At 72.8% G+C, this 57671-nt stretch carries 40 protein-coding genes, 4 pseudogenes and 1 riboswitch (1 of these 45 running past the window's edge); of the genes and pseudogenes, 8 read left to right on the forward strand and 36 right to left on the reverse strand.

Annotated features, from left to right (window positions below; translation table 11 throughout):
• A pseudogene (locus ACZ3YL_RS36355) lies at positions 1–102 on the forward strand (ATP-binding protein); the annotation flags it as partial.
• 84 nt (positions 103–186) lie between these two features.
• On the opposite strand, the gene cimA reads toward ACZ3YL_RS36355, so the two are convergent.
• The 3 genes from cimA to ACZ3YL_RS36370 form a co-directional block, all read right to left on the reverse strand.
• On the reverse strand, positions 187–1809 hold the full coding sequence (gene cimA, locus ACZ3YL_RS36360) for a citramalate synthase (protein ID WP_465661762.1): 1623 nt from the start codon (positions 1807–1809) through the stop codon (positions 187–189).
• A 408-nt stretch (positions 1810–2217) separates the two neighbouring features.
• Positions 2218–3330, reverse strand: coding sequence for a branched-chain amino acid aminotransferase (locus ACZ3YL_RS36365; protein WP_188305864.1), 1113 nt, complete (start codon positions 3328–3330; stop codon positions 2218–2220).
• A 212-nt stretch (positions 3331–3542) separates the two neighbouring features.
• Entirely contained in the window at positions 3543–4580 is a 1038-nt protein-coding gene (locus ACZ3YL_RS36370; RefSeq protein ID WP_188305865.1) for a 3-isopropylmalate dehydrogenase, read from the reverse strand.
• Positions 4581–4994: 414 nt separating this feature from the next.
• On the opposite strand from ACZ3YL_RS36370, the gene ACZ3YL_RS36375 reads away from it, so the two are divergent.
• A complete protein-coding gene (locus ACZ3YL_RS36375) occupies positions 4995–7466 on the forward strand; it encodes a YfhO family protein (protein WP_465661765.1) in 2472 nt (823 codons plus the stop codon).
• Positions 7467–7565: 99 nt separating this feature from the next.
• Here the strand turns inward: ACZ3YL_RS36375 and ACZ3YL_RS36380 are convergent, their stop codons facing one another.
• From ACZ3YL_RS36380 to ACZ3YL_RS36495, 24 genes and pseudogenes are all read right to left on the reverse strand, one after another.
• Complete coding sequence (locus ACZ3YL_RS36380) at positions 7566–10904, reverse strand: S8 family serine peptidase (protein ID WP_465661766.1); 3339 nt, start codon at positions 10902–10904, stop codon at positions 7566–7568.
• Between the two features lie 266 nt (positions 10905–11170).
• The gene (locus ACZ3YL_RS36385) at positions 11171–11332 is read right to left on the reverse strand and encodes a hypothetical protein (protein WP_188305930.1); all 162 of its coding nucleotides are present in this window, start codon (positions 11330–11332) and stop codon (positions 11171–11173) included.
• A 286-nt stretch (positions 11333–11618) separates the two neighbouring features.
• On the reverse strand, positions 11619–13199 hold the full coding sequence (gene serA / locus ACZ3YL_RS36390) for a phosphoglycerate dehydrogenase (RefSeq protein WP_188305932.1): 1581 nt from the start codon (positions 13197–13199) through the stop codon (positions 11619–11621).
• Positions 13200–13452: 253 nt separating this feature from the next.
• Positions 13453–14451: a ketol-acid reductoisomerase gene (gene ilvC / locus ACZ3YL_RS36395; RefSeq protein ID WP_188305929.1), complete on the reverse strand. Its 999-nt coding sequence runs from the start codon at positions 14449–14451 to the stop codon at positions 13453–13455.
• Between the two features lie 155 nt (positions 14452–14606).
• Entirely contained in the window at positions 14607–15131 is a 525-nt protein-coding gene (ilvN, locus tag ACZ3YL_RS36400) for an acetolactate synthase small subunit (protein WP_030286969.1), read from the reverse strand.
• Between the two features lie 86 nt (positions 15132–15217).
• Complete coding sequence (locus ACZ3YL_RS36405; RefSeq protein ID WP_188305928.1) at positions 15218–17071, reverse strand: acetolactate synthase large subunit; 1854 nt, start codon at positions 17069–17071, stop codon at positions 15218–15220.
• 329 nt (positions 17072–17400) lie between these two features.
• Positions 17401–20334 (reverse strand): putative bifunctional diguanylate cyclase/phosphodiesterase, encoded by a 2934-nt coding sequence (locus tag ACZ3YL_RS36410; protein WP_223242529.1) that lies wholly within the window; start codon positions 20332–20334, stop codon positions 17401–17403.
• 476 nt (positions 20335–20810) lie between these two features.
• Entirely contained in the window at positions 20811–23858 is a 3048-nt protein-coding gene (locus ACZ3YL_RS36415; RefSeq protein WP_465661767.1) for a helix-turn-helix transcriptional regulator, read from the reverse strand.
• Positions 23859–23992: 134 nt separating this feature from the next.
• Complete coding sequence (locus ACZ3YL_RS36420) at positions 23993–24151, reverse strand: hypothetical protein (protein ID WP_188303726.1); 159 nt, start codon at positions 24149–24151, stop codon at positions 23993–23995.
• Positions 24152–24515: 364 nt separating this feature from the next.
• Positions 24516–26027 carry an Asp-tRNA(Asn)/Glu-tRNA(Gln) amidotransferase subunit GatB gene (gene gatB / locus ACZ3YL_RS36425; protein ID WP_188303727.1) on the reverse strand — a complete coding sequence of 504 codons (1512 nt, stop codon included), beginning with the start codon at positions 26025–26027 and terminating at the stop codon, positions 24516–24518.
• A gap of 138 nt (positions 26028–26165) precedes the next feature.
• Positions 26166–26423, reverse strand: a complete 258-nt coding sequence (locus tag ACZ3YL_RS36430; protein WP_188303728.1) for a hypothetical protein — start codon at positions 26421–26423, stop codon at positions 26166–26168.
• Positions 26420–27913, reverse strand: a complete 1494-nt coding sequence (gatA, locus tag ACZ3YL_RS36435; RefSeq protein WP_411292909.1) for an Asp-tRNA(Asn)/Glu-tRNA(Gln) amidotransferase subunit GatA — start codon at positions 27911–27913, stop codon at positions 26420–26422. Before gatA ends, ACZ3YL_RS36430 begins: the two co-directional genes overlap by 4 nt.
• 5 nt (positions 27914–27918) lie before the next feature.
• Positions 27919–28215 carry an Asp-tRNA(Asn)/Glu-tRNA(Gln) amidotransferase subunit GatC gene (gatC, locus tag ACZ3YL_RS36440; RefSeq protein WP_030057414.1) on the reverse strand — a complete coding sequence of 99 codons (297 nt, stop codon included), beginning with the start codon at positions 28213–28215 and terminating at the stop codon, positions 27919–27921.
• Between the two features lie 185 nt (positions 28216–28400).
• A pseudogene (locus ACZ3YL_RS36445) lies at positions 28401–30161 on the reverse strand (putative bifunctional diguanylate cyclase/phosphodiesterase); the annotation flags it as partial.
• A gap of 385 nt (positions 30162–30546) precedes the next feature.
• Positions 30547–32835, reverse strand: a complete 2289-nt coding sequence (gene ligA, locus ACZ3YL_RS36450; RefSeq protein ID WP_188303730.1) for an NAD-dependent DNA ligase LigA — start codon at positions 32833–32835, stop codon at positions 30547–30549.
• A 19-nt stretch (positions 32836–32854) separates the two neighbouring features.
• On the reverse strand, positions 32855–33865 hold the full coding sequence (locus tag ACZ3YL_RS36455) for a methionine synthase (protein ID WP_317620962.1): 1011 nt from the start codon (positions 33863–33865) through the stop codon (positions 32855–32857).
• A 79-nt stretch (positions 33866–33944) separates the two neighbouring features.
• Positions 33945–36047 carry a right-handed parallel beta-helix repeat-containing protein gene (locus ACZ3YL_RS36460; protein WP_188303732.1) on the reverse strand — a complete coding sequence of 701 codons (2103 nt, stop codon included), beginning with the start codon at positions 36045–36047 and terminating at the stop codon, positions 33945–33947.
• A gap of 359 nt (positions 36048–36406) precedes the next feature.
• Positions 36407–37096, reverse strand: coding sequence for an SDR family oxidoreductase (locus ACZ3YL_RS36465; RefSeq protein ID WP_188303733.1), 690 nt, complete (start codon positions 37094–37096; stop codon positions 36407–36409).
• A 13-nt stretch (positions 37097–37109) separates the two neighbouring features.
• Positions 37110–37634 carry an LOG family protein gene (locus ACZ3YL_RS36470; RefSeq protein ID WP_465661769.1) on the reverse strand — a complete coding sequence of 175 codons (525 nt, stop codon included), beginning with the start codon at positions 37632–37634 and terminating at the stop codon, positions 37110–37112.
• A gap of 116 nt (positions 37635–37750) precedes the next feature.
• Positions 37751–38932, reverse strand: a complete 1182-nt coding sequence (locus ACZ3YL_RS36475; RefSeq protein WP_465661771.1) for an alpha/beta hydrolase family protein — start codon at positions 38930–38932, stop codon at positions 37751–37753.
• Positions 38933–39095: 163 nt separating this feature from the next.
• Positions 39096–39368, reverse strand: a pseudogene (locus tag ACZ3YL_RS36480) (PIN domain-containing protein); the annotation flags it as partial.
• Positions 39368–39604: pseudogene (locus tag ACZ3YL_RS36485) on the reverse strand (type II toxin-antitoxin system Phd/YefM family antitoxin); the annotation flags it as partial. The pseudogenes ACZ3YL_RS36485 and ACZ3YL_RS36480, both read right to left, overlap by 1 nt.
• 55 nt (positions 39605–39659) lie before the next feature.
• Positions 39660–40805: a tRNA 2-thiouridine(34) synthase MnmA gene (mnmA, locus tag ACZ3YL_RS36490; RefSeq protein ID WP_188303736.1), complete on the reverse strand. Its 1146-nt coding sequence runs from the start codon at positions 40803–40805 to the stop codon at positions 39660–39662.
• A 117-nt stretch (positions 40806–40922) separates the two neighbouring features.
• Positions 40923–42104, reverse strand: a complete 1182-nt coding sequence (locus ACZ3YL_RS36495; protein ID WP_188303737.1) for a cysteine desulfurase family protein — start codon at positions 42102–42104, stop codon at positions 40923–40925.
• Positions 42105–42281: 177 nt separating this feature from the next.
• Here ACZ3YL_RS36495 and ACZ3YL_RS36500 point away from each other — a divergent pair, with 177 nt between their 5' ends.
• Positions 42282–43058 carry an IclR family transcriptional regulator gene (locus ACZ3YL_RS36500; RefSeq protein WP_465661774.1) on the forward strand — a complete coding sequence of 259 codons (777 nt, stop codon included), beginning with the start codon at positions 42282–42284 and terminating at the stop codon, positions 43056–43058.
• Here the strand turns inward: ACZ3YL_RS36500 and ACZ3YL_RS36505 are convergent.
• From ACZ3YL_RS36505 to ACZ3YL_RS36540, 8 genes are all read right to left on the reverse strand, one after another.
• A complete protein-coding gene (locus ACZ3YL_RS36505; RefSeq protein ID WP_465661776.1) occupies positions 42964–43623 on the reverse strand; it encodes a trimeric intracellular cation channel family protein in 660 nt (219 codons plus the stop codon). The two genes, ACZ3YL_RS36500 and ACZ3YL_RS36505, sit on opposite strands and share 95 nt — an antisense overlap.
• A gap of 94 nt (positions 43624–43717) precedes the next feature.
• Positions 43718–44776 (reverse strand): ABC transporter ATP-binding protein, encoded by a 1059-nt coding sequence (locus ACZ3YL_RS36510; protein WP_188307223.1) that lies wholly within the window; start codon positions 44774–44776, stop codon positions 43718–43720.
• A 34-nt stretch (positions 44777–44810) separates the two neighbouring features.
• Positions 44811–45893 carry an ABC transporter ATP-binding protein gene (locus ACZ3YL_RS36515; protein ID WP_188307224.1) on the reverse strand — a complete coding sequence of 361 codons (1083 nt, stop codon included), beginning with the start codon at positions 45891–45893 and terminating at the stop codon, positions 44811–44813.
• Positions 45890–46900, reverse strand: a complete 1011-nt coding sequence (locus ACZ3YL_RS36520; RefSeq protein WP_188307225.1) for an ABC transporter permease — start codon at positions 46898–46900, stop codon at positions 45890–45892. The genes ACZ3YL_RS36515 and ACZ3YL_RS36520 overlap by 4 nt, the downstream gene beginning before the upstream one ends.
• A gap of 99 nt (positions 46901–46999) precedes the next feature.
• Positions 47000–48772 carry an ABC transporter substrate-binding protein gene (locus tag ACZ3YL_RS36525; RefSeq protein ID WP_188307226.1) on the reverse strand — a complete coding sequence of 591 codons (1773 nt, stop codon included), beginning with the start codon at positions 48770–48772 and terminating at the stop codon, positions 47000–47002.
• Between the two features lie 66 nt (positions 48773–48838).
• Positions 48839–49828: an ABC transporter permease gene (locus ACZ3YL_RS36530; RefSeq protein WP_188307227.1), complete on the reverse strand. Its 990-nt coding sequence runs from the start codon at positions 49826–49828 to the stop codon at positions 48839–48841.
• Positions 49829–50287: 459 nt separating this feature from the next.
• On the reverse strand, positions 50288–51223 hold the full coding sequence (locus ACZ3YL_RS36535) for an enhanced serine sensitivity protein SseB C-terminal domain-containing protein (protein ID WP_465661780.1): 936 nt from the start codon (positions 51221–51223) through the stop codon (positions 50288–50290).
• A gap of 115 nt (positions 51224–51338) precedes the next feature.
• Positions 51339–52145 (reverse strand): enhanced serine sensitivity protein SseB C-terminal domain-containing protein, encoded by an 807-nt coding sequence (locus ACZ3YL_RS36540; RefSeq protein WP_188307229.1) that lies wholly within the window; start codon positions 52143–52145, stop codon positions 51339–51341.
• A 187-nt stretch (positions 52146–52332) separates the two neighbouring features.
• Positions 52333–52439: riboswitch (glycine riboswitch) on the forward strand.
• 244 nt (positions 52440–52683) lie between these two features.
• On the opposite strand from ACZ3YL_RS36540, the gene gcvT reads away from it, so the two are divergent.
• The 5 genes from gcvT (at position 52684) to ACZ3YL_RS36565 (ending at position 57461) form a co-directional block, all read left to right on the forward strand.
• Positions 52684–53805 (forward strand): glycine cleavage system aminomethyltransferase GcvT, encoded by a 1122-nt coding sequence (gcvT, locus tag ACZ3YL_RS36545; protein WP_188307230.1) that lies wholly within the window; start codon positions 52684–52686, stop codon positions 53803–53805.
• Positions 53806–53904: 99 nt separating this feature from the next.
• Positions 53905–54288 carry a glycine cleavage system protein GcvH gene (gene gcvH / locus ACZ3YL_RS36550; RefSeq protein WP_188307231.1) on the forward strand — a complete coding sequence of 128 codons (384 nt, stop codon included), beginning with the start codon at positions 53905–53907 and terminating at the stop codon, positions 54286–54288.
• Positions 54289–54425: 137 nt separating this feature from the next.
• A complete protein-coding gene (glyA, locus tag ACZ3YL_RS36555) occupies positions 54426–55694 on the forward strand; it encodes a serine hydroxymethyltransferase (protein ID WP_188307232.1) in 1269 nt (422 codons plus the stop codon).
• A 139-nt stretch (positions 55695–55833) separates the two neighbouring features.
• Positions 55834–57201 (forward strand): L-serine ammonia-lyase, encoded by a 1368-nt coding sequence (locus tag ACZ3YL_RS36560; RefSeq protein ID WP_188307233.1) that lies wholly within the window; start codon positions 55834–55836, stop codon positions 57199–57201.
• Positions 57202–57311: 110 nt separating this feature from the next.
• Entirely contained in the window at positions 57312–57461 is a 150-nt protein-coding gene (locus tag ACZ3YL_RS36565) for a hypothetical protein (RefSeq protein WP_188307234.1), read from the forward strand.
• Positions 57462–57486: 25 nt separating this feature from the next.
• Here the strand turns inward: ACZ3YL_RS36565 and ACZ3YL_RS36570 are convergent, their stop codons facing one another.
• A protein-coding gene (locus ACZ3YL_RS36570; RefSeq protein WP_465661784.1) for an MDR family MFS transporter crosses the window boundary here: on the reverse strand, positions 57487–57671 show its 3' end. It continues 1375 nt past the right edge of the window; 185 of the gene's 1560 nt are visible here — the last part of the coding sequence; its start codon lies off the right edge, out of view; it ends in the stop codon at positions 57487–57489.

Below are 57671 nucleotides of genomic sequence, written 5' to 3' on the forward strand. Positions count from 1 at the left end.
ACCGAAACCCCCGTCATCACCCTCGACGCCCGCCGCCGGGACAGCGCCAAAAGCGCCCTCATCACCCTCGTCGAACACGCCCTCCTCGCCCGACTGCGCTGACCGGCACGGCCACGGCCCACCGGACGGGGTGAAGTCCGGTGGGCCGTCGGCGGGTCGGGCTCGGCCGGGTCGGGGCGGGGTGGACTACGCGGAGCGCTCGGACCCTTCGGTCGGCTCCAGCCCGGCCCGGATCAGGCCGTAGGTGTACGCGTCCTCAAGGGCCAGCCAGGAGGCGGCGATCACGTTGTCGGCCACCCCGACCGTGGACCAGGTCGCGGCGCCGTCGGTGGACTCGATCAGCACCCGGGTCTTGGAGCCGGTGCCGTGCTGCCCCTCCAGGATGCGGACCTTGTAGTCCACCAACTCGAAGGTGGCCAGCGGCGGGTAGATGCCCTCCAGGGCCGTCCGCAGCGCCTGGTCCAGCGCGTTGACCGGGCCGTTGCCCTCGCCGATGGCGATCCGGCGCTCGCCCTTGGCCCACAGCTTCACCGTCGCCTCGTTGCCCGAGACCCCGTCCGGGCCCTGCTCGCTGATGGTCCGCCAGGACTCCGGACGGTAGAAGCGGTCCCGGCTGCCGCGCACCTCGTCGCGCAGCAGCAGCTCGAAGGAGGCGTCGGCGGACTCGTAGGTGTAGCCGAGGTTCTCCTGCTCCTTCACCCTGGCCACCACCCGGCCGGCCAGGTCGCGGTCGGCGGAGAGGTCGTAGCCGAGTTCCTTGCCCTTGAGTTCCACCGAGGCCCGCCCGGCCATGTCGGAGACCAGCATCCGCATGGTGTTGCCGACCAGTTCGGGATCGGTGTGCTGGTACAGGTCCGGGTCGACCTTGATGGCGGAGGCGTGCAGGCCCGCCTTGTGGGCGAAGGCCGAGAAGCCGACGTACGGTTGGTGGGTGGAGGGGGCCAGGTTGACCAGTTCGGCGATCGCGTGCGAGATCCGGGTCATCTCGGCCAGCCGGCCCGGGGGCAGCACCCGGCGGTCGTACTTCAGCTCCAGCGCGCCGACCACCGGGAACAGGTTGGCGTTGCCGACCCGCTCGCCGTAGCCGTTCGCGGTGCACTGCACGTGGGTGGCGCCGGCGTCCACCGCGGCCAGGGTGTTGGCCACCGCGCAGCCGGTGTCGTCCTGGGCGTGCATGCCGATCCGGGCGCCGGTCGCCGCGATCACGTCCGCGACGGTGTCCCGGACGCCGGCCGGCAGCATCCCGCCGTTGGTGTCGCAGAGCACCACCACGTCCGCCCCGGCCCGGTGCGCGGTGCGCACCACCGCGAGGGCGTACTCGCGGTTGGCCCGGTAGCCGTCGAAGAAGTGCTCGCAGTCCAGGAACACCCGCCGGTCCTGGGCCCGCAGGAACTCCACGCTGTCCCGGATCATCTCCAGGTTCTCGTCCAGCGTGGTGCGCAGCGCCAGTTCGACGTGCCGGTCGTGGGCCTTGGCGACCAGGGTGACCACGGGCGCGCCGGAGGCGACCAGCGCGGCCAGCTGCGGGTCGTCGGCCGCCTTGCCGCCGGCCCGGCGGGTGGCACCGAAGGCGACCAACCGGGCGTTGTGAAGCTCCAGTTCGGCGGCGGCGCGGGCGAAGAACTCGGTGTCCCGGGGGTTCGCCCCGGGCCAGCCGCCCTCGATGAAGCCGACCCCGAACTCGTCCAGGTGCCGGGCGATGGCCAGCTTGTCCGCCACCGTCAGGTTGATGCCCTCCCGCTGCGCGCCGTCGCGCAGGGTGGTGTCGAACACGTGGAAGCTGTCGTCGGTGCGGCTGACCTCGGTCATGACCCCTGGTTCTCCGTTCGGGGAGGTTGTACTGCTCTGCCGGATTCTCGTCCCGGCTCCACTGTCCAGGATCCCGCGCGCGGCCCCGGTGTTCCCCGGGCCCCTTGTGGGGGCCGTCGGCCGGTCCGAGGGCTGTGCTCAATGGGCTGCGCCCACGGTGTTCACGGGGCTGCGCCGAAAAGCGAAAAGACCCCTCGCGGGTGCGAGAGGTCTGCGCGCGGGTCTGGACGCTCGTGGTCGCTCCGCATCGGGTCCTGCGGGAGCGGTCACTGCGGACCGGCGCGCCTGCTGCTAATAATCAGCGAAAGCGAGGACACGCTGGCAGTCTGGCACAGCATCCGGGATCCGGCCCGCCCGTCTCGCGATGCGGAACGGGGCGGGCCGGAGGGGGTGCCGGCGTCCGTCCGATCAGACGATCCGGTGCAGCCAGTTGTGGGTGTCCGGCTGCTGGCCGCCCTGGATGGCCAGCAGGGCGCGGCGCAGCTCCATGGTGATCGGGCCGGGCTCGCCGGTGCCCACGGTCCAGTCCGCGGCGGCGGACTTCACCGAGCCGACCGGGGTGATGACGGCGGCGGTGCCACAGGCGAAGACCTCGGTGAGGGTGCCGTCGGCGTTGGCCTGCTGCCACTCGTCGGTGGAGATCTTCCGCTCCTCGACCGCGTAGCCCAGGTCGCCGGCGAGCTGCAGCAGCGAGTCGCGGGTGATGCCGGGCAGCAGCGCGCCGGACAGCTCCGGGGTGACGATCTTCGCGTCCTTCCCCTCGCCGAAGACGAAGTACAGGTTCATGCCGCCCATCTCCTCGACCCACCGGTGCTCGGCGGCGTCGAGCCAGACCACCTGGTCGCAGCCCTTCTCGGCGGCCTGCGCCTGGGCGACCAGCGAGGCGGCGTAGTTGCCCGCGCACTTGGCGGCGCCGGTGCCGCCGGGCGCGGCCCGGACGTACTCCTTGGACAGCCAGACCGAGACCGGCTTGATGCCGCCCTGGAAGTAGGCGCCGGCCGGGGAGGCGATGATCATGAAGAGGTAGGAGTTCGCCGGACGGACACCCAGACCGACCTCGGTGGCGAACATGAACGGGCGCAGGTACAGGCTCTGCTCCGGCTCGCTCGGAACCCACGCCCGCTCCTGCTGGACCAGCAGCTCGACGGCCTCCACGAAGGCCCCCACCGGCAGCTCCGGCATCGCCAGCCGGCGGGCCGAGGCCTGGAAGCGCAGGGCGTTGGCCTCGGGACGGAAGGTCGCGATCGAACCGTCGGCCTGGCGGTAGGCCTTCAGGCCCTCGAAGATCGCCTGGCCGTAGTGCAGGGTCATGTTCGCCGGGTCCATCTCGACCGGCGCGTACGGGACGAGCTGCGCGTCGTGCCAGCCACGGCCCTCCGTCCAGCGGATGGTGACCATGTGGTCGGTGAAGACGCGGCCGAAGCCGGGATCGGTCAGCCGGGCCTCGCGCTCCGCCGCGGACAGCGGGTGGGCGGAGGGCTTGAGGTCGAACGTGATGGGCGCCTGGGTCGGCGTGCTCATGGCTGTTTCCTTCACCGTGGGGTTCGTTCGGGCCGCCACCGCCGAAGGAACGTTACGGCGATCCATCGCCGAAACGAACGCACAACGGCACGGCCCACTGTCGATACTCGCATCCAGAGGGCCGTGCCGAACAGCCGCCCGCTCCTTGGGGAGCTGCAAGCTGCGGTTATGCGGTCCGGCCCACCTGGCCGGATCCGCTGGGGTCCGGCCCGCTAGCCGGCTACTCGCCCGGCGAGCGCGTCGCCGACCTCGGAGGTGGACCGGGCGCCGGCCCGCGAGGCCAGGTCCGCCGCGACGGCGGCCTCCACCGTGGCGGCCTCGGCGGCGAAGCCGAGGTGCTCCAGCAGCATGGCGACCGACAGCACGGTGGCGGTCGGGTCGGCCTTGCCCTGGCCGGCGATGTCCGGGGCCGAGCCGTGCACCGGCTCGAACATGGCCGGGAACTCACCGCTCGGGTTGATGTTGCCGCTCGCCGCCAGCCCGATGCCACCGGTCACGGCGGCGGCCAGGTCGGTCAGGATGTCGCCGAACAGGTTGTCGGTGACAATGACGTCGAAGCGCTCCGGCGAGGCGACCAGGTGGATGGTGGCCGCGTCGACGTGCAGGTAGTCGGTGCTGACCTCGGGGAACTCCCGGCCGACCTCGGCGAAGATCCGCGACCACAGGTGCCCGGCGTGCACCAGCACGTTGTTCTTGTGCACCAGGGTGAGCTTCTTGCGCGGCCGCGCCTGGGCCCGGCGGTAGGCGTCGCGCACCACGCGCTCGATGCCGTACGCGGTGTTCAGGCTGACCTCGGTGGCCACCTCGTGCGGCGTCCCGGTGCGCAGCGAGCCGCCGTTGCCGACGTACGGGCCCTCGGTGCCCTCACGGACCACCACGAAGTCGATCTCCGGCTGACCGGCCAGCACGGACTCCACGCCCGGGAACAGCCGGCCCGGCCGGAGGTTGATGTGGTGGTCGAAGGCGAACCGCAGCTTCAGCAGCAGCCCCCGCTCCAGCACCCCGGACGGCACGCTCGGGTCCCCGATGGCACCCAGCAGGATCGCGTCGAAGCCCTTGAGCTCGGCCAGCACGGCGTCCGGCAGCGTCTCCCCGGTCCGGTGGTAGCGCCGGGCCCCGAGGTCGTACTCGGTGGTCTCCAGCTTCACGTCGGCGGGGAGCACGGCGCCGAGGACCTTCAGACCTTCGGCCACCACTTCCTGGCCGATGCCATCACCCGGGACAACTGCGAGACGAATGGTGCGAGACATGCTCGGACCCTACTCCGCCGTCCCAGAGGCTGACACCTGGCGTCCAGCATCTGGACTGGGTCAGGTCAGGTCGATCTCCACCGGGAACGGCTGATCGACCTTCGACTGCTGGTGATGGATGCCGGTCGGGAAATACCGCTTCGACGCCGGCTCCAGCTCGTAGGTGTAGACGACCGGTCGACCTTCGTCGCACCCGACCCGCCAGAAGTGGCGGATACCAGCCGCCGCATACTGGCCGGCTTGATCGCGCGGTCACGCTCGCGCGATTCACTGGCATCCTTGCGGCCTTCTCGGGCTACTCGGCAAAGCATCCTCACACGCCACTCCTCTGAGGGAGCGTGCGTTGCAAGTGGTGCGCCGGGGGCGCGCTTAGGGTGGCGTGGTCCGGGATTCCTGGCAGAACGGGGCGCGTGGGTGAGGACCGAACGGCGGCGGGAGGCACTGGTCTGCGGGGCGGCGGCCGGGCTGGCCATCGGCGGGTACGCGCTGGCGGCGGGGCTGCGCGGGCGGTGGCCGGGCGGGGCGGGCACGGTGGCCGTGCCGTACCACGCGCACCTGTGGGACCTGCTGCACGGACAGGCCGCCGGGGACCTGCTGTTCAACTGGAACAGCGGCTACGGCGTCCCGTTCCTGGCCGACTTCTTCGCCTACCTGATGAACCCGTTCTCCTGGCCGACCGCCCTGCTCCCCCGCGACCAGGGCCAGCTCGCCGTCTTCCTGGTCACCCTGGCCAGCATCGGCCTCGGCACCGCCCTGATGGCCCACCTGCTCGGCCGGCTGCACCCCGGCCCGCGCTGGCTGCGGGTGCCCGCGGCCGTCGGGTACGGGCTCTGCGCCTGGGTGCTGGACGTCGGCGGCGGCGCGCCGATGTGGCTGTGGGGCCTGGTCTCGCTGCCGCTGCTCGGCCTGGTCGGGGACTGGTGCCTGCACGAGCGCCGCTGGGTGGCCGGCGCGCTGTGCGTCGCGCTCGCCTGGGCGGGCAACCTGTACACCGCCGCGCTGGCCACCCTGGTCGCCGGACTCCTGTTCGCCGTACGGCTGTTCGCCACTCCGCGCCCCTTCCGGCACCGGGTCCGGTCCACCGGCCGGGCCGTCACCCTGACCGCCGTCGGGCTGCTGCTCGCCTCCCCCGTGCTGTTCGTCGCCGTCCGGGCCGCGCGCGGTGCCCAGCCGGAGTCCCCGGTGCAGCCGCTCGGCCCGTCCGGCTTCGAGGGGCACCTCGCCCAGCTGCTGCCCGCCACCGGCGGGCGGCCGCTGCCGGACGTGGCGATCGGGGTGCTCGGGCTGCTGCTGGTGTGCGGGCTGCCGTTCAACCGCCGGGTGCGGGTCCGCGAGCGGGCGGCCTGGGGCGTGACGCTGCTGCTGGTGGTGCTCAGCTTCGTCTGGACGCCGACCGTGCTGGTCTGGCACGGTCTGGCGATCCCGGCCGGCGGGCCGTACCGGGTCTCCTTCGTGCTCAGTGGGCTGCTGGTGCTGGCCGGCTGGGTGTCGCTGGCCCACCGGCCGGACCGGTTCACCCTGCTGGGCGGCGGCGCCCTGGTCGCGGTGATCGCCGTCCTGGTGGCCGTCGGGCGCTCGGTGCCCGCCGCCACCTGGGTGCTGCTGGGCGTGGGCGGCGCCGTCCTGCTGGCCGCGCTCCGGGTGCTGGAGCGCCGGCACACCGACCGGCGGGCGAACGCGCTCGCCACCTGGGTGATCGGCGCCGTGGTGCTCGGCAACGCCGTCTGGGCCGGGTACGCGGCGCTCGGCGCGGCCCCCGACGACAGCGTCTCCCCGGCGGCCGTCCGGGCCGGGCACGCCGCGGTGCGGGCCGGCGCCGACTGGCCGGACGGGCGCAGCGACCCGGGCCCGCACGCCTTCACCCCCAACGACCCGCTGCTGCTGAACGGCCAGGGCGGCGGCTACTCCAGCGGCTACCTGCCGACCGCCGCCGCCCTGCTGCTGCACGACCTCGGCGCCGGCTGGACGGCCGGCGGGCGGCAGACCGGGAGCGTCACCGACCCGGTCGGACAGGCCCTGTTCGGCATCGGCGCCCATCTGGACGACGGTCCGCCGCCGCACGGCTTCGCCCCCGTCCGGGCCCTCGCACCGCCGCTGGTCACCGTGCTGCCGCCGGGCGCCCGGACCGGCACCTCCTCGGTCTGGGCCCGCCAGGAGTCGCTGCTCGGCAGCCAGGTGTACGACACCCCGCTGCCCGTCCCGGCGGGCGGCCCGGTGCCCACCCTGCACGGCACCAGCGGCTGGTCGGTGCCGGGCGGCGGGGAGGGCACGGTGTTCACCGCCGCCTGCACACCGGGCTCGACGGCGTACTTCCACGGGGTCTGGTACCGGGGCACGGTCAGCGGCCTGGGCACCGACTACCGCAGCGACGGCGAGCAGCCCACCACGGCGGTGGCGGTCCACCGGCTGGGGACGGTCCCGGCCGACGGCGTGGTCCGGGTGACCCTGCGCTCGGACATCGTCAGCCAGGTCCCCGCCCGCCCGATCGGCTGCCTGCGGGCGGACGCCCTGACCGCCGCCGTCACCCGGCTCACCGCCACCGGCGCCACCCGGGTCGAGGCCGGCGGCCACACCCTCACCGCCACCCTCCCGCCGGGCTCCACCGGCACCGCGCTGCTCTCCGTCCCCGCCACCGAGGGCTGGACCTGCGCCACCGACGGCGGCGGCTCCACCGCCCCCACTCCGGTGCTCGGCATGATCGGCGTCCCGCTCGGCGGCGGCGCCGGCCGGATCTCCTGCGCCTTCCGCCCGCCCGGCCTCACCGAGGGCCTGACCGTCGCCTCCGGCACCGCCGCCGTCCTCGCCCTGGTCGCCGCCTTCGCCCGCCTCTCCCGGCGCCCCACCCGCACCCCCCGCCGCGAGCGCCGTCTGGCCACCCGGCCGTAGCCGGGCGGCGCTCGGAACGGCGACCGGGGCGCCGAAAGGGGCAGCGGAAGGGCGGCCCGCCGACCGGTGTCGGCGGGCCGCCCCTTTCGGCGTACGGGCCTACGGCAGGTCGAGCACCTGGGCCCGGCGGTCGGCCGGGTTGAGGTGGTAGAGCAGCAGGAGCCGGGAGGTGTCGCCCGGGGTGCGGTGCACGTCGAGGACGGTGCCGGGGCCGGCCGGGGTGACCATCGTGGGCGGGCCGGTGAGGCCGGTCCGGACGGTCAGGGCCGGGTGCAGGACGTCCAGCGGCAGGGTGGGGCTGGTGCCGCGCAGGCCGATGGTGGCGAAGGCCTCGGCCGGGTCGGGCCGGCCGGGAGCCGCGACGCCGGTCCAGACGCCGTAGTGGACGGTGCCGTGGCCGGGCGTGACACCGGGCAGGGCGCTCAGCCGGACGGGCAGGACCACGACGTCGCTGTCCAGCAGTTCGGTGTCGGTGTCGCCCCAGTGGGCGTTGAGCGGCTGGACGTCGAGTTCGGCGCCGGTGCGGGCGTCGAGGGCGCGGGAGACCAGGACGTCGCCGCCGCGCAGCCGGTCGGCCTCGAGGATCACGTCGGTGACGCCGTCCCCGTCGGTGTCCAGCGACACCCGTACCCCGTACAGCCCGACCGGGGTGGCCGCCGGGGCCCACAGCCGGGCGCCGACGTACAGCAGGTCGGAGTCGGCGGCCGCGCCCACGGCCCGGAGGTTGGCGGCCCGGTCGCCGGGGTGTTCGACGCAGAGGTCGCGGCTCTGGCCGGCGTCCTCCTGGGTGTCCGCGGGCCGGATGCCGGCGCCGGGTCCGACGGCCTTGCCGCCGCCGGGCGGGCAGTCGGGCCAGCGGTCGTCCTCGCCGCCGAGGGCGAGGGCGCTGACCAGTCCGGGCGCCTCGCCGGGTGCGGCGCTGCCGCCGAGGGTGACGAGGGTGCCGTCCCGGGCGGTCCGGACGGAGGCGGTGGCGCCGAGGTCGCCGGTGGGGCGCGGGGCGGCGAACACCGGGACCCTCAGCTGCGGCAGGGACTGGTCAGTGACCGGGCTGAACAGCACCTGTCCGGACAGCTCGCCCCGGTAGCTGCGGGCCCGGCCGCCCTGCACGGTGTCGATGGTCGGGTCGGGCGTGCGTCCCAACCGCCCGGGTACGGACAGCGTCACCCGGACTCGCGCGGTGCCGCCGGCCGGGACGTCCACCTGGGCGGGCGCCACCTCGAAGGCGGCGCCGGGCAGTTCGGTGGCCGCCGCGTACCGGGTGCGGTAACTCAGCGGTGCGGACGAGTGGTTGTGCAGCTCGATCTCCCGGTCGAGGGTCGTCGGCCCGCCGACCTCGACCGGCCCGTAGGAGACCCCGACGCCGCCCGCCCGGGCGCCTTCCCCCGCCGCGTAGGCGACGACCGGGGTGCGGACCGCCCCGTCGACCCGGGCCCGGCCGGCGCCGGTGCGCTCGGGCCCGTAGACCGGGCCGCCGTGGTCGTCGCCGAGGTAGGTGTCCGTGCTGGTGTTCATCAGCGCGGCCTTGACCTGCTCGACCGGCCAGTCCGGGTGCGCGGCGCGGACCAGCGCGGCCAGCCCGGCGACGTGCGGGGTGGCCATCGAGGTGCCGTTCTCGCGTTCGCCGCCGGTGCCGCTGCCGACCAGGGCGGACCAGATGGTCTCGCCGGGGGCGGCGAGGTCGGGCTTGACCACGCCGGGCAGGCCGATGCCCCGGGAGGTGAAGTCGGTGAGGGTGTCGACCCGGGCCGGCTGGTTCTGCGCGACGGAGCCGTGCAGCGGGTTGCCGGGTGCGGCAAGCCGGACCTGGACGTCGCCTTCGGCGGCGGCCTTGAGCAGTCGTTCGCCGTCCGCCCGGCCGAGCAGGACGGCCGGGATCCGGTCGTCGCCGGAGATCTCGGCGAGATGGTCGGTGTCGGCGGCGTAGAGCGCGCCGATCGCCCCGGCGTCGGCGGCGTGGTCGGCCCGCGGTCCGGAGTTGCAGGCCCGGTCGGGGTCGCGGGTGCGCCAGGTGAGCACCGCGATCCGCCCCTTCAGCCGCTGCTTGTCGGCCTCGCTGAACTCGGTGCAGCCGTCCGCCTGGTCGGCGGGCACGGCGAGCGGGCCGCTGACCTGGGTGCCGGACCAGCCCTGGTAGCGCTCGCTCCAGTGGCCGGGGACGACTCCGGCCAGGTCGGCGGGGGCGAGCACGGTGATGCCGTCCACGTCGGCGTGCCCGTGCACGGAGGCGGCGACGGTGATCGCCCGGACGGCGGTGCCGGGGCTGCCGCCGATGCCGTAGACGTCGCCCTCGTTGCCGGCCGCCGCGATCACCGCGGTGCCCAGTTCGGCGAGCCGGTCGACGGCCAGCGCGTCGGCGTCGTCGGGGCTGCCGAAGCGGCTGCCGAGGGACAGGTTGACCACGTCGAGCCGGTCGCCGAGGTCGCCGTCGCCGTTCGGGTCGGCGGCCAGGTCGAGGGCCTGGGCGAGCCGGTCGGTGGAGCCGTCGCAGCCGAACACCCGGATCGCGTACAGCTGGGCGCCGGGAGCGGCGCCGGGGCCGATCCGGAACGAGGCCGGGTCGAGTCCGGGCCGGTACGGGCCGGTGTACGGGTGGCCGTCGGCGGTGACGCCGTACCCGGCCGCGGTGCCGGCGACGTGGGTGCCGTGCCCGTTGCGCACGCAGTCGAGCGGGTTGTCGCTGGGGTGCGGCACCGGCTGGTGGTTGGGGGCGGCCGGGTCGGGGTTGTAGTCGTCGCCGACGAGGTCCTTGCCGCCGATCACCTTGGCGTTGGGGAACAGCGCGGCCGGAGCGGGCTTGCCGCGTTCGACCGAGCGGAAGGCCTCCTCGGTGCCGGGGCCGCCGAAGTCGGCGTGGGTGTAGTCGATGCCGCTGTCGATGATGCCGATCCGGACGCCCTGGCCGGTGTTCCCGGCCACCGCCGCATCGCCGGACCAGACCTGGGGGGCGCCGGTCAGCGGGACGGAGTAGGCGTTGTCGCGCTGCTTGTTCACGATCGGGTGGACGGCCCGGACGCCGGGCAGCGCCCGCAGCGCGGGCAGCCGGTCGGCGGGGGCACTGACGGCCAGGCCGGTGAGCAGGGTGCGGGTGCGGTAGAGCTCCTGGGCGGCGGGTGCCACGCGCTGGACGGCCACGGCGAGCCGGTCGAGCGCGTCCCCGGCCCGGGAGCGCTGGCCGGCGCCGGCCTGGGCGGCCTCCCGGCGGACGGCCTCCGGCGAGCGCTGGGCCCGGCGCGCGCCCTCGGCGGCGCGCCGCCAGGCGGGGCCGGCCGCCTCGGTGTCGAGTTCGAGCAGGACGGAGGCCTGGCGCCCGGACGGCGGGCCCGCGGTCGGTGGACCGCCGGACGCCGGGGCCGCGGCGAGCACCGCGGTTCCGAGCAGCAGGGTCAGGGTGAGACCGATCCGGGCGATCGGCCGGCGGACGGGTGGCAGGCGCACGAGGGACCCTCTCCCCGGCAAGGGGAGAATGATCCGCATACCGAGGAGGTCGCTGACGCCCGCCCGCGCGGACGTCGATCACCCTTCCGGGGGCCCCAAATTAGGATGATCGCGCACCGCGCACGAGCGACTTCCCCCGGATGGCCGTCAGTTGCACTCCTTGGAGTGACGTCGCGTCAACCCGATCGGCTCAGTAGGCCGATGAACGCCGCCGTCGGCGCCGCCCTGCGCGGCCGGCTCAGTGGTGACCGCTCAGTGGTGACCGCTCAGTGGTGACCGGTGGCGCCGCCGTTGTCCCGGCGGTCCAGCGAGCGCTGCAGCGCGGCGGCGGCGAAGGGGTTCCGCTCGGTCGCCCGGCGGCGGCGCGGGGCGCGGACGGGGGTGGCGGCGGGGGCGGAAGTGGCGTGGCGGTCGGCAGTGGTGGGCATACCGGGCTCCTTGGAAGCGGCGCCGCAGAGCGGCGCGGGAGGGGAGATGGGTACGCGCGGGAGCAGGGATCGCCTGCCCGTGGGGGCGCACGCGCACACGGGCCGCGCGCCCTGGCTACAGGGGCGGCACACCGTATGGCCCTTCCACGGTACGACCCCGCCCCGGCCGTGTCTGCACGAATACTCGGATTTCCTAGTATCTGAGACGGGTGCCACCGGGGCGGACGCAGCAGGGCCCGGACCACCGGGCGAACGGCGGTCCGGGCCCTGGTCAGGGCGCTGGAACTCAGCCCAGGTCGACCGAGCGCGCGAAGCGGGCGCCGATCTCGGCGGCGATCGCCGTCAGCACGTCCTGCGGGATCTCGCTGTCCACGGTGATGGAGGCGAGGGCGGTGCCGCCGTCCCGGGCGACCTGCATGCCCGCGATGTTGATGCCGGCGTCGCCGAGGTGGCGGCCGAGCACGCCGACCACGCCGGGGCGGTCCTCGTACTTGAAGAAGGCCATGTGGTCGGTGAGCGCCACGTCGACGTCGAAGGTGTCCACGCCGACGATCTTCTGGGTCTGCTTCGGGCCGGCCAGCGTGCCGGAGATGGCGATCTCCTCGCCGGTCGCCAGCGTGCCGCGCACGGTGATCACGTTGCGGTGCTCGGCGCTCTCGCTGGAGGTGGTCAGCCGGACCTCGACGCCCCGCTCCTGGGCGAACAGCGGGGCGTTGACGTAGGACACCGTCTCCGCCACCACGTCCTCGAACACGCCCTTCAGCGCGGACAGTTCGAGCACCTTCACGTCGTGCTGGGTGATCTCGCCGCGGACCTCGACGTCCAGGCGGACGGCCACCTCGCCGGCCAGCGCGGTGAAGATCCGGCCGAGCTTCTCGGCCAGCGGCAGACCCGGGCGCACGTCCTCGGCGATCACGCCGCCCTGGACGTTGACGGCGTCCGGCACCAGCTCGCCGGCCAGCGCCAGGCGCACCGACTTGGCGACCGCGATGCCGGCCTTCTCCTGTGCCTCGTCGGTGGAGGCGCCCAGGTGCGGGGTGGCGACCACGTTGTCGAAGGCGAACAGCGGGGAGTCGGTGCACGGCTCCTTGGCGTACACGTCCAGGCCCGCGCCGGCCACCCGGCCCTCGCGCAGGGCGCTGGCGAGCGCCTCCTCGTCCACGATGCCGCCGCGGGCGGCGTTGACGATGCGCACGCTCGGCTTGACCTTGTGCAGCGCCTCGTCGCCGATCAGGCCGATGGTCTCGGGGGTCTTGGGGAGGTGGACGGTGATGAAGTCCGAGACCTCCAGCAGCTCCTCCAGCGAGACCAGCTTGACGCCCATCTGCGCGGCGCGGGCGGCCTGGATGTAGGGGTCGTACGCGACGATCTTCATCCCGAACGCGGACATCCGCTGGGCGACCAGGACGCCGATCCGGCCGAGGCCGACCACTCCGAGGGTCTTCTCGCTCAGCTCGACGCCGGTGTACTTGTTGCGCTTCCACTCGCCCTGCTTGAGCGCCGAGTTGGCGGGAGCGATGTTGCGGGCGACGGAGATCAGCAGGCCGCAGGCGAGTTCGGCGGCGGTGACGATGTTGGAGGTCGGCGCGTTGACGACCATCACGCCGGCCTTGGTGGCGGCGGCCACGTCCACGTTGTCCAGGCCCACGCCGGCCCGGGCGACCACCTTGAGCCGGCGGGCGGCGGCCAGCGCCTCGGCGTCGACCTTGGTGGCGGAGCGGATCAGGATCGCGTCCACGTCGGCGATCGCGGTGAGCAGCTCGGTGCGGTCGGCGCCGTTGCAGTGGCGGATCTCGAAGTCGGGGCCGAGGGCGTCGACGGTGGCGGGCGACAGCTCTTCGGCGATCAGTACCACGCCAGTTTTCACAGTTGTAGCAGTGCTCACGACAGTGGGTCCTTAACTGTCCGGTTCCCCACGGCACATAGGTGGCGTGCGAGGGCGGGGAAGGTGGCATGCCGCGTAGGTAGACGCACGACGCTGTGGGCCTGACGCGCACTCGGAAGTGTTCGGAAGTGTATCGACGGGCCGGGTACCAGGCTGCTCCCGTCCGGCGAAATCACCCGGACGGGAGCAGCCTACTTGTACAAGGGAGTTACGAACCGAAATGGGGCGAAAAGCCTCAGGCCTTGTCGTTGACCCAGCTCATCAGCGAGCGCAGCTTCTTGCCGGTGGTCTCCAGCAGGTGGTCCTCGTCGGCCTTCTTGTACTCGTTGTACTTGGGCAGGCCCGCCTTGTACTCGGCGATCCAGGTGTTGGCGAAGGTGCCGTCCTGGATCTCGGCCAGGACCTTCTTCATCTCGGCCTTGGTGTCGGCGGTGATGATGCGCGGGCCGGTGACGTAGTCGCCCCACTCGGCGGTCTCGGAGACCGACCAGCGCATCTTCTCCAGGCCGCCCTCGTACATCAGGTCGACGATCAGCTTCAGCTCGTGCAGGCACTCGAAGTAGGCGATCTCCGGCTGGTAGCCGGCCTCGACCAGGGTCTCGAACCCGGCCTTCACCAGGGCGGCGGTGCCACCGCAGAGGACGGCCTGCTCACCGAACAGGTCGGTCTCGGTCTCCTCGGTGAAGGTGGTCTTGATGACGCCGGCCTTGGTGGCGCCCAGGCCCTTGGCGTACGACAGCGCCAGGGCGAAGGCGTTGCCCGAGGCGTCCTGCTCGACCGCGACGATCGCGGGGACGCCGCGGCCCTCCTCGTACTGGCGGCGGACCAGGTGGCCCGGGCCCTTCGGGGCGACCATGCAGACGTCGACGTCCGCCGGGGGCTTGATGAAGCCGAAGCGGATGTTCAGGCCGTGGCCGAAGAACAGGGCGTCGCCGGCCTTCAGGTGCGGGGCGATGTCCGCCTCGTAGACGTCGGCCTGGATCGGGTCCGGCACCAGGATCATGATGACGTCGGCCTCGGCGGCGGCCTCGGCCGGGGTGACCACGCGCAGGCCGGCCTCCTCGGCCTTGGCGCGGGACGTGGACTCCGGCTTCAGGCCGACCCGGACGTCGGCGCCGGAGTCGCGCAGGGACAGCGCGTGGGCGTGGCCCTGGCTGCCGTAGCCGATGACCGCGACCTTGCGGCCCTGGATGATGGACAGGTCGGCGTCGTCTTCGTAGAACAGCTCGGCCACGGGGGCACATCTCCTTGCGTGATGGTTGCCGGGTGTGCGGTATTCACCGTATTCCGTCCCGGCGGGGTGCGGTCGTTGTACTTCGGAAGGTGCCGCGCGCCAGCGCGCCGTGGAACGGGCGGTGGTGGGCGACGGGAGGGCGAGACAGCGCTCGGTCAGGCGCTGCGGTCGAGGGCGCGCAGCGAGCGGTCCGTGATGGAACGCGCGCCGCGGCCGATGGCGACCAGGCCGGACTGGACCAACTCCTTGATGCCGTAAGGCTCCAGCATCCGGAGCATGGCCTCCAGCTTGTCCGAGCTGCCGGTGGCCTCGATGGTCACCGCTTCCGGCGACACGTCGACGGTCTTGGCACGGAACAGCTGGACGATCTCGACGATCTGCGACCGGGTCTCGTTGTCGGCGCGGACCTTCACCAGGACCAGTTCCCGCTGGATCGCAGCGGACTGGTCGAGTTCGACGATCTTTATCACGTTCACGAGCTTGTTGAGCTGCTTGGTGACCTGTTCCAGCGGGAGGTCCTCGACGTTGACCACGATCGTCATCCGGGACACGTCCGGATGCTCGGTCGGGCCGACGGCGAGGGAGTCGATGTTGAAGCCCCGACGGGAGAACAGCGCGGCGATGCGGGCGAGCACGCCGGGCTTGTTCTCGACCAGGACGGAGAGGGTGTGCTTGGACATGTGGTTCCTCAGTCGCACAGGAGGGGGTCCGGCGCAGCCGGCCCCGAGAAGGGTGGCGGTGGGCGACGGGCGGGCCAGGGAGGCGGTCAGTCGAGGTCGTCGCCGAAGTCGGGCCGGACGCCCTTGGCGAACTGGATCTCGTCGTTGCTGGTGCCGGCCGCGACCATGGGCCACACCATCGCGTCCTGGTGGACGATGAAGTCGATGACCACCGGGCGGTCGTTGATCGCCATCGCCTGCTCGATGACCGCGTCCAGGTCCTCGGGGCGCTCGCAGCGCAGGCCGACGCAGCCCATCGCCTCGGACAGCTTGACGAAGTCGGGGATCCGGGTGCCCTGGGCCGGCGGCGCGATGCCGTCGTGCTCGGGGCCGGAGTGCAGCACGGTGTTGGAGTAGCGCTGGTTGTAGAACAGCGTCTGCCACTGCCGGACCATGCCCAGCGAGCCGTTGTTGATGACCGCGACCTTGATCGGGATGTCGTTCAGGGCGCAGGTGACCAGCTCCTGGTTGGTCATCTGGAAGCAGCCGTCGCCGTCGATGGCCCAGACCACCGACTCCGGCCGGCCCGCCTTGGCGCCCATCGCCGCCGGGACGGCGTAGCCCATGGTGCCGGCGCCACCGGAGTTGAGCCAGGTGCCGGGCTTCTCGAAGCGGATGTACTGCGAGCTCCACATCTGGTGCTGGCCGACGCCCGCCGCGTAGATCGCCTCCGGGCCGACGAGCCGGCCGATCCGCTCGATGACCTGTTGCGGGGAGAGCTGGCCGTTCGGGGCCGGCTCGAAGCCCAGTGGGTAGGTCTTCTTCCACTCGTCGAGCTTCTGCCACCACTCCGTGTAGTCACCCTTGTGGCCGGCGTCGAACTCGGCCTGGACGGCGACGATCAGGTCGGCCAGCACCTCGCGGGCGTCTCCGACGATCGGCACGTCCGCCGGGCGGTTCTTGCCGATCTCGGCCGGGTCGATGTCCGCGTGCACGATCTTGGCGTACGGGGCGAAGCTGTCCAGCCTGCCGGTGACCCGGTCGTCGAAGCGGGCGCCGAGGGTGAACAGCAGGTCCGACTTCTGCAGCGCGGTGACGGCCGGGACGGAGCCGTGCATCCCGGGCATGCCCAGGTGCTGGGGGTGGCTGTCCGGGAAGGCGCCGAGCGCCATCAGGGTGGTGACGACCGGGGCGCCGGTCAGCTCGGCGAGGATCCGCAGCTCGGTGGTGGCCCGCGCCTTGAGCACGCCGCCGCCGACGTAGAGCACCGGCCGCTTGCTGGCGACCAGCATCTTCGCGGCCTCGCGGATCTGCTTGGCGTGCGGCTTGGTGACCGGGCGGTAGCCCGGCAGCGCGGTCTCGACCGGCCACCGGAAGGTGGTGGTGGCCTGCAGGGCGTCCTTGGCGATGTCCACCAGGACGGGGCCCGGGCGGCCGGTGGCGGCGATGTGGAAGGCCTCGGCGATCACCCGGGGGATCTCGGCCGGGTCGGTGACCAGGTAGTTGTGCTTGGTGATCGGCATCGTGATGCCGCAGATGTCCGCCTCCTGGAAGGCGTCGGTGCCGATCGCCTTGGAGGAGACCTGGCCGGTGATCGCGACGAGCGGCACCGAGTCCATGTAGGCGTCGGCGATCGGGGTGACCAGGTTGGTGGCGCCGGGGCCGGAGGTGGCCATGCAGACCCCGACCTTGCCGGTGGCCTGGGCGTAGCCGGTGGCGGCGTGGCCGGCGCCCTGCTCGTGCCGGACCAGGATGTGGCGCACCTTGACCGAGTCCATCAGCGGGTCGTACGCGGGAAGGATGGCCCCGCCCGGGATGCCGAAGACGGTGTCCGCGCCCACGGCCTCGAGCGAGCGGATGAGCGACTGGGCTCCGGTCATGGTCTCGGCGACGTGCTGGGGAGCGGGAGCGTGGGCGGCCGGGTTGTCCCCGCGGCGGGGGGATGCGGCGTGCTCGGTCATCTGCCTGTCTCTTCTCGGGTTTTGCCGGTCCGGTACTGCGGGCCCCGGTGGTGCGAGGGTGGGGTCCCGGTCCGGGCCGATCGCCGGCTCTGCCTCAATCGTCCCGCTCGATCCGACACGTCGGACTCTTCGGGCCGGTCGGGGCCAGGGGTCTTGCGGATGGAACAGCGTCAGTGCAACAAAAAACCCCTCGTGCCCAAGGGCATGCGAGGGGTGGCGCGTCGGTCTGTCACGAGCGGGGCGTGTGAGCCCACTCAGCCGACGCGCCCGCCAAGTACGAGAATTCGGGTGCGCATGGCAACGACCATCCTCCCGTCCGGGGTGGCGTGTCAAGCAGGTGGGATGACCGTCTCGCCATGCGGACCGGCTCCCGGACCGGCCACGGCCCGGTGTTCGGGCAGGTCGGAGGCCCCGTGGTGAGGTACGACACGTCCTCCCGGGGTGTCCTGGCGGCCACTCGTACGGGCGTCCGCGGCCAGGTAGGCGCGGCGGGCGGAGAGCGAGCCGAGCGGCTTGGGCGGCGGGTAGCCGCGGCGGGCCAGCGCCCGGCGCAGCCGGGTCTCGTCCAGCGGCGGGGCGAAGGCCGAGCCCTGGGCCAGCCGGCAGCCCAGCTCCTGCAACGCGGCGACCTGCCGGGGCAGGTCCACCCCCTCGGCGGCGGTGGCCATCCCGAGGTCCCGGCCGAGCCGCAGGACGTGCCCGGCCAGGGTGCGGCTGAGCCCGGACTCGCCCAGGTCCTGGACCAGCGTGCGGTCCAGCTTGAGCCCGTCCAGCGGCAGCCGGGCGAGCGCCCCGAGCGAGCCGCCGCCCGCGCCGTAGCCGGCCAGCCAGGTGGAGACGCCGAGTCTGCGCAGCGCGGCCAGCCGGCGGCCGAGTTCGTCGGCGAGCCGGTCCGGGCCCATCCGGGCCACCTCGATCATCAGCTCGCCGGCCGGCAGCCCGCTGTCGCGCAGCGCCGCGGCCACCGTCTCGTACAGGCCGGGCGAGCAGAGCCGCTCGACGGAGAGCCGGACGGCCACCGGGACGGGTGACGGCGCGCCGCGGCCCCGGCCGGACGGGTCGCGCCGACCGGCGGCGGCCGCGACCGCCTCGTGGACCAGCCAGCGGGAGAACCGGGTGCCGGCGTCGCCGTGCTCGGCCGAGCGCAGGAACTCGGCCGGGGTGAGCAGCAGTCCGCCCGCCGAGCGCCACCGTACCTGGGCCTCGACGGCGGTGATCGCGCCGCTGGCGAGGTCCACCACGGGCTGGTGGAGCAGGGTGAATCCGCCCTCCCGGACGGCCACCCGCAGCCGCTCCTCCAGTTCGGTGCGGCGCTCCAGGTCGGCCCGCATCGCGGGGGCGTACAGCACCACCCGGCCCTTGCCCTCGGACTTGGCCCGGTACATCGCCAGGTCGGCGTTGCGCATCAGCTCGTCGGCGGCGGCCCTGGGGTCGGCGGCCGGGCCGCGTTCCGGGGTGCCGAAGGCGATGCCGATGCTGGCGGCGACGCCGAGTTCGACGCCGCCGATCCAGTACGGCTCGGACAGCGCGACCCGCAGCCGCTCGGCAAGCTCCTGGACCTGCAGCCGGCCGAGCGGGCCGCAGACCAGCGCGGCGAACTCGTCGCCGCCGAACCGGGCGACAGTGTCCCCGCAGCGGACGGCGCCCTGCAGCCGGCGGGCGGCCTGCACCAGCAGTTCGTCGCCGACCTGGTGGCCGGCGGTGTCGTTGACCGCCTTGAAGCCGTCCAGGTCGAGGAAGAGCACCGCGATGCCGGCGCCGGTGCCGCCCTGCTGGCCGCGGGTGCCGAGGGCGCCGCGCAGCCGCTGGGCGAACAGCGCCCGGTTGGGCAGGTCGGTGAGCGGGTCGTGGAACGCGTTGTGCTGCAACTGGGCCTGGAGCATGACGCGTTCGGTGACGTCCCGGCTGTTCAGCAGCAGCCCGTCGCGGTGCCGGCTGACGGTCGACTCGACGTGCAGCCACTCGCCGACGCCGGAGCTGATCCGGCACTCCACCCGGGCCGAGGGCTCGACGGTGCCCGGGGTGCGGTGGGCGGCGAGCCGCACCCGGGCGAGGTAGCGGCGGACCTCGGAGAGCACCCGGCCCACGTCCTCGGGGTGGACGAGGTCCAGCAGGTTGCCGCCGACCAGCTCCTCCGGGTCCCGCCCGTAGACGCCGAGCGCCGCCGGGGAGACGTACGAGAGCACGCCGTTGGCCCCGGCGATCATGATGACGTCACTGGAGCCCTGTACCAGGGAGCGGAAGTGCGCCTCCTTGTGGGCGAGTTCCTGGGCCAGCGACAGGTTGTCGAGCAGCATCACGCCCTGCCTGAGGATCAGTGCCAGCCCGACGGTGCACGCGGCCGCGGCCACCACGCGGTCCAACTGCCGCCCGCCGAGGGCGTTGTAGAGGATTCCGGCGGTGCACACCGCGGCGGCCGCGTACGGGGTGAGCGCGCTGAAGGTGGTGGCCACCCGGCGGCGCGGCAGGCCACCGGCCGAGGGGTGCTCGCGCAGCGGACGGCGCCGGCCCGGGGACCACGGCGCCCAGGCGAGCAGCAGACTGCCGGAGAACCAGCCGGCGTCCAGCAGTTCGCCGGAGTGGTAGCTGCTGCGCAGCTCCGGGGAGGTGAACAGGGCGTCGCAGGTCACGGTGACGGCGAGCGCGAGCATCGCGGTGTGCACCGCCGCCCGGTTGCCGTCCCGGCCACCGAAGCGCAGCCCGACCACCAGGCTGACCAGCAGGATGTCCAGCACCGGGTAGGCCAGGTTGAGGGCCAGCCGCAGCGGGGAGCCGCTCTCGCCGGCCGCGATCCGGCCGAGCGCCAGGCTCCAGCTGAGGGTGAACAGCGAGCCGGCGATCAGCCAGCCGTCGAGCAGCAGGCACAGCCAGCCGGCCGCCGAACGCGGGTGCTGGGCCAGCACCAGCACGCCGGTGATGGCGAGCGGGGGGAACAGCAGGAAGGCGTAGACGGCGAGCGAGTCCTGCGGCAGCGGGGTGCGCACGACCAGCTCGTACCAGCCCCAGGTGCCGTTGCCGAAGGCGACCATGAACGAGGAGAGACCGAACAGCAGCCAGGCCGGGCGGGCGTGGCCGCCGACCGTGCAGCCGTACACCAGGCAGGACAGCGCGGCCGCGAGGGCCGCCGCGGCGAGCCCGAAGTCGCCCATGAAGATGGCGAGTTGGTGGGATCCCCAGCCGGCGGCGGCGCCCAGCGCATAGGCCAGGCAGAGCGCGCCGAGGGTGAGGCCGGGCAGTGTGCGGCTCCCCCGGAGCCGGCTCAGCGGGCCGCGCCGGACGGGCCCGGGCGGGTCGGCGACGGACGCGTCGGCGGGCGGCGCGCCCGGTCGTCCGGCTTCGGGCAGCACCGTATCGGTGGAGCTCACTCTGCCTCTCCCCCTCCGGCCCGGGGCCTGGCGCCCCGGCCACGGACCACCGGCCGCGTACCTCTCGGCCGTACGCGGTGGCCTGGCGCCCCGTCAGGACGGCGACCCAGGGGGCGGGCGGCCTTCCGGCCGCCGCACCGCACCGATGCTCCCGCTCGGGACCCTACACCAATTCCGTCACTCAATGACACGCACACTCAACTTAGAGTAATGGCGACAAGGCGGGGAAATGGAGCCGAATCCGACCGATCGGCCCGGTTGGCGGCGGCGCGCGGGCAGGGGCTCACGCGGCGCGCACGGGAGCACGCGACGGCGCCCGCCCACCCGGGACGGGCCGTCGCCGACCGTCCGGGTACGGTCGGCGACCTGCGGATTCACCGACCCGAGGGGGCCAGGTCATCGGGGAACAGCCGCAACCGGTGGGCCAGCGCGGCGGCCTCGCCGCGACCGCCGACCTCCAGCTTGCCCAGGATGTTGGACACGTGCACGCTTGCGGTCTTAGGAGAGATGTACAACTCCTCGGCTATCTGCCGGTTGGTCCAGCCCCGCGCGAGCAACCGGAGCACGTCCCGCTCACGGGGGGTGAGCCCGAAGGAGTCCCCGACGGCCTGGGCCGGCACCGCCGCGACGGGCGGCCGCTCGGCCGGGGTCAGCGCCAGCCCGGCCCGCTCGGCCAGCGCGGTGACCTGCGCCCCGAGCGGCCGGTCGCCCCGGACGGCCGCCAGTTCGCCCGCCTCGCGCAGGAGTTCGGTCGCGGCCTCGCGCCGCCCGGCCCGCACCTGCGCCTCGGCGGCCCGCAGCAGGGCGAGGGCCAGCGGGTACGGCAGACCGGTCGGCCGCAGCTCGGTGACGGCCCGGGCCCACTGCTCGGCGGTGTCCGCGGCGGCGGCCCGGGCCAACTCGGCCTCCAGCAGCCGGGCCCAGCCGTGGTGCAGCGGAGACTGGGGCCGCAGGTCGGCGGCGGCCGCGGCGATCGCCGCCAGCGTCCCGGCCCGGCCCGCCTCGGTCTCCGGCCGTCCCAGGCAGTCCGCCTCCACTCCGGCGGCCTCCACCAGCAGCGGGTAGACGTCGGACTCGTAGCCCAGCCGCCCCTCCTCCGCGAGCGCGGCGAGCAGTTCGGCCCGGGCGTCCAGCGGCCGCCCGCCGTGCGCGGCGATCCGCACCGCCAGCCGGCTGATCGGCACGCTGTGCTGCGCCTGGCCGACCCGGTTGGCCGCCCGGGCCTGGGCCAGCATGGTCGCCGCGGTCGCGAAGTCCCCCCGCAGCACGGCGAGGTCGCCGCGCATCCGGTCCAGGAACTCGGCATGGGAGCCGGGCAGGCCGAGCAGCTCGCTGGCGGTGAGCATCTCCTCGGCCTCCCGCACCTGCCCGAGGTCGGTCAGCGCCTCGACCAGGTTGCCGGCCAGGATGTTGCCGATGTTGCGCTGCAGCCCGTTGCCCTCCGCGAACTCCAGGCCCTCCCGGGCCAGCCGGACGGCCTCGTCGGCCCGGCCGAGACCGCGCTGCATGCTGGCCAGGTTGTTGATGCCGCGCAGCAGGAGGTCCGGGATGCCCAGCAGCCGGGCCCGGTCGATCGCCGCCGTCAGCTCGGCCAGCCCGCCCTCGGCGTCGCCCAGCAGGTCGTAGCGCAGGCTGCCGAGGGTCATCCGGGCGTGCACCTCGACCGAGTGGGCGCCGACCTGCCGGGCGATCCGGATCGCCCGCTCGGCCAGCTCCAGGTGCTCCATCCGCGGGGTCTTGACCACCGCCACCCCGGCGGCCAGCGCGAACACCTCGGCCTGCACCGCGGACGGCGGCATGTGCTCCACCAGCCGGTGCGCGCGGGTGATCTCCTCGTCGTCACCGGAGCGGCGCAGGTTGCCCAGCATCCGGGCCCGGTTGATCCGGAACCAGGCCGAGCGCACCGGGTGCTCCGCCTCGTCGACCAGCCGGAGCCCGCGCTTGGCCAGGCTCAGGCCGCGCTCGCGGTCGCCGCAGCGCCGGGCCGCGACCACCGCCTCGGCCAGCACGTCGACCAGCTGGATCCGGTCGCAGTCCGCGTCCGTGGGGCTGTGGTCGCAGGAGCCGGGCGGGTAGGTCTCGGCCCAGTCGTACGGGCGCAGGGTGTGCGTCAGCACCTCCTCGGAGACCAGGTCCCACAGCTCCAGGGCCCGTTCCAGCATGCCGAGTTGCTCGGCGAAGGCGTTGCGCCGGCGGGCCGCCCGGGCGGCGTCCAGGGCGGTCGGCAGCGCGCGGGCCGGGTCGTGGGCGTGGTACCAGTAGTTGGCCAGCCGGGCGGGCAGCGCGTCGGCCGGGACGAGCTGCGGCCGGGCCTCCACGGCGAGCGCGAACTTGCGGTTGATCCGGTGCCGTTCGCCGGGCAGCAGGTCGTCCGAGACCGCCTCGCGGACCAGCGCGTGCCGGAACCGGTAGCCCTCGCCCTCGCTGTCCGGGCGCAGGATGTTGGCGCCGACGGCCGCCCGCAGCGCCTCGATCAGCGCCTCCTCGTCGTCGGCCAGGACAGCGGCCAGCAGGGCGTGTTCGACGTGCGAGCCGCCCTCGGCGGCGATCCGCACCACCCGCTGGGCCTCCTCGTCCAGCCCCTCGACCCGGACCAGCAGGATGTCCCGCAGCGAGTCGGTCAGCCCGGCGCCGCAGCCGTCCTCGAAGGCGGTGGCCAGCTCCTCGACGAAGAACGGGTTCCCCTCGGAACGGCGCAGGATCCGGTCCACCAGCTGGCGGTCGGGCGCGCCGGTGCCGAGGATGCCGGCCAGCTGGGCCGCGACCTCGCGGCGGCCGAAGCGTGCCAGCTCCAGCCGCTGGACGGTGCGCAGCCGCTCCAGCTCGGCCAGGAAGGGGCGCAGCGGGTGGCGGCGGTGCAGGTCGTCGGTGCGGTAGGTGGCGACCAGCAGCACCCGGGAGCGGTGCAGGGTGCGCACCAGGAAGGCCAGCAGTTCGCGGGTGGAGCGGTCGGACCAGTGGAGGTCCTCGATGGCGAGCACGAGGGTACGTTCCGCGCCGAACCGTTCGAACAGTCGTGCCGTGTGCTCGAACAGCCGGGCCCGGCCGTACTCGTCGTTGGGTTCGCCGTCCGCCTCGCCGAACTCGGAGAGCAGCCTGGCCAGGTGGCCCTCGCTGCCGGCCGCCGCGGCCTCGAACTCGGCGCCCAGCGCGCGGTGCAGCCGGCGCAGCGCGGCGGCCAGCGGCGCGTACGGCAGGCCCTCGGCGCCGACCTCCAGACAGCTGCCGAGCGTGGTGACCGCTCCCCCGTCGGAGGCCCGCTGCAGGAACTCCTCCAGCAGCCGGGTCTTGCCGATGCCGGCCTCGCCGCCGATCAGTACGGCCTGCGGGCTGCCGGTGCCCGCCCGGCGCAGCGCGTCGGTCAGTTCGGTGATCTCGCTGCCGCGGCCGACGAAGACGGGACTCACCGATATCTGCTGCATGGAGGCGAGCATGCCATAGCCGGAGCCGCCGGTGAGAGGGGTTATCTCCGCCGGCGAACGCCCGGAGGGGGAGGCGCTCACCCGCGGCGCCTCCCCCTCCGGAACTCCATCGGCACCGTCGCGGTGCCGCACCGTCAGCATTCCGGCTGACGCACGGGGCGCCGCTGGAAGCGGGCGGCCACCGGACGGCGGCGCAGGCGGGCGGCCTGCTTGGCCTCGCGGACCAGACGCTCGTGCTCGGCGCGGAGTTCGAGCTCGTGGGCCTGCTGCTGGATGAGCTGGTACTCGATCACTTCGGGTTCCCCCTCGGGTTTCACTTTCGTTTCCCTGACAAGTAAGAGCTTCCTCCCCCAGTGGGGGGTGCCACATCGGGAGCGTGCCCCATCTTTCGAAGGCCGGGTGCCTTAGATGGGGAGCCAAGAAAGGTTTAAGGCCCTGCCTCACCTAGATACATAGGTGAGACAGGGCCTTAGGCCTTACTTAGAGGGCCTTAGATGCCTTAGACGCCTTAGGAAGGCGGGCTTGACGACCTAGGAACCCGATGCTTCTCAGGCGGGAGCCGCCCAGCTTCCCCAGGCTGTGCCTACTGGCCTTCCACGGCAAGCCGCTCCAGGCTGTGCCTACTGACCTTCCACGGCAAGCCGCTCCAGGCTGTGCCTACTGACCTTCCACGGCAAGCCGCTCCAGGATCAGATCCTTGACCCGGGCCGCGTCCGCCTGGCCACGGGTGGCCTTCATGACCGCGCCGACCAGCGCGCCCACGGCCGCCACCTTGCCGTCGCGGATCTTGGCGGCGACCGCCTCGTTCTCGGCGATGGCCTGGTCCACGGCGGCGCCCAGCGCGGAGTCGTCCGAGACCACGGCCAGGCCGCGCTTCTCGACGACCTCGTCCGGCTCGCCCTCGCCGGCCAGCACGGCCTCGATGACCTGACGGGCCAGCTTGTCGTTCAGCTTGCCCTCGGCGACCAGCGCGGCGACCCGGGCGACCTGCGCCGGGGTGATCGGCTGCTCGCTCAGCTCGGTGCCGGTCTCGTTGGCCCGGCGGGCCAGCTCGCCCATCCACCACTTGCGGGCCTGGTCGGCGGGGGCGCCGGCCGCGATGGTCTCCTGGATCGGCTCGACCGCGCCGGCGTTGAGCACCGACTGCATGTCCTTGTCGGACAGGCCCCACTCGGCCTGCAGCCGGGCGCGGCGCACCCGCGGCAGCTCCGGCAGGCCGGCCCGCAGCTCCTCGACCCACGCCCGGGCGGGGGCCACCGGCACCAGGTCCGGCTCGGGGAAGTAGCGGTAGTCCTCGGCGTTGTCCTTGATCCGGCCCGAGGTGGTGGAGCCGTCCTCCTCGTGGAAGTGACGGGTCTCCTGGACGATGGTGCCGCCGTCGGTCAGCACGGTGGCGTGCCGCTGGATCTCGAACCGGGCGGCCCGCTCCACGCTGCGCAGGGAGTTGACGTTCTTGGTCTCCGAGCGGGTGCCGAACTTCTCGGTGCCGTTCGGGCGCAGCGACAGGTTGACGTCGCAGCGCATCTGGCCCTTGTCCATCCGGGCCTCGGAGACGCCCAGCGCCTTGATCAGCTCGCGCAGCTCGGCCACGTACGCCTTGGCGACCTCGGGGGCGCGCGCGCCGGCGCCGACGATCGGCTTGGTGACGATCTCGATCAGCGGGATGCCGGCCCGGTTGTAGTCGAGCAGCGAGTGGGTGGCGCCGTGGATGCGACCGGTGGCGCCGCCGACGTGGCTGGACTTGCCGGTGTCCTCCTCCATGTGGGCGCGCTCGATCTCCACGCGGAAGGTCGAGCCGTCCTCCAGCTGCACGTCGAGGTAGCCGTTGAAGGCGATCGGCTCGTCGTACTGCGAGGTCTGGAAGTTCTTGGGCATGTCCGGGTAGAAGTAGTTCTTCCGCGCGAACCGGCACCACTCGGCGATCTCGCAGTTCAGCGCCAGGCCGATCTTGACGGCCGACTCCACGCCCACCGCGTTGACCACCGGCAGCGAGCCCGGCAGGCCCAGGCAGGTCGGGCAGGTCTGGCTGTTCGGCTCGGCGCCCAGCTCGGTCGAGCAACCGCAGAACATCTTGGTCTTGGTACCCAGCTCGACATGGACCTCAAGGCCCATCACCGGGTCGTACGACGCGAGAGCGTCCTCGTAGGAGACCAGGTTCATGACGCTCACAGCGTCCCTTCTCACTTGAAGCTTGGGAGGTACGGGCCCGGCCCCGCGTCGCGCGGGGCCGGACTCCAGGGCGTGCCCTGCGGGTCCTTGCCGGGGCTGCCACAACCCGCAGGACACGCCCTGGGCGCTCAGCTCAGCTCAGCCCAGCAGCACGTCGTCGGAGGCGAGCTGACGCAGCTCGCGCACCAGCAGGGCCGTGCCGGTGATCAGCGCGGCGGCGCCGACCAGGGCGTTGACCAGCTTGAGGGTGTCGCTCTCCTCGCGGGCCTTGCGGACGTCCTTGGCGATGGAGACCGCACCGAACGCGCTGGTGCCGATGGACAGCCACAGGCCGGGCTTCGAATGCTTCCATCCCTTGATGGAGCTCGGGGCCTTCGCCTTTTCGATCTTGCTCACAGTGCCGGTACCTCCTCCAGCAGGGTGTGCCCCCACTTGTCGTTGAGAGCGGCCTCGACGGCGCCGCCCACGCGGTACAGGCGGTCGTCCGCCATCGCGGGAGCGATGATCTGCAGGCCGACCGGGAGATTGTCCTCCGGAGCCAGGCCGACCGGCAGCGACATGGCCGCGTTGCCCGCAAGGTTGGACGGAATCGTGCACAGGTCGGCCAGGTACATCGCCATCGGGTCGTCGGCGCGCTCGCCGATCGGGAAGGCGGTGGTCGGCGTGGTCGGCGAGACCAGCACGTCCACGCCGGCGAAGGCCGCGTCGAAGTCGCGCGAGATCAGCGTGCGGACCTTCTGGGCCGAGCCGTAGTACGCGTCGTAGTAGCCCGAGGAGAGGGCGTAGGTGCCCAGGATGATGCGGCGCTTGACCTCGTCGCCGAAGCCGGCCTCGCGGGTCAGCGCGGTGACCTCCTCGGCCGAGCGCGAGCCGTCGTCGCCGACCCGCAGGCCGTAGCGCATGGCGTCGAAGCGGGCCAGGTTGGAGGAGCACTCCGACGGCGCGATCAGGTAGTACGCCGGCAGCGCCAGGGTGAAGGACGGGCAGGACACCTCGACGACCTCGGCGCCCAGCTCGCGCAGCAGCTCCACCGACTCGTTGAAGCGCTGCATCACGCCGGTCTGGTAGCCCTCGCCGGCGAACTCCTTGACGACGCCGATCCGCATGCCGCGGATGTCGCGCATCTTCGCGGCCTCGACCACGGCCGGGACGGGCGCGTCGATCGAGGTGGAGTCCAGCGGGTCGTGCCCGGCGATGGCCTCGTGCAGCAGCGCCGCGTCCAGCACCGTACGGGCGCAGGGGCCGCCCTGGTCCAGGCTGCTGGAGAACGCGACCAGGCCGTAGCGGGACACCGAGCCGTAGGTCGGCTTGACGCCGACGGTGCCGGTGACGGCGCCGGGCTGGCGGATCGAGCCGCCGGTGTCGGTGCCGATCGCCAGCGGGGCCTCGAAGGCGGCCAGCGCGGCGGCCGAACCGCCGCCGGAGCCGCCGGGGATGCGGGTGAGGTCCCACGGGTTGCCGGTCGGGCCGTAGGCGGAGTTCTCGGTGGAGGAGCCCATCGCGAACTCGTCCATGTTGGTCTTGCCGAGGATGACGACGCCGGCGTCCTTGAGACGGGTCGTCAGGGTGGCGTCGTAGGGCGGGATCCAGCCCTCGAGCATCTTGGACCCGCAGGTGGTCGGGATGCCCTTGGTGGTGAAGACGTCCTTCAGCGCGAGCGGGACGCCGGCCAGCGGGCCCAGCTCCTCGCCCTTGGCGCGCTTGTCGTCGACGGCCTTGGCGGCGGCCAGCGCGCCCTCGGTGTCGACGTGCAGGAAGGCGTTGACCTTCTTGTCGACGGCCCCGATGCGGTCCAGGTGCGCCTGGGCGACCTCGACGGCGGAGACCTCGCCCTTGGCGATGGCGCCCGCGGTCTCAGCGGCGGTGAAACGGATCAGCTCGGTCATATCGGTCAGTCCTCCCCGAGGATCTGCGGCACACGGAAACGCTGCTCCTCGGCGGCGGGGGCGCCGGACAGCGCCTGCTCCGGGGTGAGCGACGGCCGCACCTCGTCCGCGCGCATGACGTTGGTCAGCGGCAGCGGGTGGGAGGTCGGCGGGACGTCCTGTCCGGCGACCTCGGAAACGCGGGCGACCGCGCCGATGATCACGTCGAGCTGCTCGGCGAAGTGGTCCAGCTCTTCGGGCTTCAGCTCAAGACGCGACAGCCGGGCGAGGTGGGCGACCTCCTCGCGCGTGATGCCAGGCATGCAGCGATCCTCAGGGTGAGTTCTGGTGAGGCCCGGCGGAGCCTGCGGCGCCGCCGGGCCCGGGCAGGAGCAGCCGGTTCGGCGCTCCGTCCTCGTGGTCTTTGGACCCCATCCTATGGGGCCCGGCCCGGCCACCGGCCAACGAGTAGAGGTACGGCCCCGTTACCGCGATCCGCGGGTGCCGGTCACTGGGGCCTGGTGCGGGCCCAGCCCTGGGCGCCCGGCGCCTGGAAGCCGATCTGCGCGGCCGGCATCGCCGGGCCGCGCTGGACGCCCTGGACGGCGGGCGGCAGCACCGGCGGGAGGGTCGGTGGCAGCACCGGCAGCACCGGTGGCAGCGCGGCGGGCTGGACGGCCGGCTTGACCGCGGCGGGCCGGTCCACCGGCTTGATGATCGACGGGAGCTGCGAGGCGGGGCCGAAGCGCTCCACCGTCGGGGCGCCGGTGGTGCGGTGCACCCGCAGCCAGGCGGTGGCCTGCTCGGCGGGCAGCGCGGCCGACACCAGCCAGCCCTGGACGGCGTCCACGCCCATGCAGTGCAGCCGCTCCCAGGTCTCGTCGTCCTCGACGCCCTCGGCGACGACGGTCAGACCGAGCGAGTGGGCCAGCTCCACCGAGCAGCGGACCACCGCCGCGTCGTGGTCGTCGATGACCATCCGGGAGACGAAGGAGCGGTCGATCTTCAGCTCGCCGACCGGCAGGCTGCGCAGCCGCACCAGCGAGGAGTGGCCGGTGCCGAAGTCGTCCAGGGACATCCCGACGCCGTAGCCGCGCAGCTCCGCCAGGGTGTCGGCGGCGCGCCGGGAGTCGTCCAGCAGCAGCCGCTCGGTGATCTCCAGCTGGAGCGCGTGGGCCGGCACCTGGTGGCGGACCAGGTGCCCGGCGACGCGCTGGGCGAAGCCGGGGTTGAGCACGTCGCGCGGCGAGACGTTGACCGCGACCTGCACCTGGAGGCCCAGGTCGCGCCAGTAGGCGAGCTGGCCGACGGCCGCCTCCAGCACGTAGTCGGTGAGCCGGGGCATCAGGCCGCTGGACTCGGCGAGCCCGACGAACTCGTCCGGGGAGACGTTCCCCTGCCCGGGCCGCTCCCAGCGCAGCAGCGCCTCCAGGCCGACCACCCGGCCGTCGAAGGCCACCTTCGGCTGGTAGTGCAGCTGAACCTCGCCGGTCTCCAGGGCCCGGCGGAGGTCCCCGAGCAGGCCGATCCGGTACGGGGTGTCGGCGTCCTGGGTCTCGTCGTACTGGGCCACCCCGCTGCACTCGCGCTGGGCATGGCCCATCGCCACGTCGGCCCGGCGCAGCAGTGACTCGGCGTCCTGGGCGCCCTGCGGGTAGACGCAGACGCCGGCGCTGGCCTCCAGCACCAGCAGCAGCCCGTCCAGCCGGATCGGCGCGGCGAGTTCGGCGATCAGCGCCTTGGCGACGCGCTCCAGGCTGTCCGGGCAGTTGATCCCGGGCAGCAGGACGGCGAACTCGTCGCCGCCCATCCGGGCCACCATCGGGCGGCCGCGCCGGTAGTGCCGGGGCAGGCCGGCGAAGACGTCGTCGATGGACTCCCGGGTGGCGCTGCCGGCCGGGCCGCCGGAGCGCAGCGCCCGATGGAGTCGGCGGGCGATGTGAACCAGAAGGCGGTCACCGGCCGTATGACCAAGTGTGTCGTTCAACGATCGGAAGCGGTCGAGGTCAAGCAGGATGAGACCGACGCTGTAGCCTTCCTCGCGCTCGACGATCGCCTCCTGGGCGGCCAGCAGTAAGGCCTGACGGTTGGGCAGATCCGTCAGGGGGTCGGTCAGCTGGTCGCGGGCGCGGTCGCGGGCGATCCGCCAGGCCGCCACCAGGACGGCCAGCGGGACCGCGAACAGCGGCAGCAGTTCGGGTTCGTACCGGTAGACCAGGACGGCCAGCGGGATGAGCGGCGCGGCTCCGGCCAGCAGCACGCCGAGCAGCAGGACCGCACCCGCCACCCCCTGCGGCGGGCGTGTGGGCGCGCCGCCGGTCGTACGATCCATAAGCCCTGTCCTCCGTCGGGCCCGCCCCGTCAGGCCGCCTTACGGTGAGGCACCGTGCTGGTACCGACAGCTGCCGGGCATGGAGCGACCCCGAGGAGCACCGGCTCAGCCGGTGCCCCCACCCCTGCTGACACTCTGTTGCGCTCCAGGGTATGCCGGGGTCCACCCGGTGGGCAGACTTTCGGACAACCGGAAACGCGCCACCGCTCCCGGGTGTCACACAGTGACACAATGCCCGCTTTCACTGGACGACACCCGGTGACGTTGCATCAGGACGATAACAACACGGATCGGGCCACCGGCCGCTCGGGTCCGCTCCGGATCAGCCCTCGGCGGGGGCCTCGACGGGCTCGGCGGCCGGCTCCGGCTCCGGAAGTCCCAGGTGGGCGCGGGCGGCCGACGGTCCGTCGGCGAGCAGGACGGCGAAGCCCGCGTCGTCCAGCACCGGCAGTCCGAGCTGGACGGCCTTGTCGTACTTCGATCCAGGGTTGTCACCGGCGACCACAAAATCGGTCTTCTTCGAAACCGAACCGGTCACCTTCGCTCCGCGCGAGGTCAGCGCCTCCTTGGCACCGTCCCGGGTGTGGCCGGCCAGCGTCCCGGTCACCACCACCGTCAGCCCCTCCAGCGGGCGCTCCGCCGCCTCCTCGTCCGCGAACTCCTCGACGAAGCGCACGCCCGCGGCACGCCACTTCTCCAGGATCTCCCGGTGCCACTCCTCCTCGAACCACTCCTTGATCGAGCGGGCGATCGTCGGTCCGACGCCCTCGACCGCGGCCAACTCCTCCTCGGTGGCCGAGAAGACCCGGTCCAGGTCACGGAACTCCCGCGCCAGCTCCTGCGCCGCGACCGGGCCGACGTGCCGGATCGACAGGCCGTTCAGGAAGCGCCAGAGCGGACGCTCCTTCGCCCCCTCCAGGTTGTCCAGCAGGGTCTGCAGCGACTTCTTGGGCTCGCCCTTGGTGGTCGCGAAGAAGAAGACCTCCTTCTCCTTGCCCGTCTTGTCGTCCAGCTTGGGCATGCCGGTCTTCTGGTCGCGCACCAGCACCTTGATCGGCAGCAGCTGCTCATCGGTCAGCCCGAAGACGTCGCCCTCGTTGCGCACCGGCGCCTCGGCCGGCTCCAGCGGCTGGGTCAGCGCGGTGGCCGCCACGTAGCCGAGCCCCTCGACGTCCAGGCACTGCCGCCCGCCGAGGAAGGCGATCCGCTCCCGGATCTGGGCCGGGCAGTGCTGGGCGTTGGGGCAGCGCAGGTCGATGTCCCCCTCGGACATCGGGCGCAGCACGGCGGCGCACTCCGGGCAGTGCGAGGGCATCACGAAGGCCTGCTCGGTGCCGTCCCGCAGGTCGTAGACCGGCCCGAGGATCTCCGGGATCACGTCGCCGGCCTTGCGCAGCACGACGGTGTCGCCCAGCAGGACGTCCTTGGCCTTGACGATCTCCTGGTTGTGCAGCGTCGCGTACTGCACCATCGAGCCGGCCACCTTCACCGGCTCGGCCAGCACCGCGTACGGGGTGGCCCGGCCGGTTCGGCCGATTCCGACCTTGATCTCGGCGAGCTTGCCGGTGACCTCCTCCGGCGGGTACTTCCAGGCGATCGCCCAGCGCGGGGACTTGGAGGTGGCGCCGAGCCGGCCCTGCAGGGCGATCTCGTCCACCTTCACCACGACGCCGTCGATCTCGTGCTCGACCGAGTGCCGCTGCTCGCCGAAGTGCTTGATGAAGGCCCGGACCTCGGCCAGCGTGCCGACCACCTCGTTGTGCCGGGCGGTGGGCAGCCCCCAGTCGTGCAGCAGCCGGTAGGCGTGCGACTGGTTGTCGATGTCGAAGCCGACCCGGGCGCCGATGCCGTGCACCACCATGTGCAGCGGGCGGGAGGCGGTGACGTGCGGGTCCTTCTGGCGCAGCGAACCGGCGGCGGCGTTGCGGGGGTTCATGAACAGCCGGATCATCGCCCGGGGCCGCCGGCCCTCCTTGGCGCGCTCCTCGTTCTCCTGCCGGCGGCGCTCGTTCTCCGCCGCGAAGGAGGCGTTGAGCGCGTCGAACTCCTCGGTCGGGAAGTAGACCTCGCCGCGGATCTCCACCAGCTCCGGGACGTTCTCGCCCTTGAGCTGGTGCGGGATCTCCCTGATGGTGCGGACGTTGGCGGTGATGTCCTCGCCGACCCGGCCGTCGCCGCGGGTCGCCGCCTGCACCAACTGGCCGTTCTCGTAGGTGAGGTTGACGGCCAGGCCGTCCACCTTGAGCTCGCACAGGTAGTGGTACTCGATGCCGTCCAGCTCGGTGGCGACCCGGTCCGCCCAGGCGGCCAACTCCTCGTCGTCCATCGCGTTGTCCAGGCTGAGCAGCCGCTCGCGGTGCTCGACCTCGGCGAACAGCGCGGTGGCGGCTCCGCCGACCCGCTGGGACGGCGAGTCCGGCGTCACCAGGGCCGGGTGCTCGGCCTCCAGCGACTCCAGCTCGCGCATCAGCGCGTCGAACTCGGCGTCGCTGACGACCGGAGCGTCCTGCTCGTAGTACCGGGCGCGGTGGTCGGTGATCTCCTTCGCCAGCTCGGCGTGCCGCCGGCGCACCTCCGCCGGGACGTCCTCCCAGCCCTCGACAGCCGTCACCGCAAGCCCTCCTACGTTCTCATTCCGGGTTGTCCACCAGGCTCTGCGCCGCCCGTGCCGCGAGCGACAGCGCCCTGCGCGCGTACGCCGGGGAGGCCCCGGCCAGACCGCAGGTCGGCGTCACCAGCACACGACGGCCCAGCAGCTCCGGAGCGAACCCGAGCCTGCGCCACAAGGTCCTGACCCCCTGGACACTACCGGCCGGGTCGGACACCGCCTGGTCAGTGGCGGGGACGACACCAGCGAGGATCGCCGTGCCGCCCTCCACCGCCTCGCCCAGATCGTCGTCCTGGCGCTCGGTGAGGAGGGAGAAGTCCAGCGAGATCCCGGCGACCCCGGCCCGGCGCAGCAGCGGGACCGGGACGTCCGGGGCGCAGGAGTGCACGACCACGGGGACGTCCAGGCTCGTGATCACCTGCCGCAGCACCTCCTCGGCGACCTGCCGGTCCACCGCGCGCAGCCGCTGGAAGCCGCTGGCGGTCTTCACCGACCCGGCCAGCACGGCGGGCAGCGAGGGCTCGTCCAGCTGCAGGACCGGCTGCGCGCCCGGGACGCGCTTGCGGACCTCGGCGAGGTGGCGGCGCAGGCCCTCGGTGAGCGAGCCGGCGATGTCCCGGCAGGCGCCCCGGTCGGCGAGCGCCTTCTCGCCGTGCTTGAGCTCGATGGCCGCCGCCAGCGTCCACGGGCCGACGGCCTGGACCTTGAGCGCGCCCTGGTGGCCCTGGGTGAACTCCTCCAGCGCGTCCAGGTCCTCGCCGAGCCAGGAGTGGGCCCGCCGGGTGTCCCGGCCGGGGCGGTCGGTGAACCGCCAGCCGCTGGGCTCGGTCTGCGCGAACAGCTCGACCAGCAGGCCGGCGCCGCGGCCGATCATGTCGGCGCCCGGGCCGCGCGCGGGCAGCTCGGGCAGGAACGGCAGGTGCTCCAGCGCACCGGTGGCGGTCTTGGCGGCCTCCCGGGCGTCGGTGCCGGGCAGCGAGCCGACGCCGGTGGCGGCGCCGCGCAGGTCGGGGAAGGGGTGTCCGGTACTCACCCGCCCGAGCCTACTCATGCGGACGGCCCCGGTGCCGAGCGCGGGGCTCGGCAGCGGGGCCGTCGGCTGGGGAGCGGGGTCAGTACGCCTGGTAGCCGAACTCGTCGACCACGAGGTGCAGCGGGGCGTCGCTCGCGTTGTAGAGCGAGACCTTGCCGTCCTTGACCGGGACGACCACCTGGTTCGGGATGGTCTGTCCGGGCAGGAAGTTCAGGTTCGACACGTCCGGAAGGGCGTCACCGTGCGGGTAGACCGTCAGGTGGCCCTGGGCTCCCGGCTCGGTGACGGTCACGTTCAGGGTCACCGACGTGACGTTCGGGAGATCGCCGACCGGGATGTCCAGGGTGCCCCGGGCCGGGACGGTGCCCGCCGGACGGTCGCCGGACTCCCAGTAGGTGTGCTCACGGGTGTCGACGACCCGGATCGGACCGACCGGGCGGTAGGTGACCTTGCCCTCGGTGGCGTAGTAGCCGGCGAGGTCGGCGAGCACGTGCACGGTGCCGGGGGAGGCGTTGTAGAACAACACCTTGCCGTCCTTCACCGGCACCGTCACCAGGTTCGGAATCGTCTGCCCGGCCGTCCAGTTCAGGTTGGAGACGCTCGGCAGGTCGTCACCGTGCGGGAACACGGTCAGGTGCCCGTCCTGCTGCGGCTCGGTCACCGTCACGTTCATCGTCACCGCCGTCACACCGGTGGCCGGAACACCGGCCACACCGGCCACCGGCACCTCGATGGTGCCCCACGCCGGAACCGGCAGCGCCTTGGGGACGCCGATCGGCTGACGGGTGTCCAGCAGACGCGTCGGACCCTGCGCGTGGAACAGCGAGCCCTTGGGGCTGTAGTAGCCGGCGAGGTCGGCGAGCACGTGCGCGGTGCCGCCGGAGGCGTTGTAGAACGACACCTTGCCGTCCTTCACCGGCACCGTCACCAGGTTCGGAATCGTCTGCCCGGCCGTCCAGTTCAGGTTGGAGGCGGTCGGCAGGTCGTCACCGTGCGGGAAGACCGTCAGGTGCCCGTCCTGCTGCGGCTCGGTCACCGTCACGTTCATCGTCACCGCCGTCACACCGGTGGCCGGAACACCGGCCACACCGGTCACCGGCAGGTCGACGGTGCCCCACGCCGGAACCGGCAGCGCCTTGGGGACGCCGATCGGCTGACGGGTGTCCAGCAGACGCGTCGGGCCGGCCGGGGTGAAGGCGCTGCCGAAGTCCATGTCCTCCTGCGCGCCGCGGTCGCGGATGCCGCTGCCCGTACCGGTGTTGGGCACCGTCGGGGCGTCGACCGGGGCGTAGCCGCCGCGGTCGACCGGCAGCATGCCCGGAGCGTTCTCGTCGGCCGAGTCGATCCGGTGGTCGACCGGCGCGTCCGGGCCCTTCGGCACGTAGGTCAGGTCGACGAAGTCGTGCGAGCCCTGGCCGGTGTTCGCGGTGAACTGGTTCTGGGTGGTGAAGCCGGCACCGGCCCAGCTGTAGGCGGCGCCGCCGCTGCGCGGGTCGATCAGGTTGTAGTCGACCTTGGTGCCCGCGGTGGAGTTGGCCGCGACGCTGATCCCGGTGGCGTTGGCCGGGGTGGCGCAGGCCGCGTTCTGGTTCGCCGCGGTGTTCACCACGTTGTTCTCGACCACCGCGCCGGTCGACGCGCCGTCCAGCACGATCCCGGCGAAGCAGGGCGAGTAGACGGTGTTGGCCACCACGACGGTGTTGGGAGCGTCCTTGACCAGGATGCCGGTCATGTTGTCGACGCTGTTGGGCTGGACCAGGTTGGTGGTCAGGACGGTCCCGGTGGAACCGCCGTCGACCTGGAGCAGCGGGCCGGGCGCGTAGGCGAAGGCGCCGCGGGCCCAGGTCACCTTGTCGGAGGCGTTGGTGATCTTGACGCCCCCGCCCACGGCGTAGACGTTGGTGAACGAGACGTCGTGCCCGCCGTCGACGATCACGGACGGCCGCTGGTAGCTGTGCAGCGACAGGTTCTCGAACCGGAGGTGGTCGGCGCCCTTCACCACGAAGACGCTGTCCGGGTAGTTCGGCGCACCCCCGCTGATGTAGGCCGGGCTGCCCGGACTGTACGGCTGGGCCGGCCCGCGGAAGGTGATCGGCGCGTCGGCGGTGCCGGAGTGGGTCAGGGTCACCGCGGAGCCGTTGTAGCCGCCCGCGGCGATGTCGACCGTCTGCCCGGGCTGCACGACCGCCGCCGCGGCGGCGACGGTGCAGAACGGCGCGGCCGAGGTGCCGGTGCCGCTGTCGGTGCAGTTGGCACCCGCGGCGTTGTTGACGTAGAGCGTGCTGCCCGCCGCGGCCGCGCCGCTCGCACCGACGACCGGCAGACCGATCGTCCCGACGAGCAGCGCGCCGACGGTCAGCGCGGTACGAGTTCTGGAAATAGGAGCCCCCCTGGGCGACTTCGAAGCGTGGACGACGCTTTCCGGCCCCCCGCGGTCCGACCATGATCAGGCGGAGGGCGGAGCGGATCATCGCATGCCCGAGGGGATCTGGCCAACGCGAATTCCACCGGCCTCGGGACCGTCGGCCCCGGGGGGGGTGACTACCGCCCGGGGCGGACGCTGATGTCGGTGATCTCGGCGTCCCGGGAGGCGTCCAGGGCGGCGAGGACGGCCCGGGCGACGGACTCCGGCTCGATCCAGCGGCCGGCGTCGTACTCCTTGCCCTCCTGCTGGTGCACCTTGGCCTGCATCGCGGTGGCGGTGCGGCCCGGGTAGACCGAGGTGACCCGCACGCCGCTCGGGTGCTCCTCCTGGCGCAGCGCGTCGGCCAGCGCCTTCAGGCCGTGCTTGCTGGCCGCGTAGGCCGACCACTCGGCGTGGGCGGTGAGGCCGGCGCCGGAGTTGACGAACACCACGTGGCCCTTGGCCAGGCGCAGCGAGGGCAGCAGCAGCCGGGTCAGCTCGGCGGGGGCGACCAGGTTGACGTTCAGGGTGTCCTGCCAGGCCTTCACCGGCAGGTCTCCCACGGTGCCCAGCTCCACCATGCCGGCGACGTGCAGCAGCGAGTCCAGCTCGATGGGCAGCGCCTGGTGCCCGAAGGCCCAGGACAGCTTGCCCGGGTCGCCGAGGTCCCCGACCAGGGTGCGGGCCCCCGGGAAGCGGTCGCGCAGTTCGCCGGCCCGTCGGGCGTCCCGGGCGAGCAGCCAGAGCTCGTCCCCGCGCTCGGCGAGCTTCTCGGCCAGGACGGCGCCGATGCCGGAGCCGGCGCCGGTGATCAGATGTGCAGCCATGGGCCCGATCCTCTCAGGCCTTGAGCTGGGTGAACACCTCGGCGGGCGTGTCCGCGAAGGTGACCAGCTCGGTGAGCGGCTTCGGCAGGAAGCCCTCGGCGTCCATCCGCTCCAGCTGGGTGCGCAGGCCCGCGTAGAAGCCCTCGGTGTCCAGCACGACGACCGGCTTCTCGAAGAGCCCGTGCTTCTTGAGCTCCAGCACCTCGGTGACCTCGTCCATCGTGCCCAGCCCGCCGACCAGCACCACGATCGCGTCCGCCCGGTTCGCCAACTCCCGCTTGCGCTCGGCGAGATCGGCCGTCCACACCAGCTCGTCCGCTCCGGCGTAGGCCTTGTGCCGCAGCATCTCCACCATCACCCCGACGAGCCCGCCGCCGGCCGCCTTCACCTCGTCGGCGAGCAGCCCCATCAGGCCGGCGTCGGAGCCGCCCCACACCAGGGTGTGGCCGCCCTCCCCGAGCAGCCGGGCGAATTCGGCGGCGGGGGCGGAGTAGCGGTCGTCGAGCGAGTACGCGGAGCAGAAGACGCAGATATTCATGATGCCGTCTGGTCTATCACGCCCGGCCGCCCCCGCTCACCGGCTTAACCTCCGGGGCCCGGCCGCGCGGTGCGGCCGGGCCCCGGGTCCGGTCACGACTCCGGTCACGGGACCGGTCACGGGTGCTGGAACTGCACCTCCGGGTTCGCGGCCGAGGGACCGTCCAGCAGAGGCTGGTGGACGCCCTTGAGGGTCTGGTCGAAGAACGCCCCGACGTACTCCCGGGTCAGCTGCATCCCGCGCTGCGGCGAGGTGGTCGTCCCGGGAGGGGACGGCAGGCCGGCCGCGGCGGCCAGGACCGGGACGTCCGTGAAGCTGGAGTGGTTCTCGCCCGCGACGGCCAGCCAGGGCTTGTAGCCGTCCCAGCCCGCCCAGGTCTCGCCCCAGGACTTGTCCTCGCCGCCGACGGCGTGGTCGCTCTGCTTGCCGAGCAGGAGGAACGAGCGTCCCTCCAGCTTGTCGGTCGGAATCGGCGGGTAGAACGTTCCGTCCATGTTCACCCCGGCCAGGATCCGCCGGTCGTCGGCCATCGCGTTCAGCGTGGAAGCCCCGCCGATCGAGTGCCCGGCCATGCCGATGCGGTCGCGGTCGATCAGGTGGGCCAGGCGCCAGGCCGGGTGCTGCCCGGTCAACCGGTCCAGGACGAAGGACACGTCCTTCGCCCGGCTGTCCGGCAGCGAGTCCGGCGCGCCGGTGTCGCACAGCGCGCAGCCCGGGGTGCTGCCGTCGGCGAGCGTCTCGCCGGAGTCCTCGTAGGTGTGGCCGACCAGGGCCACCACGTAGCCGTGGCTGGCCAGTTCGGTCGCCAGGCCGGTCAGCGTGGCGCGGGGGTTCTCGAAGCCGGGCGAGAGCACCACCAGCGGGAACTTCCCGCCGACGGCCTTCGCCCCGGTGGAGGCGTGGGTGTCGACGCCCACGACGTCCTGCGGCCGAAGCCCGGTCCCGGCCGGGACCCTGGTCGCCACGAAGCCCTGCGCCTCGCCGAGGGTCATGTACGGAGCGGGCTTCCCGGTGCCCTGCCGGGCCGGGTAGAACATCGACACCGCCAGCTGCCGCGGCCCGGCCGAGGGCACCCAGGGGTCGGTGCGGCTCTGATCGGTGAGGTGCAGCACCTCCTCCCCAGCCGCGTACCGCCCGGTCGGGGAGGGCAGCTCGGCGTGGAAGGCGGCGGGGGCGCTGGAGACGGCCGCGGCGGCGGCCACCGTGGGCGAGGGTGAGGCCATGGCGGCCCCGGCCAGCGGAAGGGGCAGGGCGAGTGCGAGGGCGGCGACGGCCGCGACACGACGGATTCGGTTCATGCCCCCGACGGTAGGTCCGGGCCCCGAACCCCCGAATCAGCCCGCCGAATGCCCTCTCCGGCCCCCGTCATCCGCCCGGTTCAGCCCCGTCATCCCTCCGGATGACACCCACCATGGCCCCCTCAGGCCCACACCGCCGGGCGTTCGGTGGTGGTGGACGGCCTCAGGTGTGCTCGACCAACGGCCTGGTCACCGGGACCACCGTGAGGAGTCCTTCGAGGCCCTTGAAGTCGTCCGGATTGGTGGTGAACAGAGGCAGGTCCTCGGCGATCGCGATCGCCGCGATCATCAGGTCGGCCACCCGGCGCCTCGGCTTGCGCCCTGATCCGACCACCGCCGCACAGGCCCGCCCATAGATCCGGGCCGCCTCGGCGTCGAAGGGAATGGGGTCGAACTCGTGCTCGGCCCGCTGGAGCACATCGAGGCGCCGGGCCCGGCCGTGGCCTGCTGGTCAGCGCGGAAGGCGTCCAGGGAGATGTCCGGAGCGCTTCGCGACATGGCGGCGAACTCGGCCCGGGACACGAACCGTCGACGCCGCCGGAGCGGGATCAGCTCACCGATCCGGTGGCCGTCCCTGGTCACCGTGAAGGACTGACCGGCTTGGACGGCGTCCATGATCTCCTCGGGCCTGCTGCGCAGGTCCCGCTGGCTGATCTCGGGTTGCACTGACATGCCTCCGGCGTAGGGGGCGGCATGTCGGTGCGGCGCGGCGTTCGAACCGATCCGGTCAGCTCCCGACGACGCCGACGGCAGGGCGTTCGGTGGTGGCGATGGTGGCGGAGCCGATGACGCGGGTGCCGTCGTAGAGGACGACGGCCTGGCCGGGGGCGATGCCGCGGGCCGGGGTGTCGAGGCGGACGTGGAGGGTGTCGTCGGCCATGGCGGCGGTGACGGGCACCTCCTCGCCGTGGGCGCGGAGCTGGGCGGTGTAGCGGCCCTCGGTCAGGGGCTCGGTGCCGCACCAGCGGGGGCGGATGGCGGTCAGGGCGGTGACGTCCAGGCCCTCGACGGGGCCGACGGTGACGGTGTTGTTCACCGGCGAGATGTCGAGGACGTAGCGGGGCTTGCCGTCGGCGGCCGGGCGGCCGATCCGCAGGCCCTTGCGCTGGCCGATGGTGAAGCCGTAGGCGCCGTCGTGCTCGCCGAGCTTGGTGCCGTCGGCGTCGAGGATGTCGCCGGTGGCGGTGCCGAGGTGCTTGGCCAGGAAGCCCTGGGTGTCGCCGTCGGCGATGAAGCAGATGTCGTGGCTGTCGGGCTTCTTGGCGACGGCCAGGCCGCGGCGCTCGGCCTCCTCGCGGATCTGCTCCTTGGTGGTGTCACCGAGCGGGAAGAGCGAGTGGGCGAGCTGGTCGGAGTCCAGCACGCCGAGGACGTAGGACTGGTCCTTGGCGGCGTCCACGGCGCGGTGCAGCTCGCGCTCGCCGGTGGGCAGGTCGACGATGCGGGCGTAGTGGCCGGTGCAGACGGCGTCGAAGCCGAGCGCGATCGCCTTGTCCAGCAGCGCGGCGAACTTGATCTTCTCGTTGCAGCGCAGGCACGGGTTCGGGGTCCGCCCGGCCGCGTACTCGGCGACGAAGTCGTCGATGACGTCCTCGCGGAAGCGCTCGGCGAGGTCCCAGACGTAGAAGGGGATGCCGATCACGTCGGCGGCCCGCCAGGCGTCCCGGGAGTCCTCGATGGTGCAGCAGCCGCGCGCGCCGGTCCGGAAGGACTGCGGGTTGGCGGACAGCGCCAGGTGGACGCCGGTCACCTCGTGGCCGGCTTCGACGGCGCGGGCGGCGGCGACGGCGGAGTCGACTCCGCCGGACATCGCCGCGAGCACGCGCAGGCGGCCGGTGGACGGAGTGGTCGGGGCACCCGGGAAGTCAGTCATGATGGCAACAAGGGTACGGGGTGGCCCGGCTGTTCCCGGAAGCCGAGACGAACCGGGGGAAGCCGGGGCGGCCAGGGCAGGCCGAGGGAGCCCGTCGGAGGCCGCGGGAGCCCGAGGTCAGCGCCGTACGGACGCCAGGCCCGCGTTGCGGGCCCGCTGCACCGCCGGGCCGATGGCCGCCACCAGCGCCGTGACGTCCTCGGGCACCGAGGTGTGCCCGAGCGAGAACCGCAGCGAGGCGCGGGCCAGCAGCGGGTCGACGCCCATCGCGAGCAGCACGTGACTGGGCTGCGGCACCCCGGCCGAGCAGGCCGAGCCGGTGGAGCATTCGATGCCCTGGGCGTCCAGCAGCATCAGCAGCGCGTCGCCCTCGCAGCCGGGGAAGGAGAAGTGGGCGTTGGCGGGCAGCCGGCCCTCGCCGGCCGGGTCGCCGTTGAGCACCGCGTCCGGGACGGCGGCCAGCACCCCGGCGACCAGGTCGTCGCGCAGCGCGCCGAGCGTCACCGCGTACTCCTCCCGCCGTTCCACGGCGAGCGCCGCGGCGGCCGCGAAGCCGGCGGCGGCGGGGGCGTCCAGGGTGCCGGAGCGTACGTCGCGCTCCTGGCCGCCGCCGTGCAGCAGCGGTACGGGCGCGGCGCCGCGGGAGAGCAGCAGCGCGCCGATGCCGAACGGGCCGCCGATCTTGTGCCCGGTGACGGTGAGCGCGGTGAGGCCCGACCCGGCGAAGGACACCGGGACCTGACCCAGCGCCTGCACCGCGTCGGCGTGCATCGGGATGCCGTACTCGGCGGCCACGGCGGCGAGTTCGCGCACCGGCTGGACGGTGCCGACCTCGTTGTTGGCCCACATCACGGTGACCAGGGCGACGGAGGAGGGGTCGCGTTCGATCGAGGAGCGCAGCGCCTCGGGGTGGACCCGGCCCAGCGGGTCCACCGGCAGGTACTCGACCTCGGCGCCCTCGTGCTCGGAGAGCCAGTGCACCGCGTCCAGCACCGCGTGGTGCTCGACCGGGCTGCACAGCACCCGGGTGCGGGCCGGATCGGCGTCCCGGCGGGCCCAGTACAGGCCCTTGACCGCCAGGTTGTCGGACTCGGTGCCACCGCCGGTGAACACGATCTCGCTGGGGCGGGCGCCCAGCGAATCGGCCAGCGACTCGCGGGCCTCCTCGACCACCCGGCGGGCCCGGCGGCCGGCCGCGTGCAGGGCCGAGGCGTTGCCGACCACCCCCAGGTGCGCCGTCATCGCGGCGATCGCCTCGGGCAGCATCGGCGTGGTCGCCGCATGGTCCAGGTATGGCATAACGATGCGATTGTAGAGGGCCCGCCCGGGGGCCCCTCCAGGTGCACACCGATCCGGCCACCGACCCGGCCACCGGGCCGCGACGGCCGGACGCCGGTGTCCGGCACCGGTTTGTACCACTGTGCCGGGCAGCGGTTAGCCTGACGAACACTTCTCAAGCCAGTTCAGGGGGGCACCATGTCGCAGTCGGTCGACCGCGCGCTGACCCTGCTCGGCTCGCTCGACGACGGACCGCTCTCGCTGGAGCAGGCCGCGAGCCGCCTCGGGGTGCACAAGTCCACCGCGCTGCGGCTGCTGCGGACCCTGGAGGAGCACGGTTTCGTCCGGCGCCAGCCCGACCTGCGCTACCAGGTCGGCGGGCGGGTGCTGTCGCTGGCCCACCGGGCACTGGAGGACTTCGACGTCCGGCAGGTGGCCGCGCCGTACCTGGCCGCGCTGAACGCCCGCTGCGGCTACACCGTCCAGCTGGCGGTGCTGCAGGACGGCGAGGTGCTCTACCTGGACGAGGTGGCCGGGCCGTCGGCCGCCCGGCCGCCGCGGATCGGCCGCCGCGCCCCGGTGACCGGGACAGCCGTCGGGCGGGTGCTGCTGGCCGGGCTGCCGGCGGACGGCGCCCGCGAAGAGGAACTGCCGCCCGAGCTGGCGGCGGTGCGCCGCCGGGGCTGGGCGGCCGAGTCTGCCGAGCACCGGGAGCCGGTGACCTGCGTGGCCGCGCCGGTGGCGGGCAGCGGCGGGCGGACGGTCGCCGCCTGCGCGCTGAGCGCCCCGGCGGGCCAGGTGCCGCCGGCCGAACTGGCCCGGATGCTGCCGGAGCTGCTCTGCACGGCCGAGGCGATCTCGCTCGCGTACGGGGGCTCGCCTACTCCTCGCTGGTGCGAGAACCGTTGCGGTGCCAGGCCCGCGGGGCGCGCCAGCCGTACTTCAGGGCGAGCATCCGCAGCCCGAACGCGGTGAGCGCGGCGGCGGTGCCGGTGACGCCGGTGAGCCGGTCCGCGCCGATCAGCACGGCCACCAGGGCGGCGCCGACCAGGGCCGGGACGGCGTAGATCTCGCGGTCCCAGCGCAGCAGCGAGGGGATCTCCCCGGCCAGCACGTCGCGGATCACCCCGCCGCCGGCGGCGGTGACCATGCCGAGCGCGACGGCGGCGACCGCGCCCAGCCCGTAGTCGTGCGCCTTGGCGGTGCCGGTCACGCAGAACAGGCCGAGGCCGAGGGCGTCCAGGGTCTGCACCGCGCGGTTGATCCGCTCGACCTCGGGGTGCAGGAAGAACACCACGAGGGCGGCGGCGAGCGGGGTGACGAAGTAGCCGAGGTTGGTGAAGGCGGCGACCGGGGTGGCGCCGATCACCAGGTCGCGCATCACCCCGCCGCCGAGGGCCGTGACCTCGGCCAGCACACAGATCCCGAAGATGTCCATGTTCTTGCGGACGGCGAGCAGCGCTCCGGAGAGCGCGAAGACGAAGATGCCGACGAGGTCCAGCGACTGCTGCACGTCGGAGGGGAAGATCTGCGAGGTCACCACACAACTATGACCTGCGCGAAACCCTCCCCTCCGCCCACGGCCCGCTCAGGCCTTGTTCTCCGGGCTGTGCAAGTCGTTCCCCACGCTCCGCTCAGGGCTGTGCCTGATCGTTCCCCTCGCTCCGCTCGGGGAAGTGACAGGCCACCTGGTGCCCGGTCGCCAGCGCCGTCAGCGGCGGCTCCTGGCTGGCGCACACCTCCTGCGCCTTCCAGCAACGGGTGCGGAAGCGGCAGCCGCTGGGCGGGTTGATCGGCGAGGGCACGTCGCCGGTGAGCAGGATCCGCTCGCGCCCGCCGCGCTGGCGCCGGCGCGGGTCGGGCACCGGGACGGCCGACATCAGGGCGTTGGTGTAGGGGTGCATCGGGGTGCGGTAGAGCGAGTCGCGGTCGGCGATCTCGACGATCTTGCCGAGGTACATCACCGCCACCCGGTCGGAGACGTGCCGGACCACCGAGAGGTCGTGCGCGATGATCAGGTAGGTCAGGCCGAGCTCCTGCTGGAGGTCGTCCAGCAGGTTGACCACCTGCGCCTGGATCGACACGTCCAGGGCCGAGACCGGCTCGTCCGCGATGACCATCTTCGGCTTGAGCGCGAGCGCCCGGGCGATGCCGATGCGCTGGCGCTGGCCGCCGGAGAACTCGTGCGGGTAGCGGTTGTAGTGCTCGGGGCTGAGCCCGCACAGTTCCAGCAGGTCCTGGACGGCCTTCTTGACGCCGCCCTCCGGGTGGACTCCCTGGAGCTTGAACGGCGCGCTGACGATGGTGCCGACGGTGTGCCGGGGGTTCAGCGAGGAGTACGGGTCCTGGAAGATCATCTGGATGTCGCGGCGCAGCGGCCGCATCCCGCCGGCGCCCAGGTGGCTGATGTCGGTGCCCTCGAACTCGATCGTCCCGCCGGTGGGTTCGTCGAGCCGGGTGACCAGCCGTCCCATGGTGGACTTGCCGCAGCCGGACTCGCCGACGACGCCCAGCGTCTCACCGGCGTTGACGGTGAAGTCGATGCCGTCGACGGCCCGCACCGCACCGGTCTGGCGCCGCAGCAGTCCGCCGCGGATCGGGAAGTGCCGGGTCAGGCCGGTCACCTTCAGCAGCGGCTCGCGGTCGGAGGCGGGCGCCGGCGAAGGGAGGGTGGCCCCCTGAGTGTCCGTCATCGGTTCTCTCCAGAAAGGTGGTACGAGGCCGGGCTCACAGCCGGGGCGCGATCTCTTCGGCGAAGATGCGGTGCCGCTCGCCGACCGGCAGGTGGCAGGCCGCGACGTGCCCGGGCCCGGCCTCGGCCAGGACCGGGACCTCGCTCGTGGAGCGCCCGCCGGTCAGGGCGGCGTACGGGCAGCGCGGGTGGAAGGCGCAGCCGGACGGCACGTTGATCAGGCTGGGCGGGGTGCCCTTGACCGGGACGAGCCGCTCCTGCAGCTCTCGGTCCAAGCGCGGCATCGAGCCCAACAGGCCCCAGGTGTAGGGGTGTTCGGGCGCGTCGAAGAGGCTCTCGGCGGGGCCGCGCTCGATGCACTTGCCGCCGTACATGACCAGGATGTCGTCGGCGAGCTCGGCGACCACCCCGAGGTCGTGGGTGATGATGATGACGGCGGAGCCGAACTCCTCCTGGAGGTCGCGGATGAGGTCCAGGATCTGCGCCTGGACGGTGACGTCCAGGGCGGTGGTGGGCTCGTCGGCGATCAGCAGCGAGGGGTCGTTGACCAGGGCCATGGCGATCATCGCGCGCTGGCGCATGCCGCCGGAGAACTGGTGCGGGTAGTCGTCCAGCCGGCGGTCGGGCTGCGGGATGCCGACCCGGTCGAGCATCTCGATCGCGCGGGTCCGGGCCTGCTTCTTGGTGGCCTGGGGGTGGTGCACCCGGTACGCCTCGACGATCTGCGCGCCGACGGTGTAGTAGGGGTGCATCGCGGTGAGCGGGTCCTGGAAGATCATCGCCAGTTCGCGGCCGCGCAGTTGGCGCACCCGGTCCGGTCCGGCCGCGATCAGGTCCTCGCCGTCCAGCCGGATCTCGCCGCTGATCCGGGCCCGCTTGGAGCGGTGCAGGCCCATGATGCCGAGCGAGGTGACGGACTTGCCGGAGCCGGACTCGCCCACGATGCCGAGGGTGCGGCCCTTGTGCAGGTCGAAGCTGACCCCGTCCACCGAGCGGACCAGGCCGTCGTCGGTGTCGAAGTGGATCCGGAGGTCGCGGACGGACAGGAAGGGGTCGCCCAGCGGGGGCCGGTCGGCGTCGGCCGGGGCGGCCGCCGGGGTCTTCTGGAGGTCGGTCACGAGAGCCTCACGCGGGGGTCGACGAGCGCGTACAGGAGGTCGACCACGAGGTTGCAGACGACGATGAAGAAGGCGGCGAGCAGGGTGACGCCGAGGATCTTGGGCAGGTCGTTGTCGGAGATCGCCTGGACGGCGAACTGGCCGATGCCCTTGAGCGAGAAGACCTGCTCGGTGATCAGCGCACCGCCGAGCAGCAGGCCGAGGTCCATGCCGAAGATGGTGACGATCGGGGTGAGGGCGGAGCGCAGCCCGTGCTTGACCACCACCTTGCGCTCGGCCAGGCCCTTGGCCCGGGCGGTGCGGATGTAGTCCTCGCTCATCGTCTCCAGCATCCCGGCGCGGGTGAGCCGGGCGTAGAGCGCGGAGTAGAGGAAGGCCAGCGAGATCCACGGGAGGATCAGGTTGCGGGCCCACATCAGCGGGTTGGCGGTGAAGTCGACGTACTCCAGGTTGTCCAGGATCGGCCACTCGTAGCTGAACACGGTCAGCAGCAGGGCGCCGGTGAAGAACACCGGCAGCGAGACGCCGGCCAGGGCGATGCCCATGGAGAGCCGGTCGAAGATCGACCGCGGCTTGAGGGCGGAGATCACGCCGGTGGTGACGCCGGAGACCAGCCAGAGCACCGCCGCGCCGATGGCGAGCGAGATGGTGACCGGGATCCGGCTGGTCATCTCCGGCCAGACCTCCAGGTGGTTCTTGAAGGAGTAGCCGAAGCAGGGCACGTGGCAGGTGGCCGGTTCCGGGCCGAACTTGTACTCGGCGCCGCTGACCAGCGCCTTCAGGAAGTTCCAGTACTGGGTGTACAGCGGCTGGTCGAAGCCGAGGTTCTGCTTGACCGCCTGGATCGCCTCGGGCGAGGGGTTCTTCCCGATGTACTGCGCGGCCAGCTGGTCGGTGGTCTCACCGGCGATGCGCGGGAGCAGGAAGAAGATCGCGAAGGTGACCGCGCTGACGACGACCAGCAGCGCGGCGGCCGCGAGGATCCTGCGGATGATGTAGGCAAACACAGTTGGGCGGCTCCGGCGGCCCGCCGCCGTCCGGGATCTGCCGGACGGCGGCGGGCGCCGCTGCCTTCACCTGCCTTCAGGGATGCGGAGCCAGGCTCTTTACTTGGTGGTGCCGATGTTCAGGTAGTCGTACTCGCCCGAGAAGGCCGGGGTGGAGGCGATGTTGGTCGCGCTGTCCGGGCGGTACAGGAAGACCTTGAAGTCGGTGAGCGGGACGTACACCGCGGACTCCATGACCTTCTTGTCGATGTCGCCGTAGATCTTCTCGCGGGCGGCCCGGTCCGGGTTGACGGCCGCGTCGTCGATCATCTTGTTGACGGCGGGGTCGTTGAGCTGGGCCAGGTTGCTGTTGCCGGAGGCCTTGATCGCGCGGCCGTCGACGATCTGCTGCAGGAAGCCGTAGCCGGTCGGCCAGTCGGCGCCCCACTGCATCATCATCAGACCGATGTTGTGGTCCTGGGTGTACTGCGGGGCACCGGCCGAGTCGGTCAGGTACTTGCCCTGCGGGAACTGCTGGATCTCGGCGTTGATGCCGATGCTCTTCAGCTGCGCCTGGATCGCGGTGGCCGCGGCGACCTCGGTCGCGCGCTCGGTGCGGGCGGACAGCACGGTGCTGAAGCCGCCGTCCTTGCCACAGGCCTTCAGGGCGTCCTTGGCCTTGGCCTGGTCACCCTTGTTGTCCTTGGTCTCGAACAGGTTGAAGTCCTGGTGGCCCGGGATGTCCGGCGGGAGCACGGTGTTGGCCACCTGGCCGCGGATCGGGCCGCCGAGCGAGGTCTGCACCGCGACCTTGTCGATCGCGTACTGGACGGCCTTGCGGCACTCGATGTTGTCGAACGGCGCGACCTTGGTGTTGATCGCCATGTAGACCAGGCGGCCGCCGTAGGCGTTGTCGGTCTTGGCCTTGAGCTTCGGGTCGCGCAGGATCTGCGCCTGGGTCTGCGGGTCGACGCCGCCGCCCACCAGGTCGACCTGGGCGTTGCCGGCGATCAGGTCCTTGTCGATGGTGGCCTGGTCGATGTTCATCTTGAGCACGATCTTGTCCGCGAGCTGCTTGCGGATCGGGTCGGTGCTCTTGTCCCAGTTGGTGTTCGGCACCAGGACGGCCTGCTTGCCGTCCTCGTAGGACTCGAACTTGTAGCTGCCCGAGGACACGATGTGCTTCACGTAGTCGGCACCGGTGTCCTTGGCCTGCGGGACCGGCGCGGTCTGCGGGGCGCTGACCAGGTAGTCGAAGTCGGCGAAGGGGTGCTGCAGGTGGAAGACGACCGTGGTGTCGTCCGGCGTCTCGATCGACTTCAGGTCGCCGGTCTTGTCCTTGTACGGGCCCTGGTACGGCGTCGGGTTGTCGACCAGCAGGTCGTGGAAGTACGTCGGGCCGTTGGAGTTCACCTCGGGCGCGAAGTTCGAGCGCTCCACGGCGTACTTGACGTCCTTGGAGGTGATCGCGGTGCCGTCGTCGTACTTCAGGCCCGCGCGGAGCTTGTACGTCCAGGTCAGACCGTCCGCGCTGGGCTGGCCCAGCGACTCGGCGAGGTCCGGGACCAGCTTGTTGCCGTCGGCGCCGGCCGCCGGGTTGAAGGTGGTCAGCGGACGGCCGTACAGGCGCGAGAAGTTGTAGATGTACGCGTAGTACGTGTTGCCCGGGTCGAGGGAGTCCGGGGTGCCCTTCATCTCGTAGGTGACCGTCCCGCCCTTCTTGTCCGAGGCGTTGACGACCTGCTTGGTGGCCGCGTCGGCACCGCCGCCACTGGCGTCGGCCGAGGAGGAGGAGCTGCCACCGCTGCTCTTGGAACTGGATGAGCAGCCGGTGACGACCAGGACCGCGGCAGCGGCCACGGCGGTCAGCACGGCGGTACGGGACCTACGCATGGGTGAGATCAACCCCTTGAGGATGTGGAGGAGGGAGGACCTGACGCGGAGCCGGTGGCTCTCGGGTCAGTTGCTCTTGGGATCGAGGGCGTCACGCAGCCCGTCGCCGAGCAGGTTGAAGGCGAGCACGGTGATGAAGATCGCGACACCGGGGACCACCATGTACTGGGGGTCCACCTGGTAGTAGTTCTTCGCGTCGGCGAGCATGCCGCCCCAGGAGGACTGCGGGGGCTGGATGCCGACGCCGAGGAAGCTCAGCCCGGCCTCGAAGAGGATGTTGGTCGGGATCAGCAGGGTCGAGTAGACCAGGATCGGGCCGACCAGGTTGGGCAGCAGTTCCTTGAACAGGATGAACGGGCCGCGGGCGCCGAGGCTGCGGGCCGCGTGCACGAACTCCCGCTCGCGCAGCGAGAGGGTCTGTCCGCGCACGATCCGGCCCATGTAGGGCCAGTTGAAGAAGCCGATCACGAAGATCAGCACCAGGATGTGCAGCGGGAGGCCGTGCAGGCCGAACGCGCCGCCCTGGAGCGAGGCCGAGATCGCGATGGCGAACAGCAGCAGCGGGAACGCCAGGAAGACGTCCATCAGCCGGCTGATCAGGGTGTCCACCCAGCCGCCGTAGTAGCCGGCCATCACGCCGAGCACGGTGCCGATGGTGTTGGACAGCACGGTCGCGCCGAAGGCGACCAGCAGGGAGACCCAGGAGCCGTCGACCACGCGGGAGAGCAGGTCACGGCCCTGCAGGGGGTCGACGCCGAGCAGGTGGTCCCCGCTCATCCCGCCCCAGTCGCCGAGCGGGAGTCCACCGAGGTCGGCGTCCAGCAGGTCCGGGTTGGGCTGGTCGGGGTTGAGCCCGAACAGGGACTCCAACGGCCCGGAGAGGACGGCCAGGAGGATCAGCAGGATCACCACGATGCCGCCGGCGACAGCGGCCTTGTCCCGCTTGAAGCGGGTCCAGGCGATCCGACCGAGGGAACGGCCCTCGATCGTCGTGGCCGGGCTCGGGGAGGCGGGTGCCTCGGGTTCGTTCCCGGCGGTTGTGATGGGTGCGGTCATGGTCAGTTGGTCCCCTCGCCGACGGTGGCCGGCCCACGGGTGCCGGGCGCCGGTTCGGCGGTACGGCTGCGGACGTGCGGAGGTGCTAGGAGCAGGTGGTCGCGGCAGTGCGTCGTGCACGGGCACTGCCTCCACGCGGGATGGGCGTCGCGTGGATCGAGCGGTCGGCGTGCGCGTTCACCTTCGTGGGGTTCCCAGTACGCGCGGTGCGTTGCGCAGAACTCTCTGCCATCCGAACTGGCTTGCGCCAGCCCTGACAACCGACAGATGCCCAACTGTGATCTGCCCGCATGCACCTCGCCGGTCTCCGGCATATACCTCTTCACACGGGTGTGAGAGCCATGTCAAGATACGTCGGCGGCGACGGTGGAAAATTCGTCCGGAAACCACCGAAGCCGACCTGATGGCAGATCAAGTCGGCTTCGTGTCCGAGACTTTGGCAATAGCCGGTTTCGGCAATCAGCGGCCGGGGTAGCCCGGCCACTGTCGCTGGGGCTGGTGACCCCAACCCGGCGCGGGCTGTTGGGCGCCGTACGACCACCCCGGCGTCGGCTGCCCCGGCATCGACTGCCCCGGATAGGGCGGCGGCACCGGCGGGTACGGACCGGTCTGCGGTCGGCCCGCCTCCCGGTCGAAGAACGGCCGGGCGTTCGCGCGCATCCACAGCGCCACCGGGTCGTACTCGTCCGCCATCGCCACCGTGGACACCGCGAGCCCCTCCGGAGCCACCGCGATCGCCCGCTGCATCAGCGCCCGCACCGCCTCCACGGCCGGCGGCGAACTCTCGTACAGGTCCAGGCCGATCGCCAGGTACGGCTCCCCCACCGCCGGCTGCACCCAGGCCCGGCGCAGCGCCCGCACCGCGCGCACCTCACCGGCCTGCCGCTCCAGCAGGGCGAAGAACTGCTGGGCGTTCACCTGCGGCTCGCTCAGCTTCAACGGACCGGCCGGCAGCCGGTCCAGGCCCGCCGCGACCCGCCGCAGGTCCGCCCACGGCACCCCGACCCCGCCGCCCGGCGCGTGCGGGTTGAGCCACAGGCCCCAACGGGTGCGGTACAGCGAGGCGGCGATCTCCCGCCCGGAGATGACCTCGTGGGCCCGCGCCCAGCCGGAGGCCGTCAACTGCTCGGGCGAGGTGACGGCCGGCGCGTAGCCGTGGCCGCTGATCTCCATGTTCCCGTACTGCGCGTCCGGGCTGCCCGGCGTACCGTGCCAGAGCAGCATCCAGACCCGGCCCTCGGCCAGCGCGTGCAGCAGCCGCTCGTACGCGTCGTAGCGCTCCGGCGCGACCTCGCGCAGAGCCTGCTCCAACACGCCCGGATCCGCTGCCGGGGGCCCGGCCGGTGCCTGGCCCCAGGGCCCCGGCACCCCGGCCGCTCCCGTTCCCGCACTCATGCGCCCACCTCGCCGCGCCTCTTTCCTGAACCCGCCGGCCCGTCAGCCGCCTGCACGCACCCTATGGCGCGGCACCGGCCGCCGCCACGGCGACGTGCCTGTGAAGGATCCCCGCTCACACCCGCGAGTAGAAGGGCATGACCCGGGTCAGCAGCCACTCGACCACCGGGTCGTCGGCGAGGTCGAGCAGCACGAGGTGGACGCCCCCCGGCAGCGGGGCGGTTCCCAGTGCCCGCCCGAGCGCCTCGTTCACCGCGCCCGGGTCGGCCGGGGCCGCCGGATCCAACTGGACCCCGACGAACATCACGGTCGGCTCGCCCTCGATGCTGGCCAGCGCCCGGCGCGCGGTCAACACCCCGGGCAGGGTCGACAGTTCGGCTCGGCAGACGGCCAGGAAGTGCTCCGGGTCCTCGCCCGGCACCGGCTCGCGCAGCGCCACCCGGCCACCGGTCGGCCCTTCCGGCGCGTTCGCGGTGTGCTCCCAGCGGTCCTCGCGCGGGCCGCGGCGCAGCTCGGCCACCCCCTGCGGCGGCACCGGAATGCCCACCGCCGCCTCGGGGTTGACCGCGATGCCCACGCCCAGCGGCAGCCCGCGGGCGAACTCCCAGGCCGGCGCGACCGCGAAGGGCATCCCCGGCGCCTGCTGCAGGAACACCTCCTGCGAGGAGAACACCGGCACGTACGGGGCCCCGGCCAGTTCGATGGTCGGCAGGTCCAGCGCCTGCCCGCCCGGGTCGCCCCCGGCCGGCAGCGGGATCCACACCTGGCTGCGGGCCAGCACCTCGACCACCCGCGGGGTCGCCCCCGGGTCGCCCAACGCGGCCGTCAGCACCTGCTCCAGCTCGTTCGCCGGCCACGCCCCGCCCGACGGCGCCGCCTGCGGCCCGCCCCACCCCTGCTGCTGCTCCACCGGGTACTCCATGCGCCGCCGATCCGGCCCGCGGCCGGGTCGGCCGCCCATTGCTGCGCCGACGCGCAAGAGTTTAGGGCTCGGCCCCGAACGCGCGTCGTGTGACCGGGTCCCCTCTCCCGTCCTCCGCGAGGACGTGCCATGATGTGCGCGTCCGACGGCATGCGCCGCGGGCCCCCACAACTCCACACCGGCCGCTCGAACCCGCGCGGGAGAGCCCGGAGTGCCCCTTCGCGGGGGCACGGCCGGCGCCGAAGGAGCAAGTCCTCCCCGGAATCTCTCAGGCCCCCCTACCGCGCGGGTTAGGCACATCTGGAAAGCGGCGCACGGCCCCGCCGTGCGCCCACCCACGGTGCAAGCCGCCGTCCTGTCCCCGATGCTGGAACCAGCCGATGCTGGAACCGGCTGCGGGCAGGTGGGCGGTGAAGCTCTCAGGTTCGACGACAGATGGGGAGACCCACGCCGCCGCATGCCCGCGCGCGGGGTCGGCCCCGAGCGGTCCGGTCCGGCGCGTGCACCCCTGAGTGCCCCGACCGAGGAGTTCCTGGCCATGTCGTCCCTCCGCCTGACCGCGCTCGACGCGCTGCACCGCGCCCTCGGCGCGACCATGACCGACTTCGCCGGCTGGGACATGCCGCTGCGCTACGGCAGCGAGCGCGAGGAGCACCTCGCCGTCCGCACCAAGGCCGGCCTGTTCGACCTCTCGCACATGGGCGAGATCACCGTCACCGGCCCGCAGGCCGGCGAGATGCTGGACCACGCGCTGGTCGGCTTCGTCTCCGCACTCGGCGAGCTGCGCGCCCGCTACACCATGATCTGCGCCGAGGACGGCGGCATCCTGGACGACCTGATCGTCTACCGCCTGCGCGCGGACGCCTTCCTGGTCGTCGCCAACGCCTCCAACGCCCAGCTGGTGCTGGACGAGCTGATCGCCCGCGCCAAGGGCTTCGACGCCGTCGTCACCGACGACCGCGACACCTACGCGCTGATCGCCGTCCAGGGCCCGGAGGCCACCGGCATCCTGGCCGGGACGACCGACGCCGACCTGCCCGGCCTGAAGTACTACGCGATCCTGCCCGCCACGGTGGCCGGCCGCGAGGTGCTGCTGGCCCGCACCGGCTACACCGGCGAGGACGGCTTCGAGATCTTCTGCGCCCCGGCCGACGCCGAGCCGGTCTGGCAGGCGCTGACCGCCGCCGGCGAGGGCCGCGGCCTGGTCCCGTGCGGCCTGTCCTGCCGCGACACGCTGCGCCTGGAGGCGGGCATGCCGCTGTACGGGCACGAGCTGTCCACCGACCTGACCCCGTTCGACGCCGGCCTGGGCCGGGTCGTCCGCTTCGACAAGACCACCAACGAGGGCGCGTTCGTCGGCCGCAAGGCGCTGGAGCAGGCCGCCGCCGCGGCCGAGACCAACCCGCCGAAGGTGCTGGTCGGCCTGGTCTCCGAGGGCAAGCGGGTCCCCCGCGCCGAGTACACCGTGGTCTCCGCCGACGGTGCCCCGATCGGCCGGATCACCTCGGGCGCGCCGTCCCCGACCCTGGGCAAGCCGATCGCGATGGCCTACGTCGACGCGGCCCACGCCGCCCCCGGCACCGCCGTCGCGGTGGACGTGCGCGGCCGGCACGAGCCGGTCGAGGTCGTGGCGCTGCCGTTCTACAAGCGCGCCCGCTGAGGCCCTCGCAGCCCCCGGTTTTCCCATCGACGCACGTCGGAGCCGTCCGTGCGGCGGCCCGCTGCGTCGTACCCGCTTCCCATCCTGGAGAATGACGCCATGAGCAACCCCCAGCACCTGCAGTACACCAAGGAGCACGAGTGGCTGACGGCCGCCGACGCCGACGGTGTCTCCACGGTCGGCATCACCAAGCACGCCGCCGACGCGCTCGGTGACATCGTCTACGTGGCGCTGCCCGCGGTCGGCGACACCGTGACCGCCGCCGAGACCTGTGGCGAGCTGGAGTCGACCAAGTCCGTCAGCGACCTGTACTCCCCGGTGACCGGCGAGGTCACCGAGGTCAACCAGGACGTCCTGGAGGACAACAGCCTGGTCAACAGCGCCCCGTTCGAGGGCGGCTGGCTGTTCAAGGTCCGCGTGGAGGCCACCGACACGCTGCTCAGCGCCGACGAGTACAACGCGCTCACCCACGCCGAGGGCTGAGCCGCCCACCGGGACGGACCGCCGCGCGGCGGTCCGTCCCGCCCCGCCGGCTCTCCGGCCACCCGTCGCCCGCCGCCGCCCCGCCGAGGGCGCGCTTCGCACGGCACCCCTGATCCTCCTCCCGGGAAGACCACACCATGACGGTTCTCAACCAGTCCCTGCACGCCCTCGACCCGGAGATCGCCGCCGCGGTCGACGCCGAGCTGCACCGCCAGCAGACCACGCTGGAGATGATCGCCTCCGAGAACTTCGCCCCGGTGGCGGTCATGGAGGCCCAGGGTTCGGTGCTCACCAACAAGTACGCCGAGGGGTACCCCGGCCGCCGCTACTACGGCGGTTGCGAGCACGTCGACGTGGTCGAGCAGATCGCGATCGACCGGGTCAAGGCCCTGTTCGGCGCCGAGCACGCCAACGTCCAGCCGCACTCGGGCGCGCAGGCCAACGCCGCCGCGATGTTCGCGCTGATCCAGCCGGGCGACACCATCCTGGGCCTGAACCTGGCCCACGGCGGTCACCTGACCCACGGCATGAAGATCAACTTCTCCGGCAAGCTCTACAACGTGGTCGCGTACCACGTCGACGAGAAGACCGGCCAGGTCGACATGGCCGAGGTCGAGCGCCTGGCCAAGGAGCACCAGCCGAAGCTGATCATCGCCGGCTGGTCCGCCTACCCGCGCCAGCTCGACTTCGCCGCGTTCCGCCGGGTCGCCGACGAGGTCGGCGCGCTGCTCATGGTCGACATGGCGCACTTCGCCGGCCTGGTCGCCGCGGGCCTGCACCCGAACCCGGTGCCCTACGCGGACGTGGTCACCACCACCACCCACAAGACTCTGGGCGGCCCGCGCGGCGGCGTCATCCTGTCCAAGGCCGAGTACGCCAAGAAGATCAACTCCGCGGTCTTCCCCGGCCAGCAGGGCGGTCCGCTGGAGCACGTCATCGCGGGCAAGGCCGTCGCCTTCAAGGTCGCCGCCTCGGAGGAGTTCAAGGAGCGCCAGCAGCGCACCCTGGACGGCGCCCGGATCCTCGCCGAGCGCCTGCTGCAGGCCGACGTCGCCGAGGCCGGCGCCTCCGTGCTGTCCGGCGGCACCGACGTCCACCTGGTCCTGGTCGACCTGCGCAACAGCCAGCTCGACGGCCAGCAGGCCGAGGACCGGCTGCACGAGGTCGGCATCACCGTCAACCGCAACGCCGTCCCGAACGACCCGCGCCCGCCGATGGTCACCTCGGGCCTGCGGATCGGCACCCCGGCCCTGGCCACCCGCGGCTTCCAGGCCGAGGACTTCCGCGAGGTCGCCGACATCATCGCCGAGGCGCTCAAGCCCGCCTTCGACGAGACCGTCGCCGCCGCGCTGAAGGCCCGGGTCACCGCCCTGGCCGAGAAGTACCCGCTCTACCCGAACCTCTGATCATCGGCGGCGGGTGACCGGCCTCACGCCGGCCGGCCGCCTGCCGTTTCCGGGGCACCGCGCACACTGGACAGTACGCGCGGTGCCCCGTCCCATGTACCGCTTTGTCCTTCCACGAGACCCAGACAAGGACGTCCCCGTGGCCATCAGCGTCTTCGACCTCTTCTCCATCGGCATCGGCCCGTCGAGCTCCCACACCGTCGGCCCGATGCGCGCCGCCCGGATGTTCGCCCGTCGGCTGCGCTCCGAAGGCCTGCTGGACCGGGTGACCGGGGTGCGCGCCGAGCTGTACGGCTCGCTCGGCGCCACCGGCCACGGCCACGGCACCCCGAAGGCCGTCCTGCTGGGCCTGGAGGGCCACTCGCCCCGCACCGTCGACGTCGACCAGGCGGACAAGGACGTCGAGCGGATCGCCGCCGAGAAGCGGATCAACCTGCTCGGCGAGCACCCGATCGACTTCGACCCCGACAACCAGCTCGTCCTGCACCGGCGCCGCTCGCTGCCGTACCACGCCAACGGGATGACCCTGTGGGCGTACGCGGCGGACGGCTCGACGCTGCTGGAGAAGACCTACTACTCGGTCGGCGGCGGCTTCGTCGTGGACGAGGACGCGATCGGCGCGGACCGGGTCAAGCCCGACGACACCGTGCTGAAGTACCCCTTCCGCACCGGCGACGAGCTGCTGCGGCTCAGCCGGGAGACCGGGCTGTCGATCTCCGGCCTGATGCTGGAGAACGAGAAGGCCTGGCGCAGTGAGGAGGAGATCCGCACCGGGCTGCTGGAGATCTGGTCCGTGATGCAGGAGTGCGTGCGGGCCGGCATGACCCGCGAGGGCATCCTGCCGGGCGGGCTGAAGGTCCGCCGCCGGGCCGCCGCCGCGGCCCGGGCGCTGCGCGCCGAGGGGATCGGGCCGGCCAACGCGATGGAGTGGGTGACCCTCTACGCGATGGCGGTCAACGAGGAGAACGCCTCCGGGCGCCGGGTGGTCACCGCCCCGACCAACGGTGCGGCCGGGATCATCCCCGCCACCCTGCACTACTACCTGAACTTCATCCCGGGCGCCGACGACGACGGCATCGTCCGCTTCCTGCTCGCGGCCGGCGCCATCGGCATGCTCTTCAAGGAGAACGCCTCCATCTCCGGCGCCGAGGTCGGCTGCCAGGGCGAGGTCGGCTCCGCCTGCTCGATGGCCGCGGGCGGCCTCGCCGAGGTCCTCGGCGGCACCCCCGAGCAGGTCGAGAACGCCGCCGAGATCGGCATCGAGCACAACCTCGGCCTCACCTGCGACCCGGTCGGCGGCCTGGTCCAGATCCCCTGCATCGAGCGCAACGGCATGGCCTCGGTCAAGGCCGTCACCGCGGCCCGGATGGCGCTGCGCGGCGACGGGCGCCACCACGTCTCGCTGGACAAGGCGATCAAGACGATGAAGGAGACCGGGGCCGACATGAAGATCAAGTACAAGGAGACCTCGCGCGGCGGCCTCGCCGTGAACGTCATCGAGTGCTGACCTCGGACGGCTGACGGCCGGCCCCCGGGCGGAACCCCGTACCGCCCGGGGGCCGACCCGTACCGGGGGCGGACCCGTACCGGGGGCGGGCGGGCGGTACGGTGCGGGCCATGAGAATGATCGGTGCGGGGATCCGCGGGTTCTGGTCGGCCGTGGCGATGGGCGATCCGCTGTGGCCCGCCGTGACGATCCTGCTGGGCTCGGTCGTCCTGGCGGTCGTGACGGCCGCGGTGCGCTTCAGGCGCTCCCGCAACGGGTGACCCGGGCCACCGCCGTACGGTGCCGCTACGGCCGTACCGCCGCTTCCGCCACGTCCTTCACCGGCGCCTCGGAGCCCTTCGACGCCGGGCTCGGCCCCGGGTTCGGCCGGGCCAGGCAGGCCACCGCCGTCGCCACCGCCGCCAGGGCGATACCGCCCGCCACCGTGCCGTGCAGCCCGCTGGTGACCGCCGTGCCGACGGCGTCCCGGA

It is taken from the genome of Kitasatospora sp. NPDC023176, assembly GCF_055560495.1.

Bases quoted from the DNA above. Each gene is read 5' to 3' on its own strand.
- cimA (WP_465661762.1), bottom strand. From the start codon at position 1,809: ATGACCGAGGTCAGCCGCACCGACGACAGCTTCCACGTGTTCGACACC.
- ACZ3YL_RS36365 (WP_188305864.1), bottom strand. From the start codon at position 3,330: ATGAGCACGCCGACCCAGGCGCCCATCACGTTCGACCTCAAGCCCTCC.
- ACZ3YL_RS36370 (WP_188305865.1), bottom strand. From the start codon at position 4,580: ATGTCTCGCACCATTCGTCTCGCAGTTGTCCCGGGTGATGGCATCGGC.
- ACZ3YL_RS36385 (WP_188305930.1), bottom strand. From the start codon at position 11,332: ATGCCCACCACTGCCGACCGCCACGCCACTTCCGCCCCCGCCGCCACC.
- ilvN (WP_030286969.1), bottom strand. From the start codon at position 15,131: ATGTCCAAGCACACCCTCTCCGTCCTGGTCGAGAACAAGCCCGGCGTG.
- ACZ3YL_RS36405 (WP_188305928.1), bottom strand. From the start codon at position 17,071: ATGACCGAGCACGCCGCATCCCCCCGCCGCGGGGACAACCCGGCCGCC.
- ACZ3YL_RS36415 (WP_465661767.1), bottom strand. From the start codon at position 23,858: ATGCAGCAGATATCGGTGAGTCCCGTCTTCGTCGGCCGCGGCAGCGAG.
- gatA (WP_411292909.1), bottom strand. From the start codon at position 27,913: ATGACCGAGCTGATCCGTTTCACCGCCGCTGAGACCGCGGGCGCCATC.
- gatC (WP_030057414.1), bottom strand. From the start codon at position 28,215: ATGCCTGGCATCACGCGCGAGGAGGTCGCCCACCTCGCCCGGCTGTCG.
- ACZ3YL_RS36465 (WP_188303733.1), bottom strand. From the start codon at position 37,096: ATGGCTGCACATCTGATCACCGGCGCCGGCTCCGGCATCGGCGCCGTC.
- ACZ3YL_RS36470 (WP_465661769.1), bottom strand. From the start codon at position 37,634: ATGAATATCTGCGTCTTCTGCTCCGCGTACTCGCTCGACGACCGCTAC.
- ACZ3YL_RS36475 (WP_465661771.1), bottom strand. From the start codon at position 38,932: ATGAACCGAATCCGTCGTGTCGCGGCCGTCGCCGCCCTCGCACTCGCC.
- mnmA (WP_188303736.1), bottom strand. From the start codon at position 40,805: ATGACTGACTTCCCGGGTGCCCCGACCACTCCGTCCACCGGCCGCCTG.
- ACZ3YL_RS36495 (WP_188303737.1), bottom strand. From the start codon at position 42,104: ATGCCATACCTGGACCATGCGGCGACCACGCCGATGCTGCCCGAGGCG.
- ACZ3YL_RS36500 (WP_465661774.1), top strand. From the start codon at position 42,282: ATGTCGCAGTCGGTCGACCGCGCGCTGACCCTGCTCGGCTCGCTCGAC.
- ACZ3YL_RS36510 (WP_188307223.1), bottom strand. From the start codon at position 44,776: ATGACGGACACTCAGGGGGCCACCCTCCCTTCGCCGGCGCCCGCCTCC.
- ACZ3YL_RS36525 (WP_188307226.1), bottom strand. From the start codon at position 48,772: ATGCGTAGGTCCCGTACCGCCGTGCTGACCGCCGTGGCCGCTGCCGCG.
- ACZ3YL_RS36530 (WP_188307227.1), bottom strand. From the start codon at position 49,828: ATGACCGCACCCATCACAACCGCCGGGAACGAACCCGAGGCACCCGCC.
- ACZ3YL_RS36535 (WP_465661780.1), bottom strand. From the start codon at position 51,223: ATGAGTGCGGGAACGGGAGCGGCCGGGGTGCCGGGGCCCTGGGGCCAG.
- ACZ3YL_RS36540 (WP_188307229.1), bottom strand. From the start codon at position 52,145: ATGGAGTACCCGGTGGAGCAGCAGCAGGGGTGGGGCGGGCCGCAGGCG.
- gcvT (WP_188307230.1), top strand. From the start codon at position 52,684: ATGTCGTCCCTCCGCCTGACCGCGCTCGACGCGCTGCACCGCGCCCTC.
- gcvH (WP_188307231.1), top strand. From the start codon at position 53,905: ATGAGCAACCCCCAGCACCTGCAGTACACCAAGGAGCACGAGTGGCTG.
- glyA (WP_188307232.1), top strand. From the start codon at position 54,426: ATGACGGTTCTCAACCAGTCCCTGCACGCCCTCGACCCGGAGATCGCC.
- ACZ3YL_RS36565 (WP_188307234.1), top strand. From the start codon at position 57,312: ATGAGAATGATCGGTGCGGGGATCCGCGGGTTCTGGTCGGCCGTGGCG.